General features: G+C 38.2%; 50 protein-coding genes (2 of these 50 running past the window's edge). 16 read left to right on the top strand and 34 right to left on the bottom strand.

The genetic code is table 11. The annotated features are described in order from the left end of the window. Positions 1–575, bottom strand: the 5' portion of a protein-coding gene (gntR, locus tag I6F54_RS01275) for a gluconate operon transcriptional repressor GntR (RefSeq protein WP_197139401.1). The gene continues 436 nt to the left of window position 1, outside the view; 575 of the gene's 1,011 nt are visible here — the first part of the coding sequence; the start codon lies at positions 573–575; its stop codon lies off the left edge, out of view. A 225-nt stretch (positions 576–800) separates the two neighbouring features. Continuing rightward, positions 801–2,072 carry an O-acetylhomoserine aminocarboxypropyltransferase/cysteine synthase family protein gene (locus tag I6F54_RS01270; protein ID WP_197139400.1) on the bottom strand — a complete coding sequence of 424 codons (1,272 nt, stop codon included), beginning with the start codon at positions 2,070–2,072 and terminating at the stop codon, positions 801–803. 691 nt (positions 2,073–2,763) lie between these two features. Between I6F54_RS01270 and I6F54_RS01265 the strand changes: the two genes are divergently transcribed. Then, a complete protein-coding gene (locus I6F54_RS01265) occupies positions 2,764–3,156 on the top strand; it encodes a hypothetical protein (RefSeq protein WP_197139399.1) in 393 nt (130 codons plus the stop codon). 369 nt (positions 3,157–3,525) lie between these two features. Here the strand turns inward: I6F54_RS01265 and I6F54_RS01260 are convergent, their stop codons facing one another. The 3 genes from I6F54_RS01260 to I6F54_RS01250 all read right to left on the bottom strand — a co-directional run bounded on the left by I6F54_RS01260 (position 3,526) and on the right by I6F54_RS01250 (position 9,854). Beyond that, positions 3,526–5,697, bottom strand: coding sequence for a S46 family peptidase (locus I6F54_RS01260; protein ID WP_197139398.1), 2,172 nt, complete (start codon positions 5,695–5,697; stop codon positions 3,526–3,528). A gap of 98 nt (positions 5,698–5,795) precedes the next feature. After that, on the bottom strand, positions 5,796–7,886 hold the full coding sequence (locus I6F54_RS01255) for a bifunctional diguanylate cyclase/phosphodiesterase (protein WP_197139397.1): 2,091 nt from the start codon (positions 7,884–7,886) through the stop codon (positions 5,796–5,798). Positions 7,887–8,066: 180 nt separating this feature from the next. Next, positions 8,067–9,854: a M61 family metallopeptidase gene (locus tag I6F54_RS01250; RefSeq protein ID WP_165727999.1), complete on the bottom strand. Its 1,788-nt coding sequence runs from the start codon at positions 9,852–9,854 to the stop codon at positions 8,067–8,069. Positions 9,855–10,058: 204 nt separating this feature from the next. Here I6F54_RS01250 and I6F54_RS01245 point away from each other — a divergent pair, with 204 nt between their 5' ends. From I6F54_RS01245 to I6F54_RS01220, 6 genes are all read left to right on the top strand, one after another. Next, a complete protein-coding gene (locus I6F54_RS01245) occupies positions 10,059–11,594 on the top strand; it encodes a GGDEF domain-containing protein (protein ID WP_197139396.1) in 1,536 nt (511 codons plus the stop codon). Between the two features lie 62 nt (positions 11,595–11,656). After that, positions 11,657–13,000 (top strand): nucleotide 5'-monophosphate nucleosidase PpnN, encoded by a 1,344-nt coding sequence (ppnN, locus tag I6F54_RS01240; RefSeq protein ID WP_197139395.1) that lies wholly within the window; start codon positions 11,657–11,659, stop codon positions 12,998–13,000. 10 nt (positions 13,001–13,010) lie between these two features. After that, complete coding sequence (xni, locus tag I6F54_RS01235) at positions 13,011–13,784, top strand: flap endonuclease Xni (RefSeq protein WP_007580680.1); 774 nt, start codon at positions 13,011–13,013, stop codon at positions 13,782–13,784. A gap of 69 nt (positions 13,785–13,853) precedes the next feature. Beyond that, on the top strand, positions 13,854–14,237 hold the full coding sequence (locus I6F54_RS01230; RefSeq protein WP_024591078.1) for a DUF3192 domain-containing protein: 384 nt from the start codon (positions 13,854–13,856) through the stop codon (positions 14,235–14,237). Between the two features lie 11 nt (positions 14,238–14,248). Continuing rightward, positions 14,249–15,937 (top strand): hypothetical protein, encoded by a 1,689-nt coding sequence (locus I6F54_RS01225; protein ID WP_197139394.1) that lies wholly within the window; start codon positions 14,249–14,251, stop codon positions 15,935–15,937. Between the two features lie 206 nt (positions 15,938–16,143). Beyond that, positions 16,144–17,151, top strand: a complete 1,008-nt coding sequence (locus I6F54_RS01220) for an isocitrate dehydrogenase (protein WP_007580684.1) — start codon at positions 16,144–16,146, stop codon at positions 17,149–17,151. Between the two features lie 57 nt (positions 17,152–17,208). Here I6F54_RS01220 and I6F54_RS01215 read toward each other — a convergent pair whose 3' ends face one another. Then, on the bottom strand, positions 17,209–20,205 hold the full coding sequence (locus tag I6F54_RS01215; protein ID WP_197139393.1) for an immune inhibitor A domain-containing protein: 2,997 nt from the start codon (positions 20,203–20,205) through the stop codon (positions 17,209–17,211). Between the two features lie 489 nt (positions 20,206–20,694). On the opposite strand from I6F54_RS01215, the gene I6F54_RS01210 reads away from it, so the two are divergent. Then, entirely contained in the window at positions 20,695–22,419 is a 1,725-nt protein-coding gene (locus I6F54_RS01210; protein WP_197139392.1) for an acetolactate synthase 3 large subunit, read from the top strand. Continuing rightward, positions 22,419–22,916, top strand: a complete 498-nt coding sequence (gene ilvN / locus I6F54_RS01205; RefSeq protein WP_007580691.1) for an acetolactate synthase small subunit — start codon at positions 22,419–22,421, stop codon at positions 22,914–22,916. Before I6F54_RS01210 ends, ilvN begins: the two co-directional genes overlap by 1 nt. A 92-nt stretch (positions 22,917–23,008) precedes the next feature. On the opposite strand, the gene I6F54_RS01200 is transcribed toward ilvN, so the two are convergent. The 15 genes from I6F54_RS01200 to I6F54_RS01130 form a co-directional block, all read right to left on the bottom strand. Next, entirely contained in the window at positions 23,009–23,284 is a 276-nt protein-coding gene (locus tag I6F54_RS01200; RefSeq protein ID WP_002962474.1) for an HU family DNA-binding protein, read from the bottom strand. A gap of 210 nt (positions 23,285–23,494) precedes the next feature. Then, entirely contained in the window at positions 23,495–24,034 is a 540-nt protein-coding gene (locus I6F54_RS01195) for a DUF3833 domain-containing protein (RefSeq protein WP_024592211.1), read from the bottom strand. 1 nt (position 24,035) lies between these two features. Further along, positions 24,036–24,524 (bottom strand): chalcone isomerase family protein, encoded by a 489-nt coding sequence (locus I6F54_RS01190; protein WP_165725497.1) that lies wholly within the window; start codon positions 24,522–24,524, stop codon positions 24,036–24,038. 54 nt (positions 24,525–24,578) lie between these two features. Next, positions 24,579–25,079, bottom strand: coding sequence for a DUF2878 domain-containing protein (locus I6F54_RS01185; protein WP_007580697.1), 501 nt, complete (start codon positions 25,077–25,079; stop codon positions 24,579–24,581). Next, positions 25,057–26,319 carry an SAM-dependent methyltransferase gene (locus tag I6F54_RS01180; protein WP_165735776.1) on the bottom strand — a complete coding sequence of 421 codons (1,263 nt, stop codon included), beginning with the start codon at positions 26,317–26,319 and terminating at the stop codon, positions 25,057–25,059. Before I6F54_RS01180 ends, I6F54_RS01185 begins: the two co-directional genes overlap by 23 nt. A 37-nt stretch (positions 26,320–26,356) precedes the next feature. Then, positions 26,357–27,094 carry a DUF1365 domain-containing protein gene (locus tag I6F54_RS01175; RefSeq protein ID WP_197139391.1) on the bottom strand — a complete coding sequence of 246 codons (738 nt, stop codon included), beginning with the start codon at positions 27,092–27,094 and terminating at the stop codon, positions 26,357–26,359. Continuing rightward, positions 27,087–28,343: an NAD(P)/FAD-dependent oxidoreductase gene (locus tag I6F54_RS01170; protein WP_197139390.1), complete on the bottom strand. Its 1,257-nt coding sequence runs from the start codon at positions 28,341–28,343 to the stop codon at positions 27,087–27,089. Before I6F54_RS01170 ends, I6F54_RS01175 begins: the two co-directional genes overlap by 8 nt. Next, positions 28,340–29,050, bottom strand: coding sequence for an SDR family NAD(P)-dependent oxidoreductase (locus tag I6F54_RS01165; protein WP_024591087.1), 711 nt, complete (start codon positions 29,048–29,050; stop codon positions 28,340–28,342). The genes I6F54_RS01170 and I6F54_RS01165 overlap by 4 nt, the downstream gene beginning before the upstream one ends. A gap of 2 nt (positions 29,051–29,052) precedes the next feature. Further along, a complete protein-coding gene (locus tag I6F54_RS01160; protein WP_007580706.1) occupies positions 29,053–29,481 on the bottom strand; it encodes a nuclear transport factor 2 family protein in 429 nt (142 codons plus the stop codon). A gap of 1 nt (position 29,482) precedes the next feature. Next, complete coding sequence (gene phrB, locus I6F54_RS01155) at positions 29,483–30,877, bottom strand: deoxyribodipyrimidine photo-lyase (protein ID WP_197139389.1); 1,395 nt, start codon at positions 30,875–30,877, stop codon at positions 29,483–29,485. After that, positions 30,877–31,830, bottom strand: coding sequence for a YbgA family protein (locus I6F54_RS01150; RefSeq protein WP_007580711.1), 954 nt, complete (start codon positions 31,828–31,830; stop codon positions 30,877–30,879). Before I6F54_RS01150 ends, phrB begins: the two co-directional genes overlap by 1 nt. Positions 31,831–31,838: 8 nt before the next feature. Continuing rightward, positions 31,839–32,519, bottom strand: a complete 681-nt coding sequence (locus I6F54_RS01145; RefSeq protein WP_007580713.1) for a ChrR family anti-sigma-E factor — start codon at positions 32,517–32,519, stop codon at positions 31,839–31,841. Next, entirely contained in the window at positions 32,512–33,135 is a 624-nt protein-coding gene (locus tag I6F54_RS01140) for a sigma-70 family RNA polymerase sigma factor (RefSeq protein WP_010552978.1), read from the bottom strand. Before I6F54_RS01140 ends, I6F54_RS01145 begins: the two co-directional genes overlap by 8 nt. 68 nt (positions 33,136–33,203) lie before the next feature. Next, complete coding sequence (locus I6F54_RS01135) at positions 33,204–33,782, bottom strand: LON peptidase substrate-binding domain-containing protein (RefSeq protein WP_166376597.1); 579 nt, start codon at positions 33,780–33,782, stop codon at positions 33,204–33,206. Between the two features lie 235 nt (positions 33,783–34,017). Continuing rightward, a complete protein-coding gene (locus I6F54_RS01130) occupies positions 34,018–34,290 on the bottom strand; it encodes a hypothetical protein (RefSeq protein ID WP_197139388.1) in 273 nt (90 codons plus the stop codon). Between the two features lie 299 nt (positions 34,291–34,589). Between I6F54_RS01130 and I6F54_RS01125 the strand changes: the two genes are divergently transcribed. Then, positions 34,590–36,281 (top strand): alkaline phosphatase D family protein, encoded by a 1,692-nt coding sequence (locus I6F54_RS01125; protein WP_197139387.1) that lies wholly within the window; start codon positions 34,590–34,592, stop codon positions 36,279–36,281. 60 nt (positions 36,282–36,341) lie between these two features. Here I6F54_RS01125 and I6F54_RS01120 read toward each other — a convergent pair whose 3' ends face one another. Both I6F54_RS01120 and I6F54_RS01115 read right to left on the bottom strand, forming a co-directional pair. Further along, positions 36,342–37,826: a cellulase family glycosylhydrolase gene (locus I6F54_RS01120; RefSeq protein ID WP_197139386.1), complete on the bottom strand. Its 1,485-nt coding sequence runs from the start codon at positions 37,824–37,826 to the stop codon at positions 36,342–36,344. Positions 37,827–38,226: 400 nt separating this feature from the next. Continuing rightward, complete coding sequence (locus I6F54_RS01115) at positions 38,227–38,577, bottom strand: hypothetical protein (RefSeq protein WP_121955585.1); 351 nt, start codon at positions 38,575–38,577, stop codon at positions 38,227–38,229. Between the two features lie 185 nt (positions 38,578–38,762). Between I6F54_RS01115 and trhA the strand changes: the two genes are divergently transcribed. After that, positions 38,763–39,392, top strand: coding sequence for a PAQR family membrane homeostasis protein TrhA (gene trhA / locus I6F54_RS01110; RefSeq protein WP_197118942.1), 630 nt, complete (start codon positions 38,763–38,765; stop codon positions 39,390–39,392). Positions 39,393–39,446: 54 nt separating this feature from the next. On the opposite strand, the gene I6F54_RS01105 is transcribed toward trhA, so the two are convergent. The 4 genes from I6F54_RS01105 to I6F54_RS01090 form a co-directional block, all read right to left on the bottom strand. Next, the gene (locus I6F54_RS01105; RefSeq protein ID WP_197139385.1) at positions 39,447–40,898 is read right to left on the bottom strand and encodes a flagellin; all 1,452 of its coding nucleotides are present in this window, start codon (positions 40,896–40,898) and stop codon (positions 39,447–39,449) included. Positions 40,899–41,051: 153 nt separating this feature from the next. Further along, the gene (locus I6F54_RS01100) at positions 41,052–41,282 is read right to left on the bottom strand and encodes a hypothetical protein (protein ID WP_231609613.1); all 231 of its coding nucleotides are present in this window, start codon (positions 41,280–41,282) and stop codon (positions 41,052–41,054) included. Between the two features lie 404 nt (positions 41,283–41,686). Beyond that, positions 41,687–41,992, bottom strand: coding sequence for an MGMT family protein (locus tag I6F54_RS01095; RefSeq protein WP_197118940.1), 306 nt, complete (start codon positions 41,990–41,992; stop codon positions 41,687–41,689). Beyond that, positions 41,982–42,884 (bottom strand): LysR family transcriptional regulator, encoded by a 903-nt coding sequence (locus tag I6F54_RS01090; RefSeq protein ID WP_197139384.1) that lies wholly within the window; start codon positions 42,882–42,884, stop codon positions 41,982–41,984. Before I6F54_RS01090 ends, I6F54_RS01095 begins: the two co-directional genes overlap by 11 nt. A gap of 122 nt (positions 42,885–43,006) precedes the next feature. Between I6F54_RS01090 and I6F54_RS01085 the strand changes: the two genes are divergently transcribed. Together I6F54_RS01085 and I6F54_RS01080 are read left to right on the top strand one after the other, a co-directional pair. After that, the gene (locus tag I6F54_RS01085) at positions 43,007–44,089 is read left to right on the top strand and encodes an efflux RND transporter periplasmic adaptor subunit (protein ID WP_197139383.1); all 1,083 of its coding nucleotides are present in this window, start codon (positions 43,007–43,009) and stop codon (positions 44,087–44,089) included. Between the two features lie 2 nt (positions 44,090–44,091). Beyond that, a complete protein-coding gene (locus tag I6F54_RS01080; RefSeq protein ID WP_197139382.1) occupies positions 44,092–47,160 on the top strand; it encodes an efflux RND transporter permease subunit in 3,069 nt (1,022 codons plus the stop codon). A gap of 109 nt (positions 47,161–47,269) precedes the next feature. Here the strand turns inward: I6F54_RS01080 and I6F54_RS01075 are convergent, their stop codons facing one another. Beyond that, positions 47,270–47,602, bottom strand: a complete 333-nt coding sequence (locus I6F54_RS01075) for a PBPRA1643 family SWIM/SEC-C metal-binding motif protein (protein ID WP_197139381.1) — start codon at positions 47,600–47,602, stop codon at positions 47,270–47,272. A gap of 344 nt (positions 47,603–47,946) precedes the next feature. On the opposite strand from I6F54_RS01075, the gene I6F54_RS01070 reads away from it, so the two are divergent. The 3 genes from I6F54_RS01070 (at position 47,947) to I6F54_RS01060 (ending at position 49,681) form a co-directional block, all read left to right on the top strand. Next, entirely contained in the window at positions 47,947–48,687 is a 741-nt protein-coding gene (locus I6F54_RS01070) for a putative quinol monooxygenase (RefSeq protein WP_197139380.1), read from the top strand. Positions 48,688–48,779: 92 nt separating this feature from the next. After that, entirely contained in the window at positions 48,780–49,037 is a 258-nt protein-coding gene (locus I6F54_RS01065; RefSeq protein ID WP_197139379.1) for a MetJ regulator of methionine regulon, read from the top strand. Between the two features lie 59 nt (positions 49,038–49,096). Beyond that, a complete protein-coding gene (locus tag I6F54_RS01060; RefSeq protein WP_197139378.1) occupies positions 49,097–49,681 on the top strand; it encodes a hypothetical protein in 585 nt (194 codons plus the stop codon). 22 nt (positions 49,682–49,703) lie between these two features. Here the strand turns inward: I6F54_RS01060 and rluF are convergent, their stop codons facing one another. The 6 genes from rluF to I6F54_RS01030 all read right to left on the bottom strand — a co-directional run. Further along, positions 49,704–50,741 (bottom strand): 23S rRNA pseudouridine(2604) synthase RluF, encoded by a 1,038-nt coding sequence (rluF, locus tag I6F54_RS01055; protein ID WP_197139377.1) that lies wholly within the window; start codon positions 50,739–50,741, stop codon positions 49,704–49,706. A gap of 86 nt (positions 50,742–50,827) precedes the next feature. Then, a complete protein-coding gene (locus I6F54_RS01050) occupies positions 50,828–51,898 on the bottom strand; it encodes a DUF418 domain-containing protein (protein ID WP_165728071.1) in 1,071 nt (356 codons plus the stop codon). Positions 51,899–51,928: 30 nt separating this feature from the next. Then, a complete protein-coding gene (locus I6F54_RS01045) occupies positions 51,929–53,143 on the bottom strand; it encodes an EAL and HDOD domain-containing protein (protein ID WP_197139376.1) in 1,215 nt (404 codons plus the stop codon). An 89-nt stretch (positions 53,144–53,232) separates the two neighbouring features. Then, positions 53,233–54,768 carry a glycogen synthase gene (locus I6F54_RS01040; protein WP_197139375.1) on the bottom strand — a complete coding sequence of 512 codons (1,536 nt, stop codon included), beginning with the start codon at positions 54,766–54,768 and terminating at the stop codon, positions 53,233–53,235. Positions 54,769–54,850: 82 nt separating this feature from the next. Beyond that, the gene (gene glgC, locus I6F54_RS01035) at positions 54,851–56,152 is read right to left on the bottom strand and encodes a glucose-1-phosphate adenylyltransferase (RefSeq protein WP_002958601.1); all 1,302 of its coding nucleotides are present in this window, start codon (positions 56,150–56,152) and stop codon (positions 54,851–54,853) included. Between the two features lie 14 nt (positions 56,153–56,166). Beyond that, on the bottom strand, positions 56,167–57,671 hold the 3' portion of the coding sequence (locus I6F54_RS01030; RefSeq protein ID WP_121954772.1) for a glycogen/starch/alpha-glucan phosphorylase. 1,033 nt of this gene lie beyond the right edge of the window; only the last 1,505 of its 2,538 coding nucleotides appear in the window; the start codon falls outside the window, past its right edge; the stop codon is at positions 56,167–56,169.

Genomic DNA, 57,671 nt, shown 5'->3' with positions numbered 1-57,671 from the left:
TCAAGCCTTGCACCTATATAAACAATATTACGATAGCCTTTATTTAAAAGCGCTGTCGTCATATCAAAAGCTGCTTTAACGTTATCAAAACCAACCGCTTGTTGCATAGCACAGTGATGAGTATCCATTATTTCAATCACAGGTACGCCTGACATTTCAATCATTTTTAACGTTCTGTCTGTGTGTGTGGTTTCTGATAAAATTAAACCATCAACGTGGTACGACAATAAATACTCAACCCGTTTTTCTTCAATTTCAGGGTTGTAACCATAATGGGCCAACATTGTTTGGTATCCTGCAGGCCCTGTCACATCTTCAATGCCTCTTATCACCTGAGCAAACACGTGATTCGTTAACGATGGGACTAGTACACCAATAGAGTAGCTTTTAGAATTAGACAGTAAATCAGGGGCTTTATTTGCAATGTAGCCTAGCGTATCAATAGCTGCGCTAATTTTAGTGCGAGTAGACCCTGATACTTTTTCGGGATTACGTAAATAACGACTCACCGTCATTTTGGTTACACCAACCGCATCGGCAATATCTTGAAGAGAAGAACGTTTGTTTTTTTTCATCACACACAATTAAATAAAATGTTACTTGTAACATACCAACTATTGTGAAAAATCACTACTTTTAGCCCTTTTTATTTGGGTTAAAGTAATAAATATTTAGCCTACCGCCTGTATTTACACTGTTGCTAAATGAATGTCTAAAAAGGTTTAGAAAACCTAAACCTTTTTAGCAAACGATACTGTATTTACAGTAAAGTTGAACAAGCATTTCTAATTAATGTAATTTTAAGCTTTATCGAGCGCTTGGCTTACATCTGCCATTATATCTACAATGTTTTCAATACCGACTGACAAACGAATTAAATCGCGGCTTACGCCTGCATTTGCTAATTCGTCATCATTTAATTGGCGGTGTGTGGTTGACGCAGGATGACACGCAAGTGACTTAGCATCGCCAATATTAACTAAGCGTAAAATCATGTTTAGTGCATCAATAAAACGAGTGCCAGCCTCTAGCCCACCAGCAATACCAAAGCTTAAAATACCGGATGCTTTACCACTGGTAATTTTTTGACTCATTTCGTTATACGGACTTGATTTTAACCCTGCGTAATTAACCCAAAGCACTTTTGGATGATTTTCTAAATACTCAGCCAACTGCTGTGCATTTTCGCAGTGGCGATCCATTCTTAAACCTAATGTTTCAAGGCCGATTAAAATGTCAGATGCGTTTTTAGGCGCAAGCGCTGCACCGGTATTTCTCAGTGGCACTACTCTACAACGTCCAATAAATGCAGCTTCAGCAAAGGCTTCGGTATACACCACATTGTGATACGACGGATCGGGCTCGTTCATCATTGCAAAGCGCGTGGGGTTGGCTTTCCAATCAAACTTACCAGAGTCGACAATCATGCCGCCAATGGCAGTACCATGCCCGTTTATATACTTAGTAAGTGAGTGAACCACTATATCGGCGCCCAGCTCAAATGGGCGGCATAAATACGGCGTAGCTACTGTATTATCAACAATAAGCGGCACACCTTTACTGTGTGCAATACGTGCTAAGCGTTCAATATCAACAATATTGCCTGCCGGATTACCAATAGATTCACAAAAAACAGCGCGGGTGTTGTCGTCAATTGCATTCTCGAACGCGGTAAAGTCATCGGCTTTAATCATGCGCGCTTCAATACCTTGCCTAGGTAAGGTATGTGCAAATAAGTTATACGTGCCACCATATACTTGGCTGGTACTCACAATATTAGTGCCTACTTCACACAAACATTGGATAGCATACGTAATAGCAGCCATCCCAGAGGCAACAGCCAGCGCACCAATGCCCCCTTCCATCGCAGCAATACGTTGTTCAAGTACGGCATTGGTTGGGTTCATTATGCGGGTGTAAATATTTCCAGGTACTTTTAAATCGAATAAATCAGCGCCATGCTGCGTATTGTCAAATGTATAAGAAGAAGTGTGATAAATAGGCACGGCTGCCGATTTGGTCGTAGGCTCAGATTCGTAACCGTGGTGCAGTGCTAATGACTCTAATTTCATAATTATTTCCTTCAATTAACTTACCACTAACCTAGCACTTCTTGGCTATAAAATGCACATGAAATATTTTAAAGGATGTTGAGGTGGTTTGATTTAAGTTAAAGAAAACTTTGAAAGTAGGCGCCTAATCTCTGATATTTGCTATAAAGCCGCTTCTATTAGTATTGTAACAGGTGAAATAGATGTTTACCCCGTATAGTAAAGCCTTGCCTAACAAGAGGGAACTATCGAAAGGTGTGTAATATGGAGGTAGGGTAATTGCAATAACTCAGCGTCCACAGGAAACAAATAAAACCGCGTTGAATTCATTTAGTGCGATACTCTTAAGTCTAGAGGAGATTATAAATATATACCTAAGTAAATACGGGTAAAACCTTGCATCATCTACAATCGATTAATAACGTTCCCTACACTATTAATTGCGTAAGGGAGCTGATTCAGCGAAACTAAGGGCTATTTAATTTAAAAGGAATTTAACTTGATACAATATATAGAAAGTGCTCTTATTATTTTAGGTGCTTTTCAACCTTTAATAACTTTCTTCATTGGTTTGTGTGCAATATACATAAGCACTTTAACTTTTAATAATGCCAAGATAGCTAGGTTACATAATGAATCGTGCCAATTATTCAGCCTTAAAAGAGATTGCCGTATCTTACTTTTTCAGATAGTAAATACTCAAAGGAAATGTGTGCAAGATTTAGAAGATGCTTTTATTTCTCTTAAAATTGAAATTAAAGCTCTATCTAAAGACGACGATTCAGTAACTAAAGTAAAACAATTTTTAGATGAACAAAAAAAAATGTTAGAAGAATTTGTCATATTCTCAGATAGAAATGTCGTTTTGATTTCAAACTTAAAGTCTATCCTTGAGGCTGAAGATTTACTACTTAAAATTGAACAGAAGAATGTTAATGGTATTGCTAATGCAGCGCTTCAAACAAGTAGATTTGATTTGTACACAAAAATAATAGTAAAAACTGATGATGTAGCAGCTGACAACGAAAAACTTAAACGCGAATCTGAACAGCTAAAATCTAAAATTAGTAAATATGAGGATAGCATTGAGAATGAAAAAAAATGAAACTAAACCGAATCCCTCTTTTAGCTATAAGTAAATCTTAAACACTTCCCCCAGTTCTAATTTATGCTTTAGCCTCACAAGCGTTAAAATTACCAGAGGTAGGATTAAATTAGGAAATAAATTAGGAGAAATTAGGATGACACCCATCTAAATAATTTTGGTTTTTCACCTTACTCCGCGCGAGGTAAACTCACGCCTACGGGGTTGGTGTTATATTTGTAGGCGCGGCTTTATGCCGCGTTTTTGGTTTTTGCTTTATTGCACGGCAGCTAAACTCGCGCCCACAAAAGAATAAAAATTAATAGGTTGATTCCAACAAAAAAGGCGCTTCCTTTACGGTAAGCGCCCTTCTCTTATCTCACTAATTACTTATTTTACGATTGTCATTTCGTCTAATAAGTTTTGTGCATTATCTACTTTATCCATTACCCACAGCATGTAGCGCGAATCAACGTGGATAGAGCGATTAAGCTCTGGGTTATAATCCCAATCACCAATAATACTTTCGTAAACACCGTCAAACAGTAAACCTACAAGCTCTGCTTTGCCGTTAAGTGTTGGCGAACCTGAGTTACCACCGGTAGTGTCTACATTTGATAAAAAGTTAACGGGTACTGTATTCATACCACCCGTGTAATCACCGTAAAGCTTGGCTTTAATTTGCTCTTGTAACTTTTTAGGCGCATTAAATGGGTCAACATCGGTGTTTTTAGCTAGTAACCCTTCAAGCGATGTAAACGGTGTTGCTACCAAGCCATCTTGAGGTGAGTAGCCGCCTACGGTGCCATAGGTTACGCGTAGTGTACTGTTAGCATCGGCATATACAGGTTTGTTTTTAGCTTTGTTAAACGCAATGATTGCGCTCATTAGCTCTGGGCGAGCTGCTTGTAATTTACCTGCAAGTGCTTTTGATTTATCTTCCTCAGCTTTCATTACTTTAAAGATTGCTTTAGCGTACTGCACAAATGGGTCTTGGCTTTGATTTAGCTGGCTAAACGATTGCTCAAATAATGAATTGCGAACAGTGGCATTATCAAGTCTTGACTGTTCATACATGTTGTCTAGCAATGCGCTTTGAGTTGCTTTATCAAACCCATTTTGTACTTTAAATACGTTATCAACGTCGCTAAAACGCTCTTCTTTTGGAAGTGCTGCATACAGCTCTAAAAAGTGCAGTAAAATAGCTTTATCTACTTTGCTATTATAACGACGCGTCATGCGCTCAAGCCCTGCTTTAATGCGCGGTAGGTCACGCTCTTGATAACCAGATTCACGTTCGCTATTTGGCTGTTGTTTTTCGTAAGCTAAGCGGTATAAACGTCGTGCTGTGCTGATCATTTGTGAGCGGTGCACATAACCTAACATACGGTCGCGTTCACTGTGCTCTTGTGATTGTGCAATTAGCTCAGATAGCTCACCTAATACGCTTCCGTATTGTTCTTTACGCTCACCATCACTATTGATCCATTGTGTTAGGTCTTGCTCAAACTGTTTTTTGCGCTCAAGCATAGTGCCTTTTTTGAAGCTTTCGATCATCGAACCATAGTTTTTAATATAGTTGTTATAACCTGCAATGGTACTTTCGTAAGCAATACGCGCTTTACTGCCGTCTTCTGAGTTTTCTTCAATAAGCGACACGTATTTTGAGTTATGAACGCGTGCTTTAGGGTAGCTGTCGTTAAATACGTTATCTACCTCTGTTGCTATACGGTAGCGGTTAGTACGTCCTGGGTAGCCTGTAACCATTACAAAGTCGCCTTCTTGCACGCCTTTGGCACTTACTTTTAGGTAAGAGTCAGGTACGTAAGGTACGTTGTCTTCGCTGTACTCTGCAGGTTTTCCATCTTTGCCTACATAAGCGCGGTAAAAACCAAAGTCGCCTGTGTGGCGCGGCCACATCCAGTTATCTATATCGCCGCCGTATTTACCTACGCCCATTGCCGGTGCATAAGTTAAGCGTACGTCTTTAATTTCAAGTGACTTAATTAGGTAAAACTCTAAACCACCATGAAACGAATACACGTTACAACGATAGCTTTCGTCGGCTTCACATTGGGCTACTAGCGCTTTTTCATTTTTTTCGAGTGCGTCGTAGCGTGCTTTTGCTGTTAACTCGTTAGTACCTTTAATTACTTCATCTGTTACGTTGGTAACCGTTTTTGTTACATAGACGCGTGAGCCCGGCGCTGCAGGTAAATCTTCTGTAGGACTTTTAGCTAAAAAGCCATTTTCTAAAATATTGTTTTCAGGTGTTGAGTTGTATTGTACCGAGCCATAAACACAGTGATGGTTTGACACAACTAAACCCTTAGGCGATACAAACGATGCTGTACAGCCACCTAGGCTAATTACCGCATTCATTGGGAATTCGGTTAATTTAGAAATAGATTCAACATCAATTTCAAGCCCTTTGGCTTTTAAAATTGATTCTAACTCTGGAAGTTGGTGTGGTTGCCACATGCCTTCGTCGGCTATGGCACTACTTGAAAGTGATAAAGAAAATGTGGCTACTAATGTAGCTACAAGAGGTTTTAAACGCATTATAGAATCCTTTTTATTTGTTTCTATAACAGGTTACTCGCGATGGGACAATAAGGTCAATAGCCGTGCAATGAATTGTTACAATCGAGTGTTTAATCCTACTTTTTATCAAAATTCATCGAAAAATCAAGAAACTGTTTTGCTGGTATTGGTTTACTAAAATAGAAGCCTTGCATAAAATCACAACCCAATTCGTTCAATAATGTATGCTGCTCTTTTGTTTCTACACCTTCGGCTACCACTGTCAGTCCTAAGCTGTGCGACATGGCAATAATTGCCTTTACGAGATTACGGTCTTCATTGTTTAGTACAATACCATCAATAAAACTTCTATCTATTTTAAGTACATTAAAAGGGTATTCTCTCAAATAACTTAATGATGAATAACCTGTACCAAAGTCATCCATTGATAAGTTAATGCCTAATGCAGTAATTTCAGTCAGTATATCAACAACATTAGTGTGGCAACTCATCAATACACCTTCAGTTATTTCAAGCTCTAAACTTTCGGGGTTTACGTTTGCTTCACTCAATGAGTTTTGAATAAAACTGAGCAGCCCTACGTCTCTAAATTGGCGAGGAGATAAGTTAACAGCCATTGTATATTTTTGTTGGCGTTTACAGGTACTTTGCCATGTGTTTAAAAAGTGTAATGCTTGGCTAATTACAAACTTGCCAATAGGTACAATTAATCCTGTATTTTCGGCAATAGGTATAAACTCATCGGGTGTTACATTACCTAGCACAGGGTTATGCCAGCGTAATAACGCTTCTGCACCAATGATGTGTTTATTTTTGGCGTCAAATTGGGGCTGGTAGAATAACTCAAATTCATTACGCTCAAGGGCGCCACGCATCTGCTCTTCTATTACTAGTCGGCGCTGAATAATTACGTTCATCTTTTTAGTAAAAAATGAATAAGTATTACGACCATATGATTTTGCTTGATACATTGCAGTGTCAGCATTTCGTAATAAATCAGCAACGGTTGTACCATTTTCTGGGTATATGGCTACACCAATACTCGCTGTTAGTATGTGTTCCCGGCCCTCAATTTTAAAAGGGGCTCTAAAGTTGTTGACCAATTTTTCAGTGATTTTTAGCGCTGCATGGTGATCAGTTATACCTCGTAGTAATACGATAAACTCATCTCCACCTAGGCGCCCTACCGTGTCGTCTTTTCGCAGTGCCTCTTGCAGCCTTTGCGCTGATTCAATTAAAAGTTTGTCTCCTGTTTCATGGCCTAAAGAATCATTTATTTTTTTAAAATCATCTAAATCCAAAAACAGTACCGCCGCTTTCTCGTTATTTCTTTGTGATTCAATAAGTAATTGCGACAAACGATCAAGTGCTAAAAAACGATTTGGGAGTAAAGTTAGACTATCGTAATACGCTTGATGTCTAATTATTTCATCTGATTTATGCTGTTCTGTAATATCTCGAATAATAACCATTAACTGGTTATGTTCTGTTATTTTATTTATTCTTGCTTCAAAAAAAACGAGCCCATGGGGCAAAGCTAGCTCGTATTTAAAGCTCATCATCTGCTCTTTTTCTAATACAAGGCTGATATAGGTTTCAAATTTTTTGGCTACATCTTGAGGGAGTACATCACCCATTTTTTTACCAATAAATTGCTTTGGCTTGGTATAGAGATCGGTCTCATTACTGGCATGATACTCAATAATAGTTCCATCATTTTCCATCAAGAAAAATAAGTCAGGAATTGCTCCAAAAATAGTTTTTAGCATATGCTCATTAAATGACGCATCCGCTTGTGCCTTTTTAACCTCAGATAAATCAATATCAATACAGTACATTTGTTTTGTATTATATTGATTTGTAAACATAACATGGCTGGAAAAAACCGATACATTGTTTCCATCTTTGTCTTGTAAGATAATTTCAGATGCTGGAATTTCTATATCTTTTTTTACCCAATCACTATGTGCGTTAATAACTAACTCACACATTGGCTCTGGAATTATAAGGTCTTCTATTTTTTGTCCTATGGCTTCTTCTTTGGTATATCCATAAAGTCGCTCACTGCCTTCATTCCAATAAATAACACGACGTTCATTGTCATAACCTTGAACAGAAATAACATTTACCGCATCAAATAATTGATGCAAATAGTCGTTAATTACAAATTGATGGGTTAAGTTTGAAGTCGGGTTATCTAATTTCATTTTGAGGCTATATCCATAAATAATTTTATTTAATAATAGAGAAATACTAAATAATAATTAAATTTAATTTTAATATTAAATTTCCATGTACATTATATACGCCATTATACAAAACAAAAAAAGAGCCGAAGCTCTTTTTTAATAATTGTTAACTATATTTAAACGCTATAAAAACTGAATTTATTTTTTTGTCACATCATTTGGATGTTCCACGCCAATCCATGCTTTGAATAGTGCTTTTTGCTCAGGCGTTGCCTCTTTATCAGCAACTACTTTTTTAGGCTTATCAAAATCTTCTGATAATACTAATGTTAAGCTTTCAAGAGCATCGCGACGAAGATAGTCAATGGTTACTTTATCGCCTTTTTTAAACGTTTCTAGGCTGGTTTTTAAATCTTTACCTACGTGATGTTTGTTTATAGCGACAATTTTATCATCGGTAGTTAAACCTGCTTTCCACGCACTGCCACCACGGCGAACGTAACTTAACGTAAGTAACTCGCCGGTGTTTTTAGCGGTAGCATCAATGCTTGCAAGCGCTTTTGCTTTTTCTGGTCGCTCAAATTTCAAGCCTACTTTAGTAAGTAGTTCGTCAAAGTTGATACTTGCTGGCGATTCTACATTTTCCTGCCACCAGCTTGAGTAATCACGCCCTGTTAAGTCTTTTAAAATATTAAGCACGTCTACGCCTGTAAAACCGGCTGGCATTTTATGATTGTTATAAAGTGCTTTGTGCACGTCGCGATAGCTTATTTTACCTTGGCTTTTTTCAAGTAAGTCGATATCTAAAGCTAAAGAGAGTAACGAGCCCTCAGAATAAATGTTGGTGCTGTAGTTACGTGCATGATCGCCACCTTGATTAATCCATTTATCAAAGCTTGTTTCGCTTGCGCTTTGCACTTCACGGCCCGGTGTTTGTAAATGGCGATTAATGGTTTTGCTCATCACTTTAAAAAATTCATCTGTGGTTTCAATACCAGAGCGAACCATTAAATGGTCTTCAAAATAACTTGTTGAACCTTCAGCGATCCACAGTAGTTTTGAGTAGTTCATGTTCGTGTAATCGTAAGGCACCAAACCTTGAGGGCGGTATGCTTTAACATTCCACGTATGAACAAACTCATGCGCAGCGGTGCTAATAAAGGCTAGGTAATCTTCGCGGCTACCAAATCGATCGCGTGGACGTTGAATAATTGTAGAGTTTAAATGCTCTGTAGCACCACCAGCACCCGACGTAGCATGTACCATAAATACATAACGTTCATACGGATAGCCATCCCAAATTACATTACCAGTAGCAACTAATTTTTTAAGATCGGTAAGCATTTGCTCTACATCGTAGTTACCGTCGCCCCATATAACTAAATCGTATTCACGGCCATCTACTTCAAATGTGTGTAGTTGGTTAATACCCGTTTCGATTGGTGAATCAACAAGTACGTCGTAATCTGCTGCTTTAAATGAATTTTTGCCTTTTAAATTATCCATACCCGATACAGAGCGCCACTTTTTAGGCACTTCTAAATTAACGGTTACTGGCTCTTGGCGAAATGATTCACTAAACATAAAAAAGCCTGATGCATCTATAAATGCATGGCTGTCGTCAATGTGGCGAGCGCGCTTACCAAGCTCATTTGCATACACCTGGTAGTCAACATTAACTTCTGTTGGCTCATTAAGGTGTACACGCCATGTACTGTGATCAATTTTTTCCCATTTTAACTCTTTACCATCTTCATCTTTAGCTTTGAAGTAACGAATGCCATTGGCAAGGTTTAGCATTTCGTAGCGACCCGTTCGCCATGCAGGAAGTTTTATATCAAGATGTGCTTGCGCTGTTTTTGGAAACTCAACACTTACATCGCCTAAATGATGTTGTGGTTGCGAAATTTCTAAAGAATAATTTACATCGGCAAATACAGGTGCTGAACATGCAGCTAAAATAGATAGGGCTAATAACTTTTTCATAGAAACTCTTAGTGGAAACTTAATTGCCTGCAAGACTAGCAAGCCCCTATTTAAAAGTGAATTAAATACGACAAATTGCCCCGTATACGAGTTTATACGTAGTAGCTTATTAAAATTTCTAAGTTTTTTACTAGATAACTACACATAATAAAAATTTGTTGTAAACTGAAGATAATAAAATTAATTTGATGGCGGTACGCTTAGGTGTCTGAAAGATCTAATCCAACAGATAAAAAACTCAAACAAGCAATTGATGCTCGTATGGCTATTGAGAGTGCACGCAAACATCAAGTGGATATTTTGTGCGACTTTGCAGCTAAACTTTCGCTAAGCTGTAAAGGGCTTGATATTGAGTTAGATAATCGCCTTGCTAAATTTAGAAGTGCACTCAATAAAGGTATGAGCTTTGAAGACCTCTCCCCCCTTGTTAGTGAAACTTTGATATTACTTAAAAATCAAGAATCGATTCAGCAAGCTCAGCAACGTGATTTATTCAACAGTGTACAAAATGCAGGTAAACAGTTACAAAAAACTAAAGGTTTACCTGACGATACTCGCAGAGCCCTGAGAAATTTACTCGATCAAGAGATTAATAACGTTCAGTCAACCCATGGTTATATTCCGCTACTTGATCAACTTATTCTTTTTTATCATGAAGCATTGCTAACTAAGCAAGACCCTCAAGCCGATAATCAGCGCCCTGTAAAACAGGCTCGTGCAAAAAAACTACTTGAGCTAGCTAACGAACTTATACTTGAAGAAGAAGCTACACTACAAATTAATAGTATAAAAAATAATATTACAGAAAGTGACACAATCGATGCATTACTCGATGTTGCGATTAACATAATTGAAGTCGTAGTAAAAAACATTAGCAAAGAGCGTAAATCTGCACAAAGCTTTTTAGTTTCATTAAATCAAACCCTCGAAGATCTACATAATTCTATTGTCTCTACTAGTAGACACTCAGAATCGATGAGTATTGAGTTTGATTCGTTAAATAAAAGCATTGAACTAAAAATAAAAAACCTCAACGAACAAACACAAAAAGCAACGTCAATCTCATCTTTAAAAGAACTTGTAGATAACGAATTAAAATCACTAAGCGAAGATTTTCTAGCAAAAGAAAAGTTAGAACGAAAAGATAGAGAAATGCTTAGCACTAGCTTTAGTGAAATAAACAAACGAATTGTTACTTTAGAAGATAAGTTAACAACGTATAAAAAACGTTTAAACGAACAGCGCTTTAAAAGTTTACTTGATGGGCTTACAAAACTGCCTAACCGAGCTGCATTTGATGAACGTTACAATCACGAAATGCATTTGTTTAATGTGCAGCCATCAGATGTTACGCTTGCGGTTATTGATGTTGACCACTTTAAATCTATCAATGATAGATTTGGCCATACCGCAGGTGACATTACCTTACAGGTTATATCAAAAGCGTTGCAAAAATCGGTAAGAAAGTCCGATTTTATAGCGCGTTACGGCGGTGAAGAATTTGTATTGTTAATGCCAGGTGTGTCGCTTGAAAACGCAACATTACCTCTGGATAAAGTAAGAAAGGTAATTAAAAATATACCTTTTAAATTTAGAGAAAAACAAATTGAGATCACTATTTCGATAGGTGCAACTCAGTTTAAAATAGGTGATACGCTATTAAAAGCCTTTGATAGAGCTGATGATGCTCTTTACGATGCCAAAAATTCAGGGCGAGATAGACTTTGTACCAGTAAGTAATGTCATAGCTATTATAACTTTATGACAAGCAGTTTTACGATTTAGCAGTAAGGAGAACGTCTATGTTAATACAGTTAAACCCAACTGGGGTTTTAGATTTACTGTCGCAATTAGAAGTTGATTTATTAGAGCAATCTTCTGCTAGTGAGCGTTATAAGTTATTTAGAAACTGCGTACTAGCAGTGCTTAATGTAGGTAGCCATACCGACGAAAGTAGCGATATATACGACAAATACAAAGATTTTGATATTCGTTTAGTAAGCCGCGAGCGAGGCATTAAAATTGAGCTTGAAAACCCACCCGAAACCGCATTTGTTGATGGCGAAATAATTACCGGAATTCACGAGCATATATTTTCTGTTATTCGCGATATTTTGTTTATTTGTCAAAAATACGAAAAAGATTTAAAAGAGCAAAAAGCCATTACTCATATGGTATTCGATATGCTCAGAAATGCCGGTGCTTTGCGCGTTAAAAGTGAGCCAAATATGGTTGTTTGCTGGGGTGGACACTCAATAAACGAAGTTGAATATAAATACACAAAACAAGTAGGTTACGAACTTGGTTTACGTGGATTAAATATTTGTACCGGTTGTGGCCCTGGTGCTATGAAAGGCCCAATGAAAGGTGCCACTATTGGCCACGCAAAACAGCGTAATACCGATAACCGTTATTTGGGTTTAACAGAGCCAAGCATTATTGCTGCTGAGCCACCAAACCCTATTGTAAACGAATTAGTTATTTTACCGGATATTGAAAAACGCCTTGAAGCTTTTGTTAGAACAGCTCACGCGATTATCATTTTCCCTGGTGGCGCAGGTACTGCCGAAGAACTGTTATATTTATTAGGCATATTACTCCACCCAGATAATACCAAGCAATGTTTACCTGTGATTTTAACTGGCCCTAAAGAAAGTGAAGCGTATTTTAAAGAGCTGTGTGATTTTGTTGAAATAACACTCGGAAAAGAAGCACTAGACAAGTTTGAAGTTATTATTGATAACCCTCAATTAGTTGGACAAAAGCTAAGATCGGCTATGGCCAATGTTCGTGATTACCGTAAAAGTGAAGGCGATGCCTACTACTTTAACTGGACGTTAAAAATCGATAACGATTTTCAACAACCTTTTGCACCAACACACGAAAATATGGCAAGTCTTGATTTACATCTTGATCAACCAAAGCAGTTATTAGCGGCTAATTTACGCAGAGCTTTTTCAGGTATTGTAGCTGGAAATGTAAAAGACGAAGGCGTTAAAGCCATTAAGCAAAACGGTCCATACATTTTAAGTGGCGAGCCTGCCCTTATGGAAAATATGGATACGTTATTACAAGCATTTGTTGATCAAGGCCGTATGAAACTCCCTGGCAGCAAATATATTCCGTGTTACAAAATAAAAGCATGAGTTTTATAGTTTGAAACCCCATTTACTTCTTATTGATGCGCTTAATTTAATTAGGCGCATTTACGCCGTTGACGCAAATCAAAAACATCACAGTGATGAGCAAATGATACAAACGTGCTGTGCACGTGTAGCTCATGCGTGCAAAAAGCTTTTAGATACAAGCAATGCAACCCATGCGATTGCGGTATTTGATGGTGACAAAAGCTGGCGTTATCATTTTTATAAAGACTACAAACACTCCCGTGCCCCAATGCCTCAAGTGCTAAAAGATGCCTTAGAGCACTTTAAAACCGCAATAGAAGAAACCGGTATTGTTGTATTTGAGCCTATTAACGATGAAGCCGATGACATTATTGCAACGCTTGCATTTAAGGCATCAAATAATCAAATAGCTAATACTGTTGTCTCTACTGATAAAGGCTTTTTACCCTACTTAGGCCCCTACATTACAGTTTATGATTACTTTAAAAAACTCTATTTAGATGAGACAAGTATAAAAGAGCGTTTTGGTGTTGAGCAAAATAAGCTCGTTGATTTTTGGGCATTAGCGGGCGATAAAACAAATGATATTCCGGGAGTAAAAGGAATAGGCACTAAGTCTGCGCAGCAAATAGTTAATAACTATAATTCAATTGAGCATGCGGCCGAAGATGAGTCTCTAAGCCCGAGTATTAAAGCAAAGTTAGCCGCTAATATGGATATGTACGTAATCTCAAAGCACTTGGTTAGTTTACGCACCGATATAAATTTAGGCTTTAGTTTAAAGCAGTTAAGACTTAATTAGTCGCAAGTTAATAGCCTCTAAACATTACAAAACGTATACTATTATTAGTTACCGGAGTCAGAGTAAACCATATTGAAAAAATTTATCCGATATTTAATCTTAGGTTTAGGGCTATATGCACTGATAGCAGCGTTGGTGATCACCTTTTATAAAGACGATCCTCAGGCTATGATCTGGCAAGACCGAGAAGCTTTTAATAAACGTTATATCGAAAAACTATCACTTGAGCAGCCAACAACACTAAATACTGTGCTTGATTATTTAGGCAGCCCCGACCTTACTTATGCCAAACGAGATGGTGAACAGGTATTTCAGATAGTTTTTTACCGTACACAGCATAAAACATCTGACGGTATAACCACTATGGATGAATGTACTGGGTTATTATTTAAAAATGGGCAGCTATTTTTATGGGGTCCTAGTGCATATAATAAATATCAAGAACAAAATTAGGTGAAGGTTTAATGGATGAAGCTGTTTCAACTACTTTAGAGCAGCTGCTTAATAATACGCAGCTGTTTTTAAGCTATTATAACAATAAACAAAAATGGACAGCCTTATACCCCATGGCAAGTAAGCTAGCTGAGCAATATAGAGTGCTCTATAGTGAACAGCCATTCGCATTACAAGCTCGTTTAACACTTTATAATCCTAATTATTCTTATGCCACCAACTTAGTTGTTAGTCAAAGTGTAATAACCGCTGCACTTTGTAAATCTCAACACTATAACAATGCCCTAAGCGAGCTATACATAGCGGCTTCACTCATTGAGCATTTATGTGTTGGAGCGCAATTAAACAAGCTCTGTGAGCAAACACCTTTTCAAGACTCTGATAAAAACATATGGAAAATGCGTCATCAGTTAGCTGCTAAAGTAATGTTATCCAGTGGCGATTCTGCCAAACCCGTTACGCAATTATTAGCTAAGTTAAGTAAATATAAACAAGCATTGGTAAGTGCTCCTAAAATAATGCTTTACGATGGGGGCATAACACTAATTGCTTTAGCAAATATTATTAGTATGAACATTACTAGTAATACGGCTAATAAACACATGAGTTTATTTAAAGCACTTACTGACTTGTATATTCGCACACCAAATTTGTTTGCACTGCAGCTAATCAAATCACTTATAGCCCATTTGGGGCCACTATTACCGGGAAGCCGCGTTTTTTATGCCGAGCAAACCATGATTTATTTAGCGACTGATGCGCAACAAAAACATATTTTAATTAGTAACACTAATCCAAATAAATTAGCTTGGTTTAGCGTTAAAGCAACCCTTAACGACAACCCAAAACAATGGCATTGCACTGATAAAACCATTAGCTTCAAAGTGTTTAACAGTGAACATGTTAAGTCAAAAAGTGTGGTTGGCGTTGATAAAGCACAGTCTTTACTTGAACTAATAAGTAATATTAAGTCACAGCACGAATATAGCTATAAAGGGCTAAGCCAGCTAATGGCGGCTCACCCTCAGGTAGTTGCTAATTTATGTGAGGCAGTAAAACCTTATAATAAGGAGCATCAGGCCGCTAAAGACTTAAAGCATAGTTTATCGATGGTCGGTTATTATAATGCACCTGCGATAATTCAAAGAGTTGTTTTTGAGCAATTAGTTAATGTTACCCCACACCCTCTGCAAGCCTACGTTACTAACAGATTAAATAGTTTAGTGAAAATAATGGCCTTATTAGTCAGTAAAAATAAACACGACCAGTTTGAACACATTACATTACCTTTATATGCTTATGCTCATTTTTTATTAACGCAATGCAGTACACAGCTTTCTCGTAAAACGCTGATTGACGACACACCAAATAAAACATTGAGTGCCCCTATTTGCTCATTTTTTGGAGTAGATTCAATTAATAACGAGCAACTAACGCAACAGCTTACTCATTTATTAAGTGACAACCCATGGACAACGGCACTTTTAGAAGCAGAGCAAACACCTAAAAAACACTTAACTGATTCTCATAAACTCTGGATCACACTTAAAATTGTTGCCCAGAGTGTTTTTAAACCAGAACTCGCGCTAACAGAGTGGCAACTGCAAACATTAAACGAACAACTGAAAATACTAAATTGGCAAAACCCAACTGATTTTAATCAAAAATTAGAATCTCTCGCGTTATTTAATAGTATTTAATTTATGGAAACCTATTTAACGTCTTTATACCCATTATAACTTTGGTGTATACCCAGTATTTCTTGTATAAACTAGCAAAATGGGTGATAAGTTGATATAAATGCGCCCTTAAATTTTCAAGCACGTTCACATAAATGATCTAACAAGCGATTACCCTCTCAGGGTAATAATTTATGTGCAAATCAAACTCTTTAAAGGAAAAGTCAATGGCCAAACAAACCATCACAGTGATCAAAGGCGACGGCATCGGTCCGAGCATTATCGACTCAGCACTTGAAATATTAAAAGCCGCAGGTTGCGACTTTGATTATGAATTTGTTGATGCTGGCCTAGCTGCACTTGAAAAAACAGGTGAGTTACTTCCACAAGACACGGTTGATACAATAGCTAGAAACAAAATCACTCTTAAAGGCCCATTAACAACGCCTGTAGGTGAAGGTTTTACGTCTATTAACGTAACACTTCGTAAGCAATTTGGTTTATACGCTAACGTACGCCCTGTTAAATCATTTGTTGGCACTAAAGCGCGTTACGACGATATTGATATCATTACTATTCGTGAAAATACGCAAGGTATGTACTCAGGTGCAGGCCAAATAGTAAGTGAAGACGGTAATGAAGCAGAAGCAAAATCGATAATTACGCGTGAAGGCGCAGAAAAAATCGTAACTTTTGCATATGAGCTAGCGGTACGTGAAGGTCGTAAAAAAGTAACTGCTGTTCATAAAGCTAACATTTTAAAATCAACATCTGGTTTGTTTTTAAAAGTAGCACGTGAAGTAGCTGAGCGTTACCCACAAATTGAATCAAATGAAATGATTGTTGATGCAACGTGTATGAAACTGGTAATGACACCTGAAGAGTTTGACGTAATTGTTACGACTAACTTATTTGGTGATATTTTATCTGACCTTTGTGCTGGTTTAGTTGGCGGTTTAGGTATGGCTCCAGGTGCTAACATTGGTGAAGACGCTGCAATTTTTGAAGCTGTACACGGTAGTGCACCAGATATTGCTGGCAAAAACCTAGCTAACCCAACATCTGTAATTTTAGCGTCTATCCAAATGCTTGAGCATTTAGATATGGGCGATACAGCAGAGCGTATTCGTAGTGCTGTTGCTGATGTAATTAAATCAGGCGACCGTACAACTCGCGATTTAGGCGGCAGCCACGGTACAACTGATTTCACTCAATCAGTAATTGACCGTTTATAATTAATATTTGTTATTAATTTAAATAGCCCGCTAATTTAGCGGGCTTTTTTTTATTTGCTAGCTGCGCTTTATCCTAGGTAAGCATAAAAGTAATAACACTAATAAACCTGCCAATGATCCGCCACTTGAACCCGAACTACTTTGTTGCTTTTGCACTGTAAGAGATAACTCTTTAGTAAAAGTATCATTTGTTTGAGTATCAGTAACATTCAACGTTACACTAAATGCACCGCCAGTCTGATAAGTATGCCTTGGGTTTTGTAAGTTTGATACCGCACTGCCATCACCAAAATCCCAACTGTAAGTATAACTATTAAAGCCGCCAGTTACTTGCGCATTAAATTGAGCGCTTAAATCATTTACTGTAACGTTTGCGTCTATGCTAAGCGGAACAGTTGCCGTTACATCAACCGCTTTAGTTTGCTCCGTGCCTTCGTTATCTGTCACTGTAAGCGTTACTTGGTAATCACCAGAGTATAAATAATTATAAGTGAGCGATTGCGTCGTTAAAGTACTTCCATCCCCTAGCTGCCAATTATAGGTATACGGTGCGACTCCACCTGTAAACGAAGCTTGAGCTGTTAATATTCCTTGGTTTATTTCATATTCAATTTCATTTACAGATAATGGCTCAACTAATGTAACTTGAGCTATAGCTACTTGCTGTGAAGTATCATTACTTGCCATAAACTCAACGCTATAGGTGCCATAGTCTTGATATTCATGAGTAGGCGTTAACTCTGTGCTTGAGCTACCATCGTCAAAACTCCACGTGAATTTATCCGCAGGCGTGAATGCAAAACCTTCTACATTAAAATTAACGATTAAACCTGTTTTGGTAAAATTAATACCTTTAGTAACATCGTAATTAAGCTCTACTTCTATATCTTCACTATCAGCTGACTGGCTTATAATAATAAACCCAAAGCCAACCTGTGGGAGGGCAACGCCCGATGACTGTTGCGCTGAAAAGCTATAGTCGGTTTTATCAGTAAACTCTGTAATAGCAGATAAATCATCATCACCTAATCCAGCTCGCTGTGGATATAAACTAAAAGCAGCATCACGAATTTGAATTGCTGAAGCAGCCGGAGTTTGCGTACTGCCTTTATTTATCGAGCGCTGATCAGCATCTACCACTAATGCAAAACCACTACCTGGATGCTCTGTCGTGTTGTTATCTGCTTGAGATTCATTGCTATACCACAATAATAATCCCGGTGAGTACTGCTCTGCTTGCAAACTACTGTCAACGCCTGTGTATGAACGCAATTGTAAATAGTAATGTGATGGCGATGCATATGTGTAACTACCTATTTTTTCAAAGCCATTAAACTCGGTGTTAATTTGATCTTGTGCATTATTTTGCCAAATTAAAGTATCACTTTGCACAATACGCATATCATCCACAACAAAACCATAATAATGTGTGTTCGCATCTGTTATGTATTCAATTTTTAGATCAATGATTTGCCCAGCATAAGCTGATAAATCAAACTTATGAGTTAAATAGCCGTTAGGTTGCTTAGCATCACTATTAAAAAATGAATCACCTGATATATACGGACCAATGTCACCATAGTATGGGTTAATTGCTTGCGTATAATTACTAGCAATAGGCTCCCCATTTACTTTTACCTGTACTAAATCATAGTCGCGCTCAATACTGTAATAAGCAATAAAGCTTAAAGTAAGTGCCTCAGTTGTGTTTGGTAGCGTTACTGTATTAACTAAGCTGTTACTAACATTGTCGCCCGTATTTGAATAGTATTGAAAATCGCCTTCTACTGGCGTTTTAAATTTTTCGAGTCGAGATGGCAGTGTTATTTTTATTTGGCTTTGTAGTTGTGAAGTACTCGCAGTATTAATTAATGTTTGCTGTGCGTTAGCATCTATCTCATCCATATCAAGCGTGAGCTGATTAACCCAATTACCCTGGTATCGATTTTGTAAATATTCAAGCGCATAAGGGCTAAACATAACAGGCTCTGAGCCTCGTGGAGAACCTGCCCAACTTCCTGTCGACATAACTGACCAAGACGCGACAGGCTCACCTACCGTGTTAGATTGTAAGTCGTATTCATCTAATAATCCCAAGTCATGCCCAAACTCATGTACCACCACGCCAATCCCAGCATCAATTGGATTAATTGTATAACCAAAGAGCTTTATATTGCTGCCTGCAATCTCGCTCGGCCCGCTACTTTCATCAAATACATAGTAGCGGTGCGACCAAATAGCGTCGGTGCTTAGGTAGCCACCACCCGCTTCCTCGCCAATACTTGAATGAAAAATCATTACATGGTCAATAATGCCATTGGGTTCGTTAATAATTCCATCGCCATCAATATCATCTAAATCGGTTAAATCATAATCGGCTAAATTAATATTAAATTGTGCAACGGCTTTTTCTACCGCTTCTTTGACTAAAGCGGGCGCATTTTTATCACGCGTACTGCCTTGGCGTTCACCATATGTTTTTGCATTACTATCAGCGGTTACCCAGCCATATACTTGCCCGTTAAAGTTTAAGCTATTACCAGACGCTGCTTTATAATAATCTGCAGCCGTTGATAAGCTTTGTCCATCAGGGCCCGCATAACCTTGAGTATTAAAAAGCATTTGCTGATAGTGTTCAGTTGAATAATCAGCGTAAAACATGTCGGTGTCTTGCTGTACAAGTCGATCATCGTCATGTTTGAGGTCAGGAAAATCAATTAAGATAGCTAACACTTTTACATCATTAACGCTTTGATCAGGCACTAGCGACGTTGAAAAAGCGGCTTGTTTTTTATTTGTGTTTGAAAAATCCGTAGAGGAAGATTTAAATCGCCTAAAGCCATTTTTAATTGAGTGATTGGCAACTTCTTTGTTACTCATATATGACTTAAATGAACTATCTAACTCACTAGAGGATATTTGGTCTCTTTTTTTAAGCCAATATAAAATACGTTCTTCGTTAGTTATACCAACATCATGCGGGCTTAAATTATTAGCCGCTACTATAGGGCTTAATAGCGTAGTTAAAAGCGCAATTAACGTCACTTTTTTCACTGTGTTTTCCTCAAACATAATTATGTAGTAATCATACCTAATAATAGAAATTTAAACATGCGATAAAAACATATAGTTAACATGTGCAATAAAAGTTAATGGTCTTTCACACTCTTTTATAACTAAAATCAAACACACAACCTAAAACGCATAATTTCTGCTAGTTAACTCAGTTAAATACAGTATTTCTGCAGATTTAAATTAAAAAAAGCTACAAAACGAATTTAAAATGCAAAAAACCACTTTCAAGGTTGACATAAGGGTTCAAAACCCTTAAAAATAAACCTATACAGAATTTTTAATTTAAAAGCAGTGTTTTGCTAAGTAGAGTAAAAACTATGAACACACAAATTAACCTTTTAGTCGTACTCGTACTGGTCTTAGTTATAAGCCCAGCGGGGATGTATTAAAAGGTGATACTGCTTTTTAAAAACCCTCGCACTACGCGGGGGTTTTTTTATGCATAAAAAAGCGCACAGAGGAATGAGGATGAGCAAACAAGAATATAATGGCTCTGAACTAGTAGTTCAGGCATTAAAAGAGTTAAAGGTAAAATACATATTTGGCTACCCCGGTGGTTCGGTTTTAGACTTATATGATGCACTTTTTCAGCAAGATGATATTGAGCATATATTAGTACGTCATGAACAAGCTGCCACACATATGGCTGATGGTTATGCTCGTGCTACTGGAGACGTTGGTGTTGTACTTGCAACCTCAGGCCCTGGCGCTACAAACTGTATAACGGGTATTGCAACGGCCTACATGGATTCAATTCCTATGGTTGTATTGTCAGGCCAAGTGCCTACAAGTTTAATTGGTGACGATGCATTCCAAGAAACTGATATTGTTGGCTGTTCTCGCCCTATAGTTAAACACAGCTTTAACTGTAGAAGTGCTAAAGAAATCCCAACAATCTTAGCTAAAGCCTTTTATATAGCCAGTACAGGTCGTCCTGGACCTGTTGTAGTTGAGCTTCCTAAAGATATGCTTAACCCTGCTATTAAGTTTGAATACGAATTTCCTAAAACAACAGAGCTAAGAACATACAGCCCTAATACTAAAGGGCATTCAAAACAAATTCGTAAAGCGGTAACAACTATTTTAGAAGCCAAAAAACTGGTTATCTACTCTGGCGGTGGTATTGTTATTTCAAATACGTCAGAGCAATTAACGCATTTAGTTGAGTCGTTAAATGCGCCCATTACCAATACACTAATGGGGCTTGGCGGCATATCAGGTGTACATCCAAACTTTGTAGGTATGCTAGGCATGCACGGTACGCTTGAGGCTAACAAAGCAATGGCAAACGCCGATGTGATTTTAGCGCTTGGTGCTCGTTTTGATGATCGAGTAACTAATAACGTTAAAAAGTTTTGTCCAAATGCCACCATTGTCCATGTAGATGTAGATCCAACTTCAATTTCAAAAACAATCAAAGCGCACATACCGGTTGTAGGTTGCTTAGCAACAGTACTAGAACAACTACAAACGGGTATTGATAAAAGCCCAATTAAAATAGATCGAAGCGCGCAAGAAGATTGGTGGCGCCAAATTATCAGCTGGCGTGAACAAAAATGTTTAAGCTACAACACAGATGGCGACAAAATTAAGCCACAAGCCGTAATTGAAGCTGTTTATAAAGCCACTAATGGCGATGCTTACGTAAGTTCTGACGTTGGTCAGCACCAAATGTTTGCAGCGCAATATTACCCATTTAAGCATCCTCGTCAGTGGATAAATTCAGGCGGCCTAGGCACTATGGGCTTTGGCTTACCTGCTGCTATGGGCGTAAAATTAGCCTTTCCTGATAAAGAATCTGTATGTATTACGGGTGATGGCTCTATTCAAATGAATATTCAAGAGCTATCTACCTGCTTGCAGTACAACCTAGCTGTAAAAGTTGTATCACTCAATAACCGCTCTTTAGGTATGGTACGCCAATGGCAAGATATGGTTTACGGCGGTCGTCATTCATCATCTTACATGGACTCACTGCCTGATTTTGTTAAGTTAGTTGAAAGCTACGGGCATGTAGGCATACAAGTAAACACACTTGATGAGTTACAACCTGCTATCGATAAAGCTATGAGCATAAACGATCGTTTAGTCTTTTTAGATATTCTTGTAGACGAGAAAGAACATGTATACCCAATGCAAATCAAGTTAGGTGGCATTGATGAGATGTGGTTACGTAAAGGAGTAAAAGCATAATGCGTCGTATTTTATCTATTCTATTGGAAAACGAACCAGGTGCACTGTCGCGTATTGTTGGGCTTTTTTCACAACGTGCATACAACATTGACAGCCTAACTGTTGGCACAACTGATGATCAGTCGTTATCACGTATTACCATTACCACCATGGGTGATGACAGAGTGGTTGAGCAGATCACAAAGCAAGTTAACAAATTAGTCGACGTGCTTAAAATTATCGATTTAACAGAAATGAGTCACATTGAGCGAGAGTTATTGCTTGTTAAGGTATTTGCTCAAGACGAGACGACTCGTGCAGCGGTTACCCGCGTAGTTGATGTGTTCCAGGGTGTTATTTTAGATATGGGCCGGCAAAGCTATAGCCTGCAACTAGTGAGCAGTACAGACAAAATAGAATCGTTTTTAGACACACTTCGCCATGAAACCGATATTATTGAAGTTGTACGTTCTGGTGCTGTTGGCATTGGCCGAGGCGATAAAGCCTTAAAAGCATAAATTTATAATATAAAGGCATCAATTGATGTCTTTATTAAACATAAAAAAAAAGAGCTAAATAGCTCTTTTTTTATTTTAATTCGTTAAACCTATTAAGGGTTTACTTGGTCTTTAAGACCTTTACCTGCTTTAAAGCTTGGGATAGTTGCCGCTGCGATTTGGATCTCAGCACCCGTTTGTGGGTTACGGCCAGTGCGAGCTGCACGTTCTTTTACTGAGAAAGTACCAAAACCAACTAATGCTACTGAATCACCTTCTTTTAAAGAAGAAGTTACAGCACCTGTAAACGCGTCAAGAGCACGAGTAGCAGCGGCTTTAGAGATTTCTGCATCAGTAGCAATTTTTTCAACTAATTGAGCTTTATTCATTGTTAGATTCCTATTCGTTATTATTTTGCCTTCGCAAAACCTATCTTTATGCATTTTTAAAGAGTTAGCAACAGCAAATTGCATTTTTTGCTTAAATTCTTAAAAAATGAGTAAAATTTAAATAATTCTCGGTAGAATACAGCGTGTTGGGTTAACAAAGACTTAATTTGAGTACAATTTTGGCGCAAGTTAAGCAACTGGGTAAATAAGCTATATTTTTTCGATAACTAAGGTCACTTCCCCGACCTCGACTCCAAACTTAACAATAGATGTGCGGTTTATCAAGCGCGATTGTGTAACCAGGTACATCCAATCGTCAAAATTCACTTCTAAAGTACTGCCATCGTATGGAAGCTCTACATCATAATTCCAATGAAATACGCTGCCGTCACTTTTGCCTTTTGCTGTACCTATAACATCAGCTGCTGTCCCCGTTAAACTATTGTCTTCATTTAACGTTATTTTCCAGATTCGCTTTTGGGTTTCGCCATCATCATAAATAAAGTCTTCTTCAATAACGCCCTGGTTACCGTCCCAAGTCGCATTCATATCTACGACAAGCTTTCGGGTCAATTCGCCTTTAAAGTCTTGTACAACACCATAGGCTTTCAAATTTCCGCTAAAAAACGTTTTAAAGTCGAAATTTGGCGATGTATTTTTATAATGTTCAACATTTGGTGCCGAACAGCTAATTAAAAGTAGAGCCGAGAGGCTCATAACAGCTGCTTTTAACGTGTTTAATATGTTCATATTAATTCCCTAATAATTGCTTTCGTAGTTTTGGCTCAGAGGTTTTTTCATCAAGCCAAATAGCTAAAAAGTCACTCGAAAATTGAGGTTCATCAATTTCACCCATTTTTTCATCATTATGATAAAAAGTGCTCATACCTTGCTCATTTGTCACCAATGTTAGTGAGTCACCCTTTTTTATATCAGGCCAAATAGACAACAATTTACGGTCGTATTTATCTGCCAGCCCTGCTTTTCCAAGATGTTGCCACTGCTCATTTGTTGCTTTTACTATTTCTTTAGCGTCAAAGTCACGTAAATAGGTAAGCTTAAACTTAACAGGATGTGTTCCTGCGCTGTAATTACCTGAAGGGGTAAATAGCACAGCGTCATATACATCCCAAAATAAATACTCCATTCGTGCTTCGCCTACTTTATTAAATTGTGTGTTAGCTAAAACAATTGAAGTGGTAAGCAAATAAAAAGTAACTGCCTTTAGTAAAAATTTCAAAATAAGCTCCCTTTGAGTCAATGGGTAATGTTACGAAATAGAAATTGTGGAAGATCAGCGATTGATGAATAACTTGATTTTTTGGTTTATAAAAAGAATAACAGTAAACACTGTAGACCAAAGCGCCCCGTAAACGAGCCAGAATTGCCATAAAGGTAAACCTAAACTTATTACTTCAAAGCGCGCTCCAGCCCAATAACTTGCTGGTGCAAATGCCATACATACCAAAAAGGCCTGCCAAAGCTTTAATTTACTCAAAAAAACCATAGAGGTATTCAAAGAAAGTAATAATGCAGCCCATAAAAAGACGAGCCATAGAGGGAAGGGATAAACTTTAAATTCTAACAAGCCTAACTTTACCGCTATAAATTCTAACAATAGTGCTAAAGGTAGGGCTTTAATTAACAGTAAAGAGTCTTGTTTTTTCTGCTTTGACAAACAAAACATTAAAACAATAATCAAGCCACTAAAAAGTAGCGAATTGGCTTCAAGCAGCAGTGATAAAAACCACACTGCTTGAAATAAAACAAAATTAGTAACCGAGCGCAATATCATCGTTATCACTAGTAAAACGAGGTTTACGCGCCATTAAATGTACTGTACTTGTTGCTCTGGCTCTAAACGCACCTTCACAATAAGCAAAATAAAATAACCATAAACGATAAAAGCGTTCATCAAATTTAGAGCGGTCTAAATCAGGCCAGCTTTTTATAAAACGAGTTCGCCAATCTGCTAATGTTCTTGCGTAGTGAGCGCCAATATCATTAACAGTATGGATAACCATATCGGTATTATTTTTAATCTGCTCACTCATTTCGTTAAGCGATGGCAAACATCCGCCCGGAAAAATATACTGCTGAATAAAGTCAGAGTTTTTTAAGTAGTGCTTATAACGCTGATCGCCAATAGTAATTGCTTGAATAAGCATGGCGCCATCGTCTTTTAGGAGCTCACCACACTGAGTGAAAAAGCTCGGCAAATAATCATGACCAACCGCTTCTATCATTTCAATAGAAACAAGCTTGTCGTATTTACCTTTTAGTAGTCTGTAATCGAGCTTAAGTAATGTTATTTTACTTTCAAGACCAAGTTCAACAATCTTGTTAGCTACATAATCATGTTGCTCATCAGATATGGTTGTTGTTGTTACATGGCAATCGTAATGTGTGGCAGCATATATAGCAAATGCCCCCCACCCTGTACCAATTTCAATTACTGAATCATTTTTTTGAAGCTCAACTTGCTCACAAATGCGTTTAAGCTTGTATTGCTGAGCCTCTTCAAGTGTGGCTTCTTTTGTAGGATATACAGCACTTGAATAGAGCATTTCTTTACTTAAAAATGATTCGTACAAATCATTACCTAAGTCGTAATGAGCAACAATATTTTTCTTAGAACCCGATTCTGAATTTTTGTTTTTTATGTGATTAAACCGGTGTGCGATATTACTAAAAAATGCGAATTTTTTTTCAAACTCATCAAGTTGCTTTTCATTTATAGCAAATATCTCAATGAATGAAGTTAAGTTGTCACAAGACCAATGTCCCAAAATATACGCTTCGCCAGCGCCAACGCTTCCAGATAACGCAAACGCTTTATACATAGCTTTATCATTAACTGTTACTGTTGCTTTTAACGCAGACGATACATCACCAAAAACTGTACGCTCATTTCCTTCAATTAAAACAACTTGACCTGTTTCAATTGACGAAAAGGCTTTAGTCACTAATTTTTTATATATATTAGTTAACCAACTAGTGCTTTGTTCGCAATTTAAGCTCGACACTTTATCCATTAAAATACCTATTAATTGTCCTGACTACCTATGTGCTTTATGGCTTACCTGAGTGACCTAAAAAAGGCACTCGCTTTATAAACAACTTTAATGCTTGATAATAAATACCTTTGAAAATAGACCATGTCATGGCCGGAAAACGTTTAAACAACTTATTAATCTCTTCGTTAGTGAGTTCTTTACGTTTCAAGCGAAGTATTGCATCAAATAATAACTCTTCATTTCGCTTATTTTCAATGTGTATCAATGTTTTATCAGGCGATTGTTTAACATGCCAATGATAGTTCATATCCAGATTCATAAAAGGTGATACGGAAAAAACCTTCTTAAAGTTCACTTTTTTTTCTAAAGGGACTAAATAATAATGACGTTCGTTCCATGGTGTATTACTCACTTCAGCTATCATGTACTTAAAACGGGTGTCGTTGTGGCCAAAAAAGTAAAAATTAACAGGACTAAAATAGACACCAAAACAACGAAGCTGCCCTAGCATGTAAATATGAGAAAAGGTTTCAGTAATACCTAAATTGGCAAGTTGATCATGCGCACGCTCAATAAGAGGTCGTTTAGCAAGTTGTGAAGTGTCTTTAAGATAATCAGCTTCATTAAATTTTAACGCCTTTAAGCCTGACGTACCTAGGTGTTTATGCACACCATTTAGCTGTTGAGGATTATTTAAATCTACCCACATCATATACAAAGGGTAACTGAAACGATGTTCTTTAACAGCAAAACGGCGATGTTTTACATCGCCTAAATACACTGCACTAGTCAAATTCGACCCCAAGTTGCTTGGCTACATCTACACCACTGTGTACGCCATCTTCATGGAAACCATTGTACCAATAAGCACCACAAAAATAACTATTGTCTTGTCCATCAATACTGTGTTTAAGTTTTTGAGCAGCAATTGACTCTTGGTTAAATACAGGGTGATGATAAGTAAACTCGCGCAAAATTTTACTTTGGCTTATTCCTTCAAGATGATTAAGCGTTACACAAAACTGTGTATCCGATTGTATACCTTGCAAAATATTCATTTGGTAGGTAACAACAGCTGCTTTATCAGTGTTGTTATTAAGTAGGTAGTTCCAACTTGCCCATGCCGCTTTTCTATCTGGTAAAAGGTTTGTATCGGTGTGCAGCACAACTGAATTCTCAGTGTAAGCTATTGCACCCAATACTGACTTTTCTTGCTCAGTTGCATCACCAAGTAGTGCAAGCGCCTGGTCTGAATGACAAGCAAATATTACTTTATCAAACTTACTTAATTCACCATTGGCAAACTCTATTGTTACTTCATCATTTTGACGCGTAACAGATTTAATATCTGTATTAAGTTTAATTTTATCAGCAAAACCTCTGATCAGTGGCTTAATATACTGACGAGAGCCACCTGGTACTACATACCACTGTGGTCTGTTTGTTACATCTAAAAGGCCATGATTAAAGAAGAACTTAACAAAAAATTCAACGCCTACATTTTCCATTTCTTTAATACTGGTAGACCAAATAGCCGCGCCCATCGGAAGGATATAATGGTATTTAAAAAAGTCATTAAAGTGATTGTCACTAAGCAGTTGCCCTAATGATTGATCAGATTGGTAATCATCTTTTTCATGTAGTGCTTTACACAGTTTGTTAAACCTAACAATGTCGTACAATAATCGCCAAAACTTAGGTCTAAAAATATTACGACGCTGTGCAAACAGGCTTGTAAACGTATGGCCATTGTATTCAAAGCCAGTGGCTTCGTTATGAACACTAAAGCTCATTTGCGTTGTTTGTTTATCTACACCAATACGCGATAGTAACTTTTCAAAGTATGGGTAAGTTCTGTCATTAAATACAATAAAGCCAGTATCTATTGCGTATTTTATACCACACACGTCAACATCAACAGTTGCTGTATGACCACCTATATAATCATTTTTTTCAAATACGGTTACATCGTAATGTTTATGAAGCAAATGCCCACATGTTAAACCAGATACACCAGTTCCTATTATTGCTATTTTTTTCAACGGGCTAATCCTTTTGCGATTTTAAGCCAAATTGGGAGTGGTAAAATACGTAATGCTTTTAATATAAGCGTAAAACGGTACGGAAAGTGAACATCTTTTCGGCGCTTATGTATTCCCTTAATCATATAGTCTGCGGCTTTTTCAGCGGTAACGGCCATAGGCATCGGGAAATCATTTTTATTAGTAAGCGGAGTTTTCACAAAGCCAGGGTGAACTAAAGTCACATCAACATCATCTAAATCAACAGCTAAGCTTTTTGCTAAGTAACTTACACCCGCTTTTGATGCACCATAAGCTTCTGAACGAGGTAGCGCAAGATAGGTAACACTTGAGCTGACCAAAACAAGCTGACCACCTGAATTTATTTTAGGAAGTAGCGCCTCAAGGCAATACCCCATAGAGAGTAAATTTACGTTTATTACACGCTCAAACAATGCACTGTCAAAGTTTCGTGCGTCATCTATATATTCACAGTTACCCGCGTTTAAAATAACACGGTCAAAATGAGGAAAGCCAATAGTAGACTCTTTAATGTCTTGTAGATTAGTTGCATCAAATTTACATGCTTGAATATTGTCGTATTTAGCAAGCTCAGCGAGCTTTTCACTATTACGGCCACAAGCGATAACAGTGTCTCCCAACTGCGCATATTTAATTGCTAACTGCTCACCAATACCAGAAGTAGCACCCGTTATAAGTGTGATCATAATTAACCTGCCCTTTTATCAATTAGCTTTATAACACTACCAAGTAAAGGAATATGTTTGTACAGCAACTCGCCCACATTAAAGTAGTCTCTGTGCTTGATAATTTTGCCATTTTCAAAAATAAGCTTGCTATGACCTTCTACCGAAATAGTTTTACCTGATGAAAGCTTTGGATGTGCATAGTGCATAGTCCAATAAATAAAAGCATTGTTGCCGCTATTAAACGAATCGCTAATATCAAACTGACAATGCTTAACATTGCTATATAAGTTAGCAAAGTACCTGCGCAATTCTACAATGCCATTAATTTCATGCATTGGGTCTATAAACTGTATGTTGTCACAGTAAATATCACTCAATAAATCAAGATTAGTGCTATCAAGCTGTTGGTATATTTCAACAAATTTATCTACTGGTAACTGGTTATCCATATCACACCTTAAATGCAGCAAGTGCACGTTCTCGTGCCGCTTTATGATCAACTATTGCTGGCCAGTAACATTCCTTATCTTTACCTATTGCGGCTAAATAAGTGTGTGGAAAATGAATGTGTTTATCTGGCACGTTTTCAAGCTCTGGCAAATACTTACGGATAAACTTGCCAGTTGGATCAAAGCGCTCGCTTTGTCTGATAGGGTTAAAAACTCTAAAGTAAGGTTGAGCATCACACCCGGTACTTGCAGCCCACTGCCAGCCACCATTATTTGAGGCTAAATCGCCATCAATTAGGTGCTGCATAAAAAAGCGCTCACCTTCGCGCCAGTCTATTAATAAATGCTTAGTTAAAAAGCTCGCAACAACCATACGTAAACGATTGTGCATCCAACCGGTTTGCTTTAGTTGTAGCATTGCAGCATCTACTAACGGGTAACCTGTACGCCCTTCACACCATGCTGTAAATTCATTTTCGCTTTTACGCCACACTACGGCGTTGTACTTTTCGTTAAAGTTGTCACCGCGTGAAAGCTTCGGAAATTCAGCAATTAAATGCCTGTAAAATTCGCGCCAAACAAGCTCGTTAATCCACGTAAACGTTTTACTTTTTGACGTAGTTAAAATATCAGGATAACGCTGCTGAATATTAATAAGCAGCTGTTTTGTGCTTACAATACCAAGTGCTAAATACGGGCTTAAACCTGATGTGCCTTTTACGCTGGGTATATCACGCTGATCATCGTAGCTTGTAAGTTTGTCACATATAAAGTTATCGACCACAGTAGAAAGTGTTTCGTCGTCAACCGGCCACTTATCTGAGCATCCATCACTTTTTAGTAAGTCGCTTTCATCAAATTTTATTGAATCAGAAGTTAAAGGCCATTGAGGCAAACTAAAGTGCGTATCTTGGTACTGCTTTAACCATGCTCGCTTAAATGGAGTAAACACTTTATACATTTCATTACTTTGATTTTTAACCGTTCCAACAGGTGCAATTAAATCACCTTCGTACAAAGTAAAAGTAATTGAAAGCTCATCGCATTCGTGCAAAATTGCTTTATCGCGGTTTACTTCATTAAGCTCATATTCTGTATTAGCAATTACGTGTTTTACATCGTTTGATTTACAAAAATCAATAAGCTCACGCGTACAATCAGAAAAGCTAGGCGCTTCAATAACATGTAAAGTAATGCCGTAATCAGCAAGCTGAGATTGAAGATAAGTAACTCGGCGCTTGAGTAAGTCAATCTGAATAGGCGCAGCTTGGTGCTGTTGCCACTGTTTTTCAGACACAAAAAAAATGGCGTGTTTAGCGCCATTATTTAGCGCTTGAATTAACGCTTCGTTAGAAAAAAGGCGCAAATCGCGCCTAAACCAAAATAATGTATCCATTAAATACCAAATCGTAGTTTTAAATCGTGAGGGTAAGGGTTAAAAAACACTTGTTTTTCAAGGTACTCATTTGGGTGAACCTTCAAATGATGTTTTAACAAGGTAAGTGGTACATACAATGGCACCAAACCTTCGCGGTATTCATCTATCGCATCACGAAGTTCTTGTTTTTCAACCTTCGATAAATCAGTTTTAAAGTAACCTTGTAAATGCATTAGCGTGTTGCAATTATTTCTGCGAGAAGCTGGCTTTTTAAGACCCGTCATCAAACCTAAAATATATTCATCAGCAACTGCATTTATATCGTCACCTACATAAGTCCCCAGCAAGTTACCCAAATCACGATAAGCTTGATAGTTATGAGCCATCAACAAGTACTTATACTGAGAGTGAAATTGAGTAAGCTTATGAACCGTAAGCGGCTCTTGTACTAATTTTTGCCAGTTTTTAAATACGTAAATTCTCATTACAAAGTTTTCACGTAAATGCATGTCGTTTAAACGTCCGTTTTCTTCACATGGCAATAATGGATTGTGCTTCATTATTTGCTCCGCAAAAAAACCAACGCCTTCTGAGGTATTACCTGTTCCTGCTTCATTGTATATTTTAATGCGCTCCATGCCGCAGCTTGGGCTTTTTGCACAAAATACAAATCCGCTTAATTCTTTAGCTTGTTCAGTTGCAACTTTTTTACCATATTCAGTAAGTTGTTGGCCTACTTCGCCGGTGCCATCTGGGCGGCATACTTTAATAGTATCGCCCACTTTAACTTGGCGAATAGTTGGACGAGGTATTGGTAAACCAACAGCTACTTCCGGACAAAACCGTGTGTATTCAACGTGTTTACCTAGCTCGTCCATACAAAAATTTGACTTTTTATGTCCTGTGTCAAATCTAACTTTTTCGCCTGCTAAGCAGGCGCTTATACCTATTTTTATTATATCTGTATGCATATATTCTCTTAGTAAATCAAATTACCTATTGGATTTAGTAACTTGCTGAAGCCCTTATTAAAATGTAGCGCACTACTGACAACTGTAAAGCATAAACATCCATCTTTCGTTAAAGGTGTGTGTTGGTGACTACCATCTTGCCAAATAAAGTCGCCTGGTACGTAATTACCGTCTTCATCACTAAACTCACCATCTAGTAGTAAAGTAACTTCAAATCCGGTATGTGTATGCTCAGGAATTTCGCCACCGGCATCAATATGTAGCAAGCTAGAACGCAGTGCTCCATCATCAAGCGAAACGCGAGATCGTGCCAGTTTACCAACTTGTGTAAATTTGCTATGAGAAATACGTGTTAAAGCACGTGGAAGTTGGTAGTCATGCTCATTCACTTTAATAGATACAGGCTCTACTTCGTAAACTTCATCGATAGAATCATCAGACATGATCATATCGAGAACATTTAGTTCAAATTCTTCAAGTAAATCAGATTTCTCAGTTTGAGGTTTCTCAAATTGAGCAGGCTCTTCACTAAATAATGCATTTGCATTACTTGCTTCAATTTTAGCTACTTTAGCTTGGCACACAGGGCACATGTCTACGTGAATAGAAACGGCTAAACTCAATGATGTAGCAAGTGATGCATCGCAATACTGTGTCAGTAAAGTTTCACTCGGGTGATGTTTAATCATGCTGATCTCCCATTTCATTACGTAATTTTTGCAAGGCCAAACGTAACCGTGATTTTACCGTGCCTACTGGAATATTAAGTTGATGTGCAAGTTGCTCTTGCGACATATCTTGAAAATAAACGCCTCTTACCACTTCGCGTTGAGCAATTGGTAATTTATCGAGGTAGCGCTTAATTTGCTTATCTTCTAAATGATCACTGTATTCGTGATGCGTATCTTGTGAGTCGTTTAGTAACGGCCAAATATCTTCGCTTATATTTTCTTCTTTATTACTTTTCATTTTACGAAGCATATCGAACGAAGCGTTACGCATAACGGTATAAACCCACGTAGTAGCAGCGCCTTTTTCACTATGATACAAATGTGCTTTACGCCAAACAGACGTTAATGTTTCTTGCACAAGCTCCATGGCTTGGGCTTCAACACCAAACTGCTTAATTCCAAAGCGTTTAATTTTTGGCGCAAAGTATTCAAATAAATAGGAAAAAGCTTTTTTATCGCGTGATTGCGCAACATCTATAAGCGCTTGCATGAGCTCTTTACTCGGCGTTTCTGGCATGGCAGTGTACTTACCTGTATTAGGTTCACAACGTGGTGACTGTTGTTGACTTACCATAATAATTTATCCCGTTATTGCTTTTGTATTAAGTAATACGGGCAATAATTAATTTAGGATCATAAAATTTAGGCAAATTCGTTATTAATCACAGTATGGAGGAAACTCAGCAAGTTATCAAAGTTCGTTTCAAACGCAAGTTGCTGTTTTTTCTCAATTGATATAGGTAGGAGCTCAAGCCAACGTGCTGCAATCCAAGGCAACTTGTCAAAATGAGTTTTTTTGTACAATAAATTAAGCTCTGAATTACCTGCAAATACGTTTTTAAGCGCGTCGTGTAATAGGTAATGATCGCCAATGTCGTTGTTAGAATCCTTATACCAATAAGGCGTATTGCAAGGCGACACTAAGCCATGACGTAGTTCGTCTTCGTCTTGGTAAACATCGTTTATTTGCACATTTTGCGAGGCAAATACATCAATTAATAGTACGTCGTTATCGTCTTGGTCAAAATCGATAATATCGACAAGGCAACCTTGCGCACTTATATTAAATGGCGTGTCGTGCTCAAATGTACAAAGCACAAACCCTGAATTATTTTTTAATGCGGTTTTAACCATATTTAAATAACGAGGCTCAAATATGCGTAATCGCGTAAAACCTTCAGGTAACATAAAAATGGGTAATGGAAAAATCGCACGTTTCATAAAGTCTACTTATTTCAAACACTCTGCCTTTATTTACGTGCGCTTTTGCTAAGTCGATCAGCTTTGTATGAATCGAATTAATTACCAGCTATATAATTGGTTAAAGATTAAACCAACCTCCCATAGCTTTAAACACTTGAACCGAGTAATAAGCGCTAATCATGCTTACTACGGGTGCTAACATTAATGCAAATAATCCAAGTTCACTGCTCATCGTTTTAATCCTTTAAGTGGTTTATTTTACGTTTTTAACGCTAGCGTCAGTATTTTTAATCGTTGTGCTATCTATTAAAACTGGCTCATCTAGTAACCCCTCTAAAACAGTTTTAGCATCAAAATAAAGTGTTTCCTTTAGTGATTTTTCAAGCTCAATTGTGGTTTGCTTAACGTAGCTTGTTACACTTTGAGTTAATATATCAGTTACATCTAGGTCCACTTCTACTGCATGAACTTGCGCAGAACCTAATACTAATAAACTTGCCATAGCGATTTTAATTGAATGTTTCATAATGGTATTCCTTGTTTGTGTATTGTTTAGACGTAGTTATATACTCAAGGGTTGTGCCAACATAAAAATAAAATATAAACCATTATAATTAAAAGACTTTATGTCCGGTTGTTTAATTCGATAAATTCACACCTCGTTAATTTAACCATTTAATTTAATTTTTTGACTATTTTTTAGTTAATAAATAAAAGAGTTTTAAGTGCATTAATACCGTCACAGTAAATACATTTATCGTTTATAAAAACGTCATATCTAACCGTTAAGGTGCGCACCACTATTAATAATTAAAAAAGTGCAATATGACCCTTTCATCACGTAGAAATTTCTTAAAAACCTCAGCAGCAAGCATATTTACAGTTGCGGTATCGAGCGCCATTACAGGTTGTGCTCAAACATTAATGAACAAGCCTCTATCGGTAATTGAATTTAAACACGGGGTAGCAAGTGGCGATCCGCTCAGTAATGCTTTAATAATTTGGACACGTGCAACCACTTCTCAATCAAATTTTGAAGTTACTGTTGCTTGGGAGCTGGCAAGTGATTCTCAATTTAAAAACATCATTCGCAGCGGGCGCGAACAAACAGATAAAAGCCGAGACTTTACAATAAAAATAGATGTACAAGAACTTGCTCCAAACACAGAGTACTTTTATCGTTTTATAGGTTTGCAAACACAAAGCCCTATTGGCCGAGCTAAAACATTACCAATAAATAACATTGAACAAATAAAAATGGCTGTTGTGTCGTGCTCAAACTACCCTGCTGGGTACTTTAATGCCTACACAGATGCCGCTAAGCAAAAAAATTTAGATGTAGTACTGCATTTGGGAGATTACATTTACGAATACCCAATGGGCGGGTACGCCACACAAAATGCAGAAAACATTAGCCGCCAATTAGCAGCTGATAACAGCGGTGAAATTATTACCCTTAGCGACTATCGTAAACGCTATGCTATTTACAGAACAGACCAAGGCCTTCAAGCACTTCACGCTGCAGCGCCTTTTATCGCAATATGGGATGATCACGAAGTTACTAACGATACCTATAAAAGTGGTGCTGAAAATCATACCCCTGATGAAGGTGATTTTTTTAAGCGTCGCGCAGCAGCTATTCAAGCCTATTACGAATGGCTGCCAATTAGGCCACCTATGGGCGAACAAAGCCCGCAAATATATCGCACCTTCGATTTTGGTAATTTAATAAGCTTACATATGCTAGATACGCGCGTAATAGCACGCGATAAACAACTCGCTTACAGCGACTACAAAAACCCCGAGACCAAGCAAATGGATGTTGCGCGCTTTGTCAGTGATTTAAATAATCAAAATAGGCATTTACTAGGTAACACACAACTAAACTGGCTCACCAGTGCAATAACTAAATCAAATGCAAAATGGCAAGTATTGGGCCAGCAAGTATTGATGACTAAAATGTGGCTACCTACTGAAATATTCTCGCAATCCGATCGCACTAAAATACCTCAGGTGTTAAAAGAGCTTGTTACCATTAAAAAAGCAGTGTTAGCTAATAAAGCGGTAACACCCGAGCAACTCGCACGCGTAAATACTTTAATGCCTTATAATTTAGATGCGTGGGATGGTTACCCAAGCGAGCGCGAAGCATTATACAAAAGCATTACCGCATTAAATAAAAAGTTAGTCGTGGTTGCAGGTGATACGCACAATGCGTGGCATGGCACATTAAAAAATGCAAAAGGCGAAAGCGTAGGAGTAGAGTTTGCAACACCTGGTGTTACATCCCCGGGTATGGAGCATTATTTAGCGCTTAATACAGCACAAGCAAAGCAAATGGCTGACTCGCTTTCATTGTTAATAAACGATTTAAACTATTGTGACTTATCACACCGTGGGTATATGCTACTGACTATTACTAAAGAGCAAATCACAACCGATTGGCGCTATATAGATAACATAAACTCACCAAGCTACAATATTGTTGAACAACACCAAAGTGTTTATAAAGGCTAATACTTTTAAAAAGAAGGTAAATGTATTATTTACCTTCTTCGCATATTTTATTTAACGTGCTTAATTACAAGTATAAAGAAGCGTCCACGAAGCATCACTTCCTGGAAGGCTGTTTGTATACCAATTTGCGCTGTATGCATTACCTTGATATTGCATTTTGTCGTCGGTGTTATTGTGAGTAAACGGACCACCTGAGTAATCTTTGTTCACCCAATTAGGGTATGCATTAATACCGTTACAATCTGTTGAGCTTACAACACTGCATCCGTTTGTATCAACACTTGTACCAGCGGGTGTATCTGGGCACTGATCGATATCATCATTCACACCATCGTTATCCGCATCGCTTTGTGGCTCAACTACTTCAACAACACAACCTACATTATTAACCGTTTCACCTGCCGGTGTATTAGGGCATTGATCAACATTATCGCTTATACCATCGGCATCGCTGTCAGTTACTGCACAACCAATGCTATCAACCGTTGTACCTGCGGGAGTATTATTGCACTGATCAAGGCTGTCACTTACGCCATCCCCGTCGCTATCTAAATCAACATTGCTACTACCACCACCCCAACCTTGAATGATCTCTTTAACTTTAGTGCCTGACGATGTTAGTGAATTCCAACTACCGCCTGGAGTAAATAACGATGCACCTTCGTTTTTATCGTTTAAAGCCCAGTTAGCGTGGCTAATATTGTTTGTTTTAAAAAATGCCATCCATGCATCGGTTTCATTGATATTAACACCACCATTGCCATCAGCATTAACTGTTCCCCACTCTGTGGCGAATAGTGCAATGCCGTTATCGAGTGCTGTTTGTGCTTTATTTCGATACGATTGACCATGCGTGCCAGCATAAAAATGCAGAGTGTAAGCAATATTGGCGCGATCAATTGGGTTTTGTGATGCCACATCGACATCTTGCGACCACGTAGGCGTTCCAACCACAATTAAGTTATCAGGGTCGATTGCTCTAATTTTATCAATAACTGTTTCTGCATAAGGCTTAATATCGTTAACCCACGAAATTTGTAACGGCTCGTTATAAATTTCATAAATAACATTGTCGTACTGTCCATATTTGGTAGCTACGTCTTCAAAAAAGCGAACTGCAGTTGCTTGATCGGTATGTGCTTCATGGCTATGAAAATCAATAATAACGTACATATCTTCAACAATAGCTGCATTTACAACAGTATCAAGACGGCTCATATTGCCCTCCCAATCAAAGTTCAAACTACCACCAGTACTCGTACCATGACCAATAGCTGCACGAATTAATGTTGCATTAAATTCAGTTTTTGCCTTTGCTACTGTTTCTGCTGTGTAAAATTTTTCAGCGCCCCACCCCGTATTACTCCAAAATAGGCTAGGTCCTGCAAAGCTTGTGCTTTCCCCACCCGCAAGAATTTGATTCCCACTCACCGTTAACTTTTCAACAGCGGCATTAGCCATTGTTGAGCATCCTAATAATAAAGCTAACGATAAGCTCGCCACTTTAAAATCCTTTCTTTTGTGATTATTTGAACTGTTATTCATCGTATTTCCTTAAATTGAAATTATCAGTCGTCATTGCTTGACGTAATAAATTGACACCAAACCAATACTTAATAGTCAAATAAAGTTAATTTGGCGAGCAGAAAGTACCATTTATTTATTAACATTAAATGAATAAAAAGGTACAAAGATAAGGATTTTAGTTAACTAAATATCAACAAGTGAGTGATTTAACGAGGTTTGAGGATTTTACTGGGTATATACAGGCATTTACACGATGTTTACATGATGCGGGCAAAAAATCTCGGTTACAAAAAATATGTATAAAAATGAAAAGGCGGTAATAATAATTATTACCGCCATCAATAATAGCTAAATATCAGGGATAAATATGCGGGAAGAAAATTAATAAGCCAACCAAACCGAGTTCTAATTAAGTGGCTTATTTTTTAGTGGGCAGCGCTTTTCTGCCCAAACGGTATGCATCCATCATACTCAGCACCCAAATTATAATCATTAAAGGTACATACTTATATTCAGCGAGTTGAGCGCAAGCGTCAGATGGTTGTTGCGCGGCTTTTAAAATGGCCGTAACCGACATGGGGATTTTTCCGTTTACAATTTCATTTGCAGTACACTGTGCAATCGCAAATATATCTTGAAAGGTTAAAATTAAAAGAACAGAGAATACACCCGCAAAAATAGCGCCTATAAGGTGTTTTTTTAAAGAAAAATGCCCCGCTCCAGGATAAACAATGGCGGTAAGTAAAGCAGCTTTTAAATCTTGTTTCATGGTTATTTCAGCTCGTAATATGTATTACACTAGACACCAACATAGTGAATTAATTCTCTTTAAAATCAAGTAAAAGCTAAAGTAGCGTATCAAATAAAGTTATTTAGAATTACTCACAGCTAAGATTGAAACTTTCAGCGTACAGTTGTACACTGAAATTAATTCCAATAGTGGTAGGAACAGTTATGTCGTTAGAAACGCCTTATTCCCGTAAAGAAGAGAAATTAAACGTAATCAGCCATGCACTCGGTATTATATTTGCCGCGTTTGTTATGTGGGATTTATTTAGCCAAGCCACCAGCACTAAAGCGTATATTAGTACTGCAATTTATGGCAGCAGCCTATTTGTGCTGTTTTTGTCATCCACTTTGTACCATGCCAGTATTCAACCGCGCTTAAGAGCCTTTTATAAAAAGTGCGATCACTGCGCCATATACTTATTAATTGCCGGCACCTACACTCCCTTTTTATTAATCTCATTAACCGGTGCTTGGTCATGGGCAACACTTACATTTATTTGGGCGGTGGCACTAGCAGGCGTTGCGTACAAAGTATTTGTACGCAACGGCAATAAAAAAATATCACTCGCCACCTACTTACTCATGGGCTGGTTTGCACTAGCTATTGTATATCCACTTTATTCTAGTGTTGATGTAAAGGCACTTTACTGGCTACTTGCCGGCGGTATTTTTTATAGTTTAGGTACATTATTTTACAGTGCTAAAAGCACCCAATTTAGCCACGCAATTTGGCACTTATTCGTTATTGCTGGGTGTATTTGCCATTATATTTCAATTAGCAATTACGTTTATTAAATAAGCTAGAACTACTTGTATAATTCGAATAGCTCAAATTTATGACTACGTAATTTAGCCAAGTAAATTAATGGCTGCTTGAGTAACCTGATTTGCTTGAGCGAGAACCGTAGTACTAGCTTGTTGTAATATCTGATTTTTTGTAATTATAGCTGTTTCAATAGCAAAATCGGCATCCTGTATACGACTGCGGGAAGTAGAAACATTCTCAGAAATATTTGCTAAATTATTAATCGTATGATTAAGTCGATTTTGTATTGCACCTAAATTTGCTCTATTTGCATCTATTTGTTTTAAAGCAGCATCAATTACCTCGATAGCTGATTGTGCCCCATCAGAGTTTTCACCTGAGATATCTATGTCATCAACATGATCTAATATACTTACTCCACCAGTTTGAGGTACATTTAAGTAACGATTAACATCTCCTCCATTGACGCTAATTTCATCTGAAGAGGACAATTCTAATTTAGAGAAAACAGATGCTCCATTGTTAGGGTTTACTGGTGACTGTAGAGCACCAACTGGAGCGCCATCAACAAGTTGGCCTAGCTTAACTGTTGGAGATGATGTCATATCTAAGCCATCAACATCAACACCGAACACATCAAATGAAGTGGATGTAGCCCCTGCTACATTATCTCTTTCTATCACTTCATAACCATCAGACTGAAGATCTTCCATTAATCTGTCAAAGTTACCGCTATATTTACTCAGATCATAGCTATCTATAACTATGCCTCCCTTCTTAAAGCTCATAACACTATCATCTGCTGAAGTTAGTCCTTCTATCCGAGCTTCTAACTTTGTAGAGGCAAGTACATCAGCACCACTATTGTTAATAACGTCAGCAACAATACTAGCTCCAGTACCTGCTGGAATACTGATACTTTCGCCATTTAAGGTCCATAAATCAGAAGTTGAAAACCTCAACGATGTAATTGTATCTAAAGGGTATGGTGCTGCAGGAAAATAAATTGGTTCAATTTTATAAATTCCAATAGCGTCAGCAGAAACATCATTCAAATTTAAATTAATTGTTTCATTTGCATTAGCACCTACCTGAAACTGCTTTGTACCAAACGTACCATCAAGTAAACTAATACTTCCAAATTGAGTAGTTTCCGCTATGCGGGTTATTTCTTGCTGCAACGCTGTCACTTCTTTTTGTAGTGCAGCCCTATCATCTCCATTATTTGAGCCATTCGCAGATTGTAAAGACAATACTCGCATTCGCTGTAGGATACTCGAAGACTCTTCCATAGCTCCTTCAGCAGTTTGCGATATAGATATTCCATCATTGGCATTGCGTTGAGCAACTGATATACCATTAATTTGGGAAGTCAAACGATTTGATATTTGCATACCAGCTGCATCATCTTTTGCACTATTAATTCTCATACCTGAAGATAGACGTTGCATTGAAACCTCAAGGTCTTTACCGAATTTATTAAGGTTTCGCTGCCCGTTGAGTGATGCTGTATTTGTTACTACTGATAGCGCCATTAAAACGTCCTTTTAAGTTTCAGCATGATTCATACAAAATACACGCATTATTTAAGCCACTATAAAGCTTTATCTTTAAAAGTTCTTAAAATAAAAAACAATTAGGCTCTCTAAGCATGTGTTGAAGGAGATGTGAAGTATGATGAATCAGTATTAAACAAAACAACAAAGCTTATCATCCATTAATGCATCAACTAACCAATACCAATTAAATGTTGATCCAACAACAAGTCCTGCTAGCTTGTCTTTATAAGGGGCTAAAAAAGATAAAATGACAGACATGTCATTATTTAAACGCTTACAGCTAAGCGTTTCACCTTGTTCATCAATAATAGCAATCACACTATTATTTGAATGCAAGTCAATTCCACCATATAGTTTCATACTAAGTTCCTCGAGGTACAGTTTATGTTTTGGTTAACACAACTGTATCGGAAAACTCAAAGAGCTTTCTATATGGTTATCAAATCTTGACTTCAGACATTATGACATCTGACCGTCTGCAGTTAGCACAAAGCCGTCCATCTCTTTGCTCACCCACTTAACTCCCAAGTTATAAAACACTCAAAACTGATATTTTGCTTTAAAAAGTAATCTTCAGTGTCATCAACGCGGTAAGTTGGGCTGTTTCTAGTAAATTCATCATTTTTGTCGGATGGCGTGGCTTCGCCACTTATCCGACCTACGTCAAAATGTAGGTTGGTTAAGCCGAAGGCGCCACCCAACAAAGTTTCAGATTCACGCCTTGAAGGACAGCTGCTGGTATTTATCCGCCAATAATAGTCACATCACTCCCACCGGCACTCGCGCATATTCACTTTGTCGTTTTTAAACAGCACACCTTCTGATAGTAGCTTTTCGCGCTGTTCTTGGTATTTTTCGCTACCTGCAGGGAATGATATTTTACCTTGACCATTCACTACCCTGTGCCAAGGTATAACCGAGTCGTTTGGCATCACTTTTAATAAGCGCCCGACCAACCGTGAGTTTTGCGGATAACCAGCAAGAGCTGCAACTTGCCCGTAACTTGATACTTTTCCTACTGGTATGCCTGCGATAACAGTATAAATAAGCGTTTCTTTATCAATATCCATTGTTGTTAGAATATTCCTTACTTAGTTGTTTAAATTGCTCCCAGATAGTACGCGCTACAGGGCCGTGGTGCATTGCATGCTGCCTAAAGGCTCTAATTTGCGCGCTAAATTTATGCTCTCGGTCAGTTATGTGTATTTCTTGAAGTAAGCCTGCTTTTATTTCAGGGTCGCAGTGCTCTAGGCTCATCATTGCCCAACCTGCGCCTGAGAGTAAAAACGATTTTAAAGTCGATACATCATCAATTTTCATCATGGCGGAGCCTTTTGAGTACGATAGCCTGTCGCTGTCGATACTCAAGTCACTTTCAAACATGGCTAAACACGGATACGTTTGCAGTTCGCTATAGGTGAGTTTTTGAGGGAGTACGCCTTTAGCGCTCACAATGCCAATATCGAGCCTACCTATGGGGACGCTTTCTAAATCGCCTGTTGCATGAAATAAATCAAACCACGGGCCAATGCCTAATTCGGCTTGTCCGCTGTTTACTTGCTCTAATGAAATAAAGCGTTTTCCGCTTGTTAAGCTAAATTCTGTGCTTGTAAACAACCTAAAAGTATTACTTATGATCTCGTTGTAACTTTGCATATGGCAAAGTTGTTCGTAACAAATTCTAAATTGGGGCTCATTACCGAGTGCCAATTCTTTAGCAAGTTGTGCCAGCTCGTCGTTGGCATGCAAGAGTTGCTTCGCTTCGCGATGAAAAATACGCCCTTTTTCAGTAAGCTGTAATCGGTACTTACTTCTGTCTAGTAACTCAAACCCTATTTTTTCTTCTAGATTTTTAATAGCAAGTGTAAGCGCTGGCTGTGTTTTATGTAGCTTTAATGCTGCCCCGCTTAAGCTCGCGCTTTGCACTATGGCATCTAAAATTAGTAATTGATTCAGCTTCATATAGCACTCTGCAACATTATAAGTAAAACTTATTGAGTTTCTAAAATTTAATGATTTTTATTTTATATGTTTGCAGCGTATGCTGCACTTAATTATTTTGCCATCATTGCAACGGAGAAGACATGAAACTCTTTCGTCTATGTTTATTAACTACGACACTACTAAGCTTACTTGCCTGTTCTGAACCAGAACAACAAGTTAAAGAAGAGCCCATTCGCCCTGTTAAATTATTCAACATAGGTCATGATTCTCAAACTAACATTCGTAGCTTTCCTGCTGAGGTGGTTGCAAACCAAGGATCTTACCTTGCTTTTAGGGTAAACGGTGAACTTATTAAATTTCCGGTTCTTGCTGGTGAACACGTTGAAAAAGGTGATTTATTAGCAAAACTGGACCCTGAAGATTTTCAGTTGCAGTTTGATGAGCGCAAAGCGCGCTTTGAATTGGCAAAATCACAACTTGGCCGTATTGAGCAATTGTTTGAGAAAAAAATCACCAGCCAATCAGAATTAGATCAAGCCACTGCTAATATGCAAATTGCTGAATCTGCATTTAGAATTGCACAAACGAACCTTGAGTACAGTGAACTACGCGCACCATTTTCAGGCACAGTGGCTAAGGTGTTTGTTAAAAACTTTGAAAATATTCAAGCAAAGCAAAATATATTACGCTTAGAAACACGCGATTTAATGGACGTAGAAATTCAGGTTCCTGAAAAAATAGTCGCTCGCTTTAAAAAAGGCACCGATTACCACCCTACTGTAAAGTTTGATGGCTTTGACGACAAAGAATACATACTTGATATTAAAGAGTGGGATACCCAAGCAGATCCTGCAACACTTACTTATAAAGTTGTATTTTCGCTACCAGTACCTGAGGACTTTAATTTACTAGCCGGTATGACGGGTAGCGTGCTTATTGATTTAAGTAAAGTAACGCGCTCGCAAGTTGCTTATACAATCTTACCTATCGAGTCGGTGTTTTCTGAGCCGCAAGAATCAATTGAAGATAACGCCTACGTATGGCTTTTTGATTCAAAAACTAGCCAAGTGCATAAACAAGCTGTAAAGGTTGGCCAGTTGCACCGCGATGGCATTGAAGTATTAAGCGGTATTGAAGAAGGCCAAATTGTGGTTTCTGCCGGTGTGCATTCACTAAAAGAAGGCATGAAAGTAAGAGCATGGAATAAAGAGCGAGGCTTATAATTATGAGCTTTGCACAACTCTCCATAGAGAAAAAAGTAATCAGTTGGATGTTTACGCTGCTGCTATTAATTGGCGGTAGTGTGTCGTACTTTGATTTAGGGCAACTAGAAGACCCTGAGTTTACGCTTAAAAAAGCCATGGTTATTACCATGTACCCTGGCGCTTCGCCGCAGCAAGTTGAAGAAGAAGTCACTTTTCCGATTGAAAACGCGATTCAGCAATTGCCTTATGTCGATTACGTTACGTCTATTTCATCTAACGGTAAATCACAAATTTCTGTAGAAATGAAAAGCAATTATCGTAAAGAACAGCTTCGCCAAATTTGGGATGAAATGCGTCGTAAAATTAACGACCTTTCTCCGTCATTACCCAGTGGTGTTTACCCAAGCACTATTTTGGACGACTTTGCCGATGTTTACGGTGTTATGTATTCGGTAACCGGCGATGGTTATTCGTATGATGAGCTTAAAGATTACGTCGATTTTTTAAAACGTGAGCTGGTATTGGTTAAAGGCGTTAGTAAAGTAACCGTTGCGGGGCAACAACAAGCGCAAGTAATGGTTGAAGTTTCTACGCGTAAACTTGCTCAATTAGGTATTGCGCCAAGCCATATATTCCAGTTATTACAATCGCAAAACACGGTATCTAACGCGGGTAAAATTCGCGTGGGCGATGAATCAATTCGCTTGCATCCTACTGGCGAATTTAAAGATGTAAAAGAGCTCGAAACCTTATTAATTTCAAAATCAGGTGCCAATGAGCTTATTTACTTAGGCGATGTAGCAAAGGTTTACAGAGAGTACGCAGAAGTACCAAATAACATTATTCGTTATAACTCTCAGCAAGCTTTACTTATTGGCGTGTCGTTTATGTCGGGTGTTAACGTGGTTGATGTGGGTAAAAACATAGACGAGCATTTAGCATCACTTGAATATCAACGCCCTCATGGTATTCACATAAATTCGGTATACAACCAACCACAAGAGGTTCAAAAATCGGTTGATGGTTTTATTATCAGCTTACTTGAAGCCATTGCGATTGTTATTGTTGTACTGCTGTTATTTATGGGTTTAAAAAGCGGCATTTTAATTGGTGGTATTTTACTGCTTACTGTACTGGGTACGTTTATATTTATGAAGTTGTTTGCCATCGACTTGCAACGTATATCGCTTGGGGCACTTATTATTGCTCTTGGTATGCTGGTCGATAACGCAATAGTCGTCACTGAAGGCATACTGATAAACCTCAAACGTGGCCAAACAAAACTCAAAGCGGCTGTTAATATTGTTGAGCAAACAAAATGGCCTTTACTAGGTGCAACAGTTATTGCAGTCACTGCATTTGCGCCAATTGGTTTAAGCTCTGATGCCAGTGGTGAATTTGCCGGTAGCTTGTTTTGGGTGTTGTTTATTTCGCTTTTATTAAGCTGGATAACAGCCATTACGCTAACGCCATTTTTTGCCAATTTAATGTTCAAGGAAAACGAATTTAAAAACGAAGAAGGCCAAGAAGATGAAGACCCATATAAAGGTTTTATTTTTAATGGTTACAAAGCAATTTTAGATTTAGCGCTGCACTTTAGAAAAGCCACGCTTATATTAATGGTTGTTTTACTGTGTACTGCGGTTATTGGTTTTGGCTCTGTAAAACAGTCGTTTTTTCCTGCCTCTAATACACCTATGTTTTATGTAGATTACTGGCAAGAGCAAGGCTCTGATATTCGCTCAACCCTAGAGGGCGTTAAAAAGCTCGAAGAGTTTTTACAAAAAGAAGACCTTGTTGAAGAAGTAACAAGCACAACAGGCCAAGGTGCACCGCGCTTTATGCTTACCTACGCGCCAGAAAAATCATACCCAGCGTACGGGCAATTAATTGTTCGTGTTGCCGACAGAGAAGCCGTAGCAACTGTAATGCAAACAGTGCGTGATTACTCAAGCAATCATGCACTCTCTGCACAGCTTAAAATTAAACCGATGGAAATTGGCCCCTCTACTGATGCAAAAATAGAAGCACGTTTTTCGGGCCCAGACCCTGTTGTTTTAAGACAACTCGCCGCTACAGCCGAAGAATTGATTGGTAGCGACGATGGCGCGTATAATATTCGTGATGACTGGCGCGCACGTACCAAAATGATTCGCCCACAATTTAACGAGCAAAAAGCACGTCGATTAGGCATTAGTAAATCAGACTTAGACAATGTATTACTAACGAGCTTATCGGGTAAACAAGTGGGCGTATATCGCGATGGTACGCAATTGCTGCCCATTATTGCTCGCTCTCCTGCTAACGAGCGCTTAAACGTAGAAAGCGTACACGACCTTCAAATATACAGCCCAGTATTGGGTGTATTTGTACCAGTGACTCAAGTTGTAGACGAATTTGATGTGCAGTGGGAAGACAGCCTAATAATGCGCCGCGATCGCAAACGTACTATTACAGTAATGGCCGATCACAATGTATTAGGGGACGAAACGCCCGCTAAATTATTTGCGCGTATTCGCGGCCCAATAGAAAACATGGAACTACCGCGTGGTTACCAACTAGAATGGGGCGGCGAGTTTGAGTCATCAAGCAAGGCGCAAAAAGCAATATTTGGCTCATTACCGCTGGGTTATTTAGCGATGTTTGCAGTCACGGTATTACTTTTTAACTCACTTAAACAGCCACTTGTTATTTGGGCAACTGTGCCGTTGGCTATTATTGGTGTAAGCGCGGGCTTGTTAGCAATGAATGCTCCGTTTAGCTTTATGGGGCTACTTGGTTTGTTAAGCTTAAGCGGTATGCTAATTAAAAACGGTATTGTATTAGTTGATCAAATAAATCTTGAATTAAGGGAAGGTAAATCGCCCTATGAAGCCGTGTTTGACTCTGGTGTGAGCCGTGTACGACCAGTTGCAATGGCAGCTATAACTACTATTTTGGGTATGATCCCGCTGCTATTTGACGTGTTTTTTCAGTCAATGGCGGTAACAATTATGTTTGGTTTGGGCTTTGCTACAATTTTGACTTTAATTGTAGTGCCTGTACTGTACACGATTATATTTAGAATTGATTACGAGCCACGTAAGTAGTTAAACATATAATTGGTTAACATTAAAAAATGCCACAGGCTCAAGGTCAGTGGCATTTTTATTTAATACCGATGAAAAAAGAAAGGCTACATATTTAGTTGTTAAGAAACTAACCGCAACACTTCTTATATTTTTTGCCGCTACCACATTCACAAGGTGCGTTACGCTCTGGTACTTTATCAAATACTTGTGGTGTTGACTTGCTAAGCGCAAAGTCTAGTTCGCGAATATCTTCTGGTACGTCTGCTTTAACTTCAATTGAAGCAAACAGCGAATGCTCTTCTAGTATTGCTTCTATTTCCGATTGTCGTTCAGCTGAGTTTACAATTAGCGTTAACGGGTGCAACTCTGTGCCTACCTTTGCAGTACGATTTGGCGCAAATCCATTACTGTTATTTTTACCCATTATGTCGGGCTTACCCATAAAGAAAAATTTTGACATGTTACTTCTATAACCTTTCTACATTATTAAGACGGCGCATCTTAACAGCTTACCCTTCATATAACTAAGTGTACTTGTAAATAGCTTAACAACACGTCTATAAAGCAATTTTAACTTAAAAATTTAAATGGCCTGCAAAATAGGCTAACCACTATTATATACATTTACTATAAACTGATTAAATAAATGCGATTATTATCAACATTTAAATACTCTGTACACTTAGCTTCGTTATCTAAGCACTTACCAATTAAGCGATAGGTATGCTAACTAGGGCGATAGAAATTGCCTTTAACTTTTTAGCCTCACTTATACAGAGGCAATTTATTTAAGTAGAGAAAGTCATGTTTAAAAATTTTGGATGGATAGTAGAAGCTAAACTTAATGCTGGTGAACTTGAAAACTTTAAAGCGGTGATGAATTCACAAGTTAATCGCGCACTTAATGAAGTTGGCACTAAAAATTATCAATATTATATGTCTGATGCTGGCGATGTTTTAGTTTACGAACGCTTTCCTGATGCAGACTCTTCACACGAACATATTGAAAATTGGGACGATCATTCAGCACGTTGGATGGCGGTTGCTGCACCTACACGCATGGTGCATTTAGGCGAATTACCTGATGATGTTCGTGAGCGTCATGCGGCTTTAAGCCCTCTTTGGCTAAAACCATTTGGTGGCTTTTCTCGCGAAGAAGAACAAACGAGTCAAATTAACAAAAACGGTGATACGACATTTGATAATTTTGGCTGGATTGTTGAAGCCAAGCTAAACCCTGGCCAGTTAGATGCCTTTCGTGAAGTAATGAATTCACAAGTAGAACGTGCAAAAACAGAGCCTGGTACACTAAATTACCAATATTACATGTCTGACGATGGCGATATTATGGTTTATGAGCGCTTTAGAGATTTAGAAGCCTCGCACATACACATCCAAAACTGGGCTGATCATGCAGAGCGCTGGATTGCTGCAGCAACACCAACACGTATGGTTCATTTGGGTGATTTACCTAAAGAACTAACCGATAAACATGCTGCACTGTCACCACTTCTATTAAAGCCTCTAGGTGGTTTTGCAAAGTAAATATGGATAAATACTAAATTCGTAATATAGTTAAATGCCACTGACTAAACTCAGTGGCGTTTTAGTATCTAACTCAATATTATGGAAAAGCCTTGGAAAACTTTAAAATTGCAGTATTAATAGCGGGCAGTCTTTTTATACTTTTTGGTTATTTACGCTTTATAAGTGACGATAATGGTAACGTGAACTTAAACAACTACCGTTTTACAGGGGGCATACTACTGGTTATTTCCGGTATGTTCGATGGCACTCGCGACCTTGTTAAGCGCCTGCGCTCTAAAAACTCGTTATCGGCGATTACAATTTATTTAGGTATACTCTTATTTTATATTGGCTTTAGCATTCAATAGCTAAACATTAAGCGCTAGTTTGGGCTTTATACAAGCAGCATTTTATAAGTGAATACCCCGTGACCTTTAAACAACTATTCAACAGCGCTCTGCTACTTTTAGCAACGGCTCCTCCACTGGTTTTACTTGCATGGGATGAACAAGCCGATCCCGCTTTTATTCCCAACGGTATATATAACACTTTAACATTTACGTTACTTCCAATAATGACAATCGTGTTATCAGTTGCTTTATTTAGGCACCTATATAAAAAATACAATAATAACTTTGAATTTAAACATACGGTTAAAGATTATATTGTTGAACACGGGAAATTCCGCTCAGTATTTATACCAATCGGTTTACTTATTTTAATTTACTTATGGTTGTGGACGTCAGTATGTATTTCAGTAAAGTTACTGGCTAATAAATACGGCGATAATATATGGCAGCAAGAATATCAGTTACTCGAAGTAGGTACTTGTCCAACTGATTATGAATACAGTTGCGCAAAACTGACTGTACTGGATTTAAAAAGCTATAAAAAGCACACTTTTAGATGGTATTTAAATAAAGGTAGATTGGTGGGTTTGCAAAATAACAACGTAAACTTAGTGGGCGTTAAAAGCCCACTTGGTAATATAGTACAAGAAATACAGTGGTAGTAGAATACCACTTAGCTGCACATTATTTTTTTAGACTGAGAATACGGTCCGAGCTTGGTTTTGAGTCTGATTTAGCATTAGACGACTTGTTCTCTTTAATGCTTTTTGGCTTACCCACATACGTTGTAGAACGCTTTTGGTAAGGAGTATTACTGCGCTCATTTTTGCGCTCTCCGTTAGCGTTGCTGCGCTCAGAGTTACGATTTGTATTTCGCTCAGTACTACGCTCATTATTTCGATCACCATTATTAAACCGTCGTGGGTTTTCGCCCTGAAAATCACGTTTTTTAGGTGCTAAAGGTGCATTATTTTCTGATTGCTTATTAGTATCAAGCGAGTGCTCTTGGGTTTTACCAGAATCAGAAATCGAATCGTTTATTTGCGCCATTTCAATATCTGACAAGTGACGCCACTGCCCTACTTTTAAACCTTTAAGTGTTACGTTCATTATGCGCGTACGTTTTAAGGTTACAACTTCGTAGCCTAAGTATTCACACATGCGGCGTATTTGACGGTTTAAACCTTGAGTAAGTACTATTTTAAATTCTTTGGGGCCACTTTGCGTTACTTTACATTCTTTAGTAACGGTATCTAAGATAGGCACGCCATTCGCCATTTTTGTAACAAACTGACGATTAAGCGGTTTATCTACCGTAACAACGTATTCTTTTTCGTGATTATTGCCCGCACGTAAAATTTTATTAACGATATCGCCTTCGTTAGTTAAAAATATAAGCCCTTCAGACGGTCTATCTAAGCGCCCTATTGGGAATATACGCGTAGGATAATTTACCGCGCGAATAATATTACTTTGAATTTTACTTTCGGTAGTACACGTTATACCAACGGGTTTATTGTAGGCAATGTAAACGCGCTTTGGCGTGGCTTTAAGCGGCTTACCATCAATTAATACAACATCGGTAGCGGCTACTTTTACGCCCATTTCTGGTGAGTAGCCATTAACGCTGACACGACCTTGCTCAATATATTTATCGGCTTCGCGGCGTGAACAAAATCCTGTTTCACTAATAAATTTATTTAAACGTTTTAATTCGGTCATGGCACTTATAGCGTAGTAATTTTTAAGGCGAGTAGTGTAAACCACCCACACTATTTTTTCGCCCCTAATTTACTATTTATAGACGTTTAAGCACTAATTTTTGCTTTCGTTAATTTACGCCATACATATTCAAGCGGACCTTGATTAAAATAGCGGCTGTATATAAAGGTAAATATGAGCTGCAGCACAACTAAACCCGTTGCTACTAACCAGTAATCAATACGATCAAAACTGAGTACCCAGTGCGTAAATAGCACTTTATATAACAATAATTGCATGAGTGTTTGGCTAATATATAAAGTAAATGCTAAGCGCCCTGCTTGTTGAATAAGCGTGCCGACGTGTGCCTTGTTATTGCAAAATTTAACAATTAAATGAATATAAAGCGTAGCCATACCTAGCGCCGCAAACATATTTACAAATTCTTGCACTCCATACCCTAAGCTGCCACTAAGCTGTGATGCATAAAGCCTAACACCACAAAAAATAATGGTTATTGCAACGCAAATTATTAATTGCTGAGTCGTTAAGCCTTTACTAAAAACATCTTGTTTATATAAATAAATACCAATGAGCATAAGACCCACGCACATCCACATTATCATTATTGGCACCATAACAAGCATCAATGTGTTCATGGCGAGGTTACTAATAAAGTAATCAATATAGTGTGGGTTATATAAATCTATAAACTGTGCTGAATCGCGGTAAATCACTTCATCGGGTACGCTAGATATAACAAGCACGGTAGCTACACCCGATAACAAAATAAACTCAAGTCCTCTTTTTAAAAGTACGTTGCTATCACTCTCTAAATATTTAATAACAAACCAGCCAGATACACCGTAAACAAATAAAATATCACCTGCCCAAAGTAAAAACCCGTGCGCTAAACCAAAGAGTATTAACCAATAAAGCCTACTTTTTAATTGCACCTCAGACTTATAACGTTGCCATTGAATGTAAAGCCCGGCGCCAAAAAGCAAACTAAACAGCGTTCTAAAACGCCCATCTACAAACACGCTGCTAAAGGTGTGAATAATTGAGTCGCTAACAGGAGGATTAGTTAAAGAGGTATACCCGTATTCAAAAAGGCCGAAGGCGTAAGCATTCATGTAAACTAGGCCAAGCACGGCAACGCCGCGAATAAAGTCCATATTATAATTGCGCATTAAAGCTATTATCCGTTAAATATTATTCTTATAACTGTCAGCCCAATCGACTGACTGCTGGTAAAGTGGAGGTAGTATAGCACTATCTATATTTAGCAAAAGTACCGCTTGCTCAAGTGCCCACCAGCTTCCTGTTTCGTATGCTTTAACAACATTTAAAATATAATACAGTGTGTTTTTATCCCCTAATAATGCCGTTTTTATTTCATCAGGAAAAGGGAGCTTTTCAACAAGTAAGCTCATGGGTTGATCAAGGATTGCATCGAGCAGTGAAAATAATCCGGTTAAAAATGCTTCGCCTGACTGGCTCTTATTAACCTTTTTTGCTAATAACTCACAAAAACGTGCGCGTACAACACACACTTGCATTAGCTCTGCCGGTTTTTTACCTGCGGTATGAGCAGTAACAATAAGGCTCACAAACTTTTTAAGGCGTTCATGCCCTAAATACACAAGCGCTTGCTTGAGTGACGATATTTGGCTTTGTATAGGAAACACACCGCTGTTTATTAAACGCAGTAATTTATATGCAAGTGCAGCATCAAGCTCAAACAGACCCGATATAGCTTTTATATCTGGACTTGTTTTCATTATCTCGGCGTAAATAGCGACGACTAAACCATAGTTATAGTCAATGTCATTTTGTTTGATCATGGTGGGTTTTGCAAAAAAATAGCCTTGAAAATAATCAAACCCCATATCAAAGGCGAGCTTGTAATCGTCTTGGGTTTCTATTTTTTCGGCTAGTATTTTTATTTGTTTATGCGCTTGTAACTTATTAATTATGGGCTGTATTTCGCTAAGAGGTGTAATTGCAATATCAAACTTAATGAGTTTAACAAGCTTTAAAAAACGATCCCACTGTGGTTTATATACAAAGTCATCGAGTGCAAGTTTGTAGTTACTATGAAATAAACCTCGGCATAGTTCATAGTTATCGTCGGTGGGTTCGATGGTTTCGAGTAACTCAATTACAACATCTTGGCATGGTAAAAAAGCACATAAATCGAGTTTTAAAGATTCCGGCCCTATATTAATGAGCGCCTTTTTACCTGATGTAATATGACGTGTGCCTAAGTTAAGTTGATTTTCCATAATAAGCCTTGCTGTTGCTTGGCCTTCGGCAATATCAGGAAAATAATTTTTAGGACTATCACGAAAAAGTAGCTCATAGGCTACTACTTTTTTACTTCTATTGAATATTGCTTGCCTTGCAACAAATACAGACACATCACCTACTTCTTAGTTTTTATATAATACTAAGTAATTAAACCTTAAGCAGGCACAATTGTCACTAAACTTTGTAGTGCAGTAACGATTTACCGATATAAGGTTGTTATATAATCAGTTGCCACTTGTGGCCACGAAAAACGCATTTGCTCTGCGCTGTGCTTAATTTTATGCCACTTTTTAGGATTTTGCTTTTTAATTAAGAGAGTTTCGTCTAAACAGCTAATTAAATTACTCGTTTGCGTTGCTAACGTATCTCCATTAAAGCTAAAACCATTTTCGTGGTGTTTAACTGTATCTTTTAGTCCGCCAACACTGTGAACTAAACACGGTTGCCCCGCACGCATTGCTAGCATTTGGCTAATACCGCAAGGTTCAAATGAGCTTGGCATTAAAAATAAGTCACCTAATTGATACATTAAATCGCCAACACCTTGACCATAACCCTTCAAAAATAAAAGATTGGAATTACGTGCCATTGCTTTGGTAAATATGCTTTCGAGCTCTTTGTCACCCGAGCCGAGAATAATAAGTCTGCCGTTATGTTCATTAATGACTTGGCACACTTTATCAATAGCTAAAGCCTCATTAACCTGCTGGCACAATAACAACACTTTTTGCTCTGTAAGTCGGCCAACGCTTGTGACTAATGGGCCATTATTAACCGTTGCTTTAAATTGCTGTAGTCGTTGGTGCGCAATATAGTAGCCGCTTTGTAACTGCTCGCTATTAGCCATCCAAGTAAATAAAGTGTTCTCTGCTTGGCTATAAAAATCAGCGAGAGTTGCTCCTTCAAGTGCATTGCTTGGATATTCGCAGCCATTTAAAATACCGACAAGCTTACCTTGGCTTGCTGCATTTTGCAGATCTTGCTCAAGCCCTTCGCCACCAAAAAAACCATGCTCGTAATTACTAGGTTCAAGAACCTCTTGGCTGTAGGTTGGTGATACAACATGTATTTTATCGCAAAGATTTATTGCACTGCGCATAGGATTAAAGCAATGAGGGTAACGCGGGTCGCATAGTTGCTGGCCATTATAACTAAGTGACGGAAACCATGCCTCTAAGCTTGAGTCGTCGTGTTTAAAAGGTCTTATACCTTGCAGTGCAATATTATGCACTGTGTAGGCAATCGGTAAGGTATTAAGTGAGCTATAACGTGGCTCAAACTTAAGTAAAACTGCAACGCAGGCGCTGTGCCAATCATGTAAATGTAGCGCTGTAGGGCGCTTTAATACACCTTGTAATAATGCTTCGCAGACAGCTGCATTAAATAAAGCAAATTTTGTCGCATCAGTTGCAAAAGGCCTCCCCGGTGCATCGTTACAATATACACTACCTAATTCACTAAATAGCGGGTGGCTAATAACAATTTGGCTTACATTATTTTGGGCTTGTTGTACTTCAAAAACTGTTAATACATGCGGTTGAGCATTAAATGCAACGGTTACTTCACCTATATAAATACGCTCAAGCGGCTCAAACCCGTAGTCAGGAATAACAACGTCAACCGTTATACCTTGCTTTGCGAGCGCCCTTGGGGCATCGCGTACTACATCTGCCACACCGCCTACTTTTGCGCCTGGTAACGCGTCATTTTCTGCTGCAACCATTAATACATGCATTAATTTACTACTTCCTTTAGACCTGTGTGGGCTTGCTCATGAATGAGCAAGCTTTGTTGTCGTGCTTAATATTTAACGTATTTTACGCTAGCTTTTTATTCTCACGCGCTTGGCGCTCTAACTTTTTTGCAAGCTCAGTGAGCATATCACGAGTAACAAGAACGATGCCTTTCTTAGATACTCTAAAGCCATTTTCTTCATCTGTTTTTTTGTCAAAACCGATTTCGAGACCTGCCGGTATTTCACAGCTCCTATCTATAATCGCACGCTTAATTTTACAACCTCGATTTATAACCGCACCGGGTAAAATTACCGACTGCTCAATGGTACAAAATGAGCGAACGTGGACATTAGAAAACAAGAGTGACTTTCTAACCGCAGAGCCCGAAATAATACACCCACCCGACACAGTTGAGTCTAATGCCATACCGCGCCTATCTTCGTCATCAAAAATAAACTTAGCAGGTGGTAGTTGCTCTTGATATGTCCATATTGGCCACGTTGGGTCGTATAAATCAAGTTGTGGTTCTGGCATTACCAATTCCATATTAGCCTCCCAGAACGAATCTAGTGTACCTACATCGCGCCAATAAGGTTGCCCCTCTTGGTTTGGATCTCTAAATGGGAAAGCAAATACATTATGCTCTTCTATAATTGCTGGAATAATATCGTGACCAAAATCTCGGCCAGAGCCTTCATTCTCAGAATCTTTTTTAAGTTGCTCAAACAAAAATTCAGTATTAAAAATGTAATTCCCCATTGATGCTAAACATGTACCTGGCTTGCCGGGTACGGAGCTCGGCATTGCTGGTTTTTCATCAAAACGACACACTCTGTTTTCTTCATCAACGGTCATTACACCAAACGTATCTGCGGCTTCCTCTACTGGGACTTCAATACAACACACTGTCATATCTGCGCCCTTTTGCACATGTTCAGCCAATAAAGCGCCATAGTCCATGCGATACACATGATCTCCAGACAAAATCATCACATATTTAGGGAGTTCGTGACGAATAATATCTATGTTTTGAAAAACAGCATCTGCGGTTCCACAGTACCAATCATCACCTTGGCGCTGAGATGCAGGTAGTATTTCAACCGACTCACCCAGCTCTTTTTTAAAGTGGCCCCACGCGCGGTTTACATGGCGAATTAATGAATGCGATTTATATTGTGTGGCAATACCAACGCGTCTCACACCCGAGTTAATGCAGTTTGATAGTGGAAAATCAATAATTCGATGTTTACCACCAAAGTAAACTGCTGGCTTTGCTCGCCAATCGGTTAGCTCATGCAGGCGAGAACCGCGACCCCCTGCCAGTATTAACGCGTAAGTTTCTCTGGTTAGGCTACTTATGTAGCGATTTGCATAATTGGGCATAATACTCTCTCCATTTAGTCTAGGCTGTTAGTGGCATGGCTTTTAGTTGTCGTTAAGTCTGTTTCACTAATATTGAGGGGTTCTAAATGCCAAATGTCTTCACTGTATTGGCTTATGGTTCTATCACTTGAAAACATTCCACTGGCTGCCGTATTTAAAATACTCATTTGTGTCCAGTAGGTTTGATCTGCGTAAGCTTTATCAACTTCTTTTTGAGCTGCTACATAACTTTCAAAATCGTGCGCAACAAGCCATGGATCGTGCGGGCTCTTAATTGCATTTGTAATATCGTCAAATAAGCATGGTTCAAACAAGTTAAAATGGCCGCTTTCGAGTAGTTGCATTACATTATTTAAATCGCTATTTTGCGCGATTAAATGCTCAGGATTGTAACGTGACTTAATATCATCAATTTGATGAGCTTGTGCCCCAAACAAAAAGAAGTTGTCTGCACCAACGGCGTCTCTAATTTCAATGTTTGCACCATCCAGCGTGCCGATCGTCAATGCACCATTCATCATAAACTTCATGTTGCCAGTACCAGACGCTTCTTTGCCTGCGGTAGATACTTGCTCTGACAAATCGGTTGCAGGACAAATCACTTCCATAGCGGTTACGTTGTAATTAGGTAAAAAGGCGACGCGTAAATACGGGGCTGCTAACGGGTCTTTATTTATAACCTCTGCCACGTTATTAATAAGCTTAATAATTTTTTTAGCCATGTAATAACCCGGTGCTGCTTTACCACCTAATAAAACACAGCGAGGAACAAGCCCTTGGGTATCACCACGGCGAATACGGTCATATAAATGAATCACATGAAGTATGTTTAATAGCTGACGTTTGTATTCGTGAATACGTTTTACTTGTACGTCAAACATCATCGATACGTCAAAATCAACATCGCAGCGCGCCTTAACTAAATCAACTAAACGCTGTTTGTTTTCGCGTTTAGCATTTTGCCATTGCCCATGAAATGCTTTGTCATCGTAAAAGCGACGTAGGTCGCTAATTGTTGAAAAGTTTTTAACCCAGTCATGACCAATTTTTTCGCTGATTAATTTACTTAAAACGGGATTACAATGTGCAAGCCAACGTCTTGGGGTAACACCATTTGTTTTGTTATTAAACTTATCTGGCCAAAGCGCGTAAAACTCTTTAAATAAGCCCGCTTTTAACAGTTCGGTATGCAGTGCTGCTACGCCATTTACAGAGTAACTCCCTACAATGGCTAAGTAAGCCATACGAATTTGCGGCTCATCGCCCTCTTCAATCAACGACAATGCACGCTGTTTATTAACATCACCCGGCCATTGCTGTGCAACTTGTGCTAAAAAGCGTGCGTTTATCTCGTAAACTATTTCTAAAATGCGTGGTAATAATTTTGAAAACAACGAAACAGACCACTTTTCAAGCGCTTCAGGAAGTAGCGTATGGTTTGTGTAGGCCATTGTTTTAGTAGTGATTTGCCAAGCATCGTTCCAATCAAGTTCGTAATCATCAATTAAAATACGCATCA

Source organism: Pseudoalteromonas sp. SWXJZ10B, assembly GCF_015864475.1.
Classification (GTDB): domain Bacteria; phylum Pseudomonadota; class Gammaproteobacteria; order Enterobacterales; family Alteromonadaceae; genus Pseudoalteromonas; species Pseudoalteromonas arctica.
The sequence above is the reverse complement of the archived record's forward strand: the minus strand, read 5'-3'. Positions and strand labels throughout refer to the sequence as shown.

Excerpts from the sequence above, each read along its gene's own strand:
- I6F54_RS01040 (WP_197139375.1), bottom strand. The coding sequence starts at position 54,768 with ATGCATGTATTAATGGTTGCAGCAGAAAATGACGCGTTACCAGGCGCA.
- I6F54_RS01225 (WP_197139394.1), top strand. The coding sequence starts at position 14,249 with ATGGATGAAGCTGTTTCAACTACTTTAGAGCAGCTGCTTAATAATACG.
- I6F54_RS01070 (WP_197139380.1), top strand. The coding sequence starts at position 47,947 with ATGTTTAAAAATTTTGGATGGATAGTAGAAGCTAAACTTAATGCTGGT.
- glgC (WP_002958601.1), bottom strand. The coding sequence starts at position 56,152 with ATGCCCAATTATGCAAATCGCTACATAAGTAGCCTAACCAGAGAAACT.
- I6F54_RS01185 (WP_007580697.1), bottom strand. The coding sequence starts at position 25,079 with ATGATATTGCGCTCGGTTACTAATTTTGTTTTATTTCAAGCAGTGTGG.
- trhA (WP_197118942.1), top strand. The coding sequence starts at position 38,763 with ATGTCGTTAGAAACGCCTTATTCCCGTAAAGAAGAGAAATTAAACGTA.
- I6F54_RS01255 (WP_197139397.1), bottom strand. The coding sequence starts at position 7,886 with ATGAAATTAGATAACCCGACTTCAAACTTAACCCATCAATTTGTAATT.
- phrB (WP_197139389.1), bottom strand. The coding sequence starts at position 30,877 with ATGGATACATTATTTTGGTTTAGGCGCGATTTGCGCCTTTTTTCTAAC.
- I6F54_RS01140 (WP_010552978.1), bottom strand. The coding sequence starts at position 33,135 with ATGGTAAGTCAACAACAGTCACCACGTTGTGAACCTAATACAGGTAAG.
- I6F54_RS01180 (WP_165735776.1), bottom strand. The coding sequence starts at position 26,319 with ATGGATAAAGTGTCGAGCTTAAATTGCGAACAAAGCACTAGTTGGTTA.
- I6F54_RS01250 (WP_165727999.1), bottom strand. The coding sequence starts at position 9,854 with ATGAAAAAGTTATTAGCCCTATCTATTTTAGCTGCATGTTCAGCACCT.
- I6F54_RS01145 (WP_007580713.1), bottom strand. The coding sequence starts at position 32,519 with ATGATTAAACATCACCCGAGTGAAACTTTACTGACACAGTATTGCGAT.
- I6F54_RS01050 (WP_165728071.1), bottom strand. The coding sequence starts at position 51,898 with ATGGACTTTATTCGCGGCGTTGCCGTGCTTGGCCTAGTTTACATGAAT.
- I6F54_RS01220 (WP_007580684.1), top strand. The coding sequence starts at position 16,144 with ATGGCCAAACAAACCATCACAGTGATCAAAGGCGACGGCATCGGTCCG.
- I6F54_RS01160 (WP_007580706.1), bottom strand. The coding sequence starts at position 29,481 with ATGGATAACCAGTTACCAGTAGATAAATTTGTTGAAATATACCAACAG.
- I6F54_RS01075 (WP_197139381.1), bottom strand. The coding sequence starts at position 47,602 with ATGTCAAAATTTTTCTTTATGGGTAAGCCCGACATAATGGGTAAAAAT.
- I6F54_RS01085 (WP_197139383.1), top strand. The coding sequence starts at position 43,007 with ATGAAACTCTTTCGTCTATGTTTATTAACTACGACACTACTAAGCTTA.
- I6F54_RS01210 (WP_197139392.1), top strand. The coding sequence starts at position 20,695 with ATGAGCAAACAAGAATATAATGGCTCTGAACTAGTAGTTCAGGCATTA.
- I6F54_RS01260 (WP_197139398.1), bottom strand. The coding sequence starts at position 5,697 with ATGCGTTTAAAACCTCTTGTAGCTACATTAGTAGCCACATTTTCTTTA.
- I6F54_RS01105 (WP_197139385.1), bottom strand. The coding sequence starts at position 40,898 with ATGGCGCTATCAGTAGTAACAAATACAGCATCACTCAACGGGCAGCGA.
- I6F54_RS01120 (WP_197139386.1), bottom strand. The coding sequence starts at position 37,826 with ATGAATAACAGTTCAAATAATCACAAAAGAAAGGATTTTAAAGTGGCG.
- I6F54_RS01100 (WP_231609613.1), bottom strand. The coding sequence starts at position 41,282 with ATGAAACTATATGGTGGAATTGACTTGCATTCAAATAATAGTGTGATT.
- I6F54_RS01090 (WP_197139384.1), bottom strand. The coding sequence starts at position 42,884 with ATGAAGCTGAATCAATTACTAATTTTAGATGCCATAGTGCAAAGCGCG.
- ppnN (WP_197139395.1), top strand. The coding sequence starts at position 11,657 with ATGTTAATACAGTTAAACCCAACTGGGGTTTTAGATTTACTGTCGCAA.
- I6F54_RS01130 (WP_197139388.1), bottom strand. The coding sequence starts at position 34,290 with ATGAAACATTCAATTAAAATCGCTATGGCAAGTTTATTAGTATTAGGT.
- I6F54_RS01125 (WP_197139387.1), top strand. The coding sequence starts at position 34,590 with ATGACCCTTTCATCACGTAGAAATTTCTTAAAAACCTCAGCAGCAAGC.
- I6F54_RS01165 (WP_024591087.1), bottom strand. The coding sequence starts at position 29,050 with ATGATCACACTTATAACGGGTGCTACTTCTGGTATTGGTGAGCAGTTA.
- I6F54_RS01200 (WP_002962474.1), bottom strand. The coding sequence starts at position 23,284 with ATGAATAAAGCTCAATTAGTTGAAAAAATTGCTACTGATGCAGAAATC.
- I6F54_RS01135 (WP_166376597.1), bottom strand. The coding sequence starts at position 33,782 with ATGAAACGTGCGATTTTTCCATTACCCATTTTTATGTTACCTGAAGGT.
- I6F54_RS01150 (WP_007580711.1), bottom strand. The coding sequence starts at position 31,830 with ATGCATACAGATATAATAAAAATAGGTATAAGCGCCTGCTTAGCAGGC.
- ilvN (WP_007580691.1), top strand. The coding sequence starts at position 22,419 with ATGCGTCGTATTTTATCTATTCTATTGGAAAACGAACCAGGTGCACTG.
- I6F54_RS01080 (WP_197139382.1), top strand. The coding sequence starts at position 44,092 with ATGAGCTTTGCACAACTCTCCATAGAGAAAAAAGTAATCAGTTGGATG.
- I6F54_RS01195 (WP_024592211.1), bottom strand. The coding sequence starts at position 24,034 with ATGAACATATTAAACACGTTAAAAGCAGCTGTTATGAGCCTCTCGGCT.
- rluF (WP_197139377.1), bottom strand. The coding sequence starts at position 50,741 with ATGACCGAATTAAAACGTTTAAATAAATTTATTAGTGAAACAGGATTT.
- I6F54_RS01115 (WP_121955585.1), bottom strand. The coding sequence starts at position 38,577 with ATGAAACAAGATTTAAAAGCTGCTTTACTTACCGCCATTGTTTATCCT.
- I6F54_RS01270 (WP_197139400.1), bottom strand. The coding sequence starts at position 2,072 with ATGAAATTAGAGTCATTAGCACTGCACCACGGTTACGAATCTGAGCCT.
- I6F54_RS01095 (WP_197118940.1), bottom strand. The coding sequence starts at position 41,992 with ATGGATATTGATAAAGAAACGCTTATTTATACTGTTATCGCAGGCATA.